52 protein-coding genes, 1 pseudogene and 1 other annotated feature (1 of these 54 running past the window's edge) are annotated in these 57671 nt (G+C 43.3%); of the genes and pseudogenes, 37 read left to right on the plus strand and 16 right to left on the minus strand.

Translation table 11 applies throughout. The features are described 5' to 3' along the window. Window positions 1-584: 584 nt before the first annotated feature. Entirely contained in the window at window positions 585-1328 is a 744-nt protein-coding gene (locus tag V1L65_RS17505; RefSeq protein ID WP_331700511.1) for a glycoside hydrolase family 16 protein, read from the minus strand. 155 nt (window positions 1329-1483) lie between these two features. Here V1L65_RS17505 and V1L65_RS17510 point away from each other — a divergent pair, with 155 nt between their 5' ends. The 25 genes from V1L65_RS17510 to V1L65_RS17630 all read left to right on the plus strand — a co-directional run bounded on the left by V1L65_RS17510 (window position 1484) and on the right by V1L65_RS17630 (window position 34942). Next, window positions 1484-2404, plus strand: a complete 921-nt coding sequence (locus tag V1L65_RS17510; protein WP_331700513.1) for an ABC transporter permease — start codon at window positions 1484-1486, stop codon at window positions 2402-2404. A 22-nt stretch (window positions 2405-2426) separates the two neighbouring features. Then, window positions 2427-3311: a carbohydrate ABC transporter permease gene (locus V1L65_RS17515; protein ID WP_331700514.1), complete on the plus strand. Its 885-nt coding sequence runs from the start codon at window positions 2427-2429 to the stop codon at window positions 3309-3311. Window positions 3312-3390: 79 nt separating this feature from the next. Further along, a complete protein-coding gene (locus V1L65_RS17520; RefSeq protein ID WP_331700515.1) occupies window positions 3391-5061 on the plus strand; it encodes an extracellular solute-binding protein in 1671 nt (556 codons plus the stop codon). Between the two features lie 149 nt (window positions 5062-5210). After that, window positions 5211-7049 carry a sensor histidine kinase gene (locus V1L65_RS17525; protein WP_331700516.1) on the plus strand — a complete coding sequence of 613 codons (1839 nt, stop codon included), beginning with the start codon at window positions 5211-5213 and terminating at the stop codon, window positions 7047-7049. Window positions 7050-7052: 3 nt separating this feature from the next. After that, complete coding sequence (locus V1L65_RS17530; protein ID WP_331700517.1) at window positions 7053-8624, plus strand: response regulator; 1572 nt, start codon at window positions 7053-7055, stop codon at window positions 8622-8624. A gap of 804 nt (window positions 8625-9428) precedes the next feature. Further along, the gene (locus V1L65_RS17535; RefSeq protein WP_331700518.1) at window positions 9429-9950 is read left to right on the plus strand and encodes a histidinol dehydrogenase; all 522 of its coding nucleotides are present in this window, start codon (window positions 9429-9431) and stop codon (window positions 9948-9950) included. Next, on the plus strand, window positions 9908-10753 hold the full coding sequence (locus V1L65_RS17540; RefSeq protein ID WP_331700519.1) for a histidinol dehydrogenase: 846 nt from the start codon (window positions 9908-9910) through the stop codon (window positions 10751-10753). Before V1L65_RS17535 ends, V1L65_RS17540 begins: the two co-directional genes overlap by 43 nt. Before the next feature lie 559 nt (window positions 10754-11312). Beyond that, the gene (locus V1L65_RS17545; protein WP_331700520.1) at window positions 11313-12704 is read left to right on the plus strand and encodes a sulfatase-like hydrolase/transferase; all 1392 of its coding nucleotides are present in this window, start codon (window positions 11313-11315) and stop codon (window positions 12702-12704) included. Next, entirely contained in the window at window positions 12701-14107 is a 1407-nt protein-coding gene (locus tag V1L65_RS17550) for a sulfatase-like hydrolase/transferase (RefSeq protein WP_331700521.1), read from the plus strand. Before V1L65_RS17545 ends, V1L65_RS17550 begins: the two co-directional genes overlap by 4 nt. Before the next feature lie 112 nt (window positions 14108-14219). Then, a complete protein-coding gene (locus V1L65_RS17555; protein ID WP_331700522.1) occupies window positions 14220-16520 on the plus strand; it encodes a hypothetical protein in 2301 nt (766 codons plus the stop codon). 234 nt (window positions 16521-16754) lie between these two features. Continuing rightward, window positions 16755-18998, plus strand: a complete 2244-nt coding sequence (locus V1L65_RS17560) for a helix-turn-helix transcriptional regulator (RefSeq protein WP_331700523.1) — start codon at window positions 16755-16757, stop codon at window positions 18996-18998. Window positions 18999-19204: 206 nt separating this feature from the next. Further along, window positions 19205-20065 carry a carbohydrate ABC transporter permease gene (locus V1L65_RS17565; RefSeq protein WP_331700524.1) on the plus strand — a complete coding sequence of 287 codons (861 nt, stop codon included), beginning with the start codon at window positions 19205-19207 and terminating at the stop codon, window positions 20063-20065. 19 nt (window positions 20066-20084) lie between these two features. After that, window positions 20085-21632 carry an extracellular solute-binding protein gene (locus V1L65_RS17570; RefSeq protein ID WP_331700525.1) on the plus strand — a complete coding sequence of 516 codons (1548 nt, stop codon included), beginning with the start codon at window positions 20085-20087 and terminating at the stop codon, window positions 21630-21632. Then, window positions 21629-22549 carry an ABC transporter permease gene (locus V1L65_RS17575; protein ID WP_331700526.1) on the plus strand — a complete coding sequence of 307 codons (921 nt, stop codon included), beginning with the start codon at window positions 21629-21631 and terminating at the stop codon, window positions 22547-22549. Before V1L65_RS17570 ends, V1L65_RS17575 begins: the two co-directional genes overlap by 4 nt. Before the next feature lie 187 nt (window positions 22550-22736). Further along, window positions 22737-24170 (plus strand): extracellular solute-binding protein, encoded by a 1434-nt coding sequence (locus V1L65_RS17580; protein WP_331700527.1) that lies wholly within the window; start codon window positions 22737-22739, stop codon window positions 24168-24170. Between the two features lie 310 nt (window positions 24171-24480). Beyond that, window positions 24481-26148, plus strand: coding sequence for an extracellular solute-binding protein (locus V1L65_RS17585; protein ID WP_331700528.1), 1668 nt, complete (start codon window positions 24481-24483; stop codon window positions 26146-26148). Between the two features lie 72 nt (window positions 26149-26220). Continuing rightward, window positions 26221-27186 (plus strand): ABC transporter permease, encoded by a 966-nt coding sequence (locus V1L65_RS17590; RefSeq protein ID WP_432501655.1) that lies wholly within the window; start codon window positions 26221-26223, stop codon window positions 27184-27186. 12 nt (window positions 27187-27198) lie between these two features. After that, window positions 27199-28080: a carbohydrate ABC transporter permease gene (locus tag V1L65_RS17595; protein ID WP_331700612.1), complete on the plus strand. Its 882-nt coding sequence runs from the start codon at window positions 27199-27201 to the stop codon at window positions 28078-28080. A gap of 38 nt (window positions 28081-28118) precedes the next feature. Beyond that, a complete protein-coding gene (locus V1L65_RS17600; protein ID WP_331700613.1) occupies window positions 28119-29150 on the plus strand; it encodes a zinc-dependent alcohol dehydrogenase in 1032 nt (343 codons plus the stop codon). Between the two features lie 6 nt (window positions 29151-29156). After that, entirely contained in the window at window positions 29157-31016 is a 1860-nt protein-coding gene (locus tag V1L65_RS17605; protein WP_331700614.1) for a WD40 repeat domain-containing protein, read from the plus strand. Window positions 31017-31130: 114 nt separating this feature from the next. Then, on the plus strand, window positions 31131-31721 hold the full coding sequence (locus V1L65_RS17610) for a hypothetical protein (RefSeq protein WP_331700529.1): 591 nt from the start codon (window positions 31131-31133) through the stop codon (window positions 31719-31721). 126 nt (window positions 31722-31847) lie between these two features. After that, on the plus strand, window positions 31848-32309 hold the full coding sequence (locus V1L65_RS17615; RefSeq protein WP_331700530.1) for a methylated DNA-protein cysteine methyltransferase: 462 nt from the start codon (window positions 31848-31850) through the stop codon (window positions 32307-32309). 71 nt (window positions 32310-32380) lie between these two features. After that, window positions 32381-32608: a binding site (T-box leader), on the plus strand. Between the two features lie 85 nt (window positions 32609-32693). After that, complete coding sequence (locus V1L65_RS17620; protein WP_331700531.1) at window positions 32694-33500, plus strand: class I SAM-dependent methyltransferase; 807 nt, start codon at window positions 32694-32696, stop codon at window positions 33498-33500. Window positions 33501-33530: 30 nt separating this feature from the next. Continuing rightward, complete coding sequence (locus tag V1L65_RS17625) at window positions 33531-33716, plus strand: DUF3934 family protein (RefSeq protein WP_331700532.1); 186 nt, start codon at window positions 33531-33533, stop codon at window positions 33714-33716. 146 nt (window positions 33717-33862) lie between these two features. Beyond that, window positions 33863-34942 (plus strand): AI-2E family transporter, encoded by a 1080-nt coding sequence (locus tag V1L65_RS17630; RefSeq protein ID WP_331700533.1) that lies wholly within the window; start codon window positions 33863-33865, stop codon window positions 34940-34942. A gap of 171 nt (window positions 34943-35113) precedes the next feature. Here the strand turns inward: V1L65_RS17630 and V1L65_RS17635 are convergent, their stop codons facing one another. Further along, window positions 35114-35746, minus strand: coding sequence for a cupin domain-containing protein (locus V1L65_RS17635; RefSeq protein WP_331700534.1), 633 nt, complete (start codon window positions 35744-35746; stop codon window positions 35114-35116). Between the two features lie 119 nt (window positions 35747-35865). Between V1L65_RS17635 and V1L65_RS17640 the strand changes: the two genes are divergently transcribed. Further along, window positions 35866-36621, plus strand: coding sequence for a (S)-benzoin forming benzil reductase (locus tag V1L65_RS17640; protein ID WP_331700535.1), 756 nt, complete (start codon window positions 35866-35868; stop codon window positions 36619-36621). A 255-nt stretch (window positions 36622-36876) separates the two neighbouring features. Here the strand turns inward: V1L65_RS17640 and tet are convergent, their stop codons facing one another. After that, complete coding sequence (gene tet / locus V1L65_RS17645) at window positions 36877-38253, minus strand: Tet(L)/Tet(K)/Tet(45) family tetracycline efflux MFS transporter (RefSeq protein WP_331700536.1); 1377 nt, start codon at window positions 38251-38253, stop codon at window positions 36877-36879. 32 nt (window positions 38254-38285) lie between these two features. Then, window positions 38286-38348: a tetracycline resistance efflux system leader peptide gene (locus V1L65_RS28765; RefSeq protein WP_432501841.1), complete on the minus strand. Its 63-nt coding sequence runs from the start codon at window positions 38346-38348 to the stop codon at window positions 38286-38288. A gap of 167 nt (window positions 38349-38515) precedes the next feature. Here V1L65_RS28765 and V1L65_RS17650 point away from each other — a divergent pair, with 167 nt between their 5' ends. Both V1L65_RS17650 and V1L65_RS17655 read left to right on the plus strand, forming a co-directional pair. Then, complete coding sequence (locus tag V1L65_RS17650; RefSeq protein WP_432501843.1) at window positions 38516-39205, plus strand: FadR/GntR family transcriptional regulator; 690 nt, start codon at window positions 38516-38518, stop codon at window positions 39203-39205. Beyond that, the gene (locus V1L65_RS17655) at window positions 39206-40423 is read left to right on the plus strand and encodes a CynX/NimT family MFS transporter (protein ID WP_331700538.1); all 1218 of its coding nucleotides are present in this window, start codon (window positions 39206-39208) and stop codon (window positions 40421-40423) included. A 114-nt stretch (window positions 40424-40537) separates the two neighbouring features. On the opposite strand, the gene V1L65_RS17660 is transcribed toward V1L65_RS17655, so the two are convergent. Beyond that, window positions 40538-41176, minus strand: coding sequence for a hypothetical protein (locus V1L65_RS17660; RefSeq protein ID WP_331700539.1), 639 nt, complete (start codon window positions 41174-41176; stop codon window positions 40538-40540). A gap of 27 nt (window positions 41177-41203) precedes the next feature. Further along, entirely contained in the window at window positions 41204-41785 is a 582-nt protein-coding gene (locus V1L65_RS17665) for a hypothetical protein (RefSeq protein WP_331700540.1), read from the minus strand. 333 nt (window positions 41786-42118) lie between these two features. Between V1L65_RS17665 and V1L65_RS28770 the strand changes: the two are divergent. From V1L65_RS28770 to V1L65_RS17685, 5 genes and pseudogenes are all read left to right on the plus strand, one after another. Next, window positions 42119-42202 (plus strand): annotated as a pseudogene (locus V1L65_RS28770) (S-layer homology domain-containing protein); the annotation flags it as partial. A 206-nt stretch (window positions 42203-42408) separates the two neighbouring features. Then, window positions 42409-43119 (plus strand): AAA family ATPase, encoded by a 711-nt coding sequence (locus tag V1L65_RS17670; RefSeq protein ID WP_331700615.1) that lies wholly within the window; start codon window positions 42409-42411, stop codon window positions 43117-43119. A gap of 477 nt (window positions 43120-43596) precedes the next feature. Further along, a complete protein-coding gene (locus V1L65_RS17675) occupies window positions 43597-44229 on the plus strand; it encodes a DNA-3-methyladenine glycosylase family protein (protein ID WP_331700541.1) in 633 nt (210 codons plus the stop codon). Between the two features lie 137 nt (window positions 44230-44366). Beyond that, a complete protein-coding gene (locus tag V1L65_RS17680; protein WP_331700542.1) occupies window positions 44367-45590 on the plus strand; it encodes a leucine-rich repeat domain-containing protein in 1224 nt (407 codons plus the stop codon). Window positions 45591-45689: 99 nt separating this feature from the next. Next, window positions 45690-46037, plus strand: a complete 348-nt coding sequence (locus tag V1L65_RS17685) for a hypothetical protein (RefSeq protein WP_331700543.1) — start codon at window positions 45690-45692, stop codon at window positions 46035-46037. Window positions 46038-46266: 229 nt separating this feature from the next. Here the strand turns inward: V1L65_RS17685 and V1L65_RS17690 are convergent, their stop codons facing one another. After that, the gene (locus V1L65_RS17690; RefSeq protein WP_331700544.1) at window positions 46267-46566 is read right to left on the minus strand and encodes a hypothetical protein; all 300 of its coding nucleotides are present in this window, start codon (window positions 46564-46566) and stop codon (window positions 46267-46269) included. Between the two features lie 252 nt (window positions 46567-46818). Here V1L65_RS17690 and V1L65_RS17695 point away from each other — a divergent pair, with 252 nt between their 5' ends. Next, window positions 46819-47139 carry a YtxH domain-containing protein gene (locus V1L65_RS17695; RefSeq protein WP_331700545.1) on the plus strand — a complete coding sequence of 107 codons (321 nt, stop codon included), beginning with the start codon at window positions 46819-46821 and terminating at the stop codon, window positions 47137-47139. 1264 nt (window positions 47140-48403) lie between these two features. Here the strand turns inward: V1L65_RS17695 and V1L65_RS17700 are convergent. The 3 genes from V1L65_RS17700 to V1L65_RS17710 are packed head-to-tail and all read right to left on the minus strand — an operon-like array spanning window position 48404 to window position 50111. Further along, entirely contained in the window at window positions 48404-49183 is a 780-nt protein-coding gene (locus tag V1L65_RS17700; RefSeq protein WP_331700546.1) for a sigma-70 family RNA polymerase sigma factor, read from the minus strand. Beyond that, a complete protein-coding gene (gene rsbW / locus V1L65_RS17705; RefSeq protein WP_331700547.1) occupies window positions 49180-49623 on the minus strand; it encodes an anti-sigma B factor RsbW in 444 nt (147 codons plus the stop codon). The genes V1L65_RS17700 and rsbW overlap by 4 nt, the downstream gene beginning before the upstream one ends. 35 nt (window positions 49624-49658) lie before the next feature. Next, window positions 49659-50111 (minus strand): DUF948 domain-containing protein, encoded by a 453-nt coding sequence (locus V1L65_RS17710; protein WP_331700548.1) that lies wholly within the window; start codon window positions 50109-50111, stop codon window positions 49659-49661. Window positions 50112-50238: 127 nt separating this feature from the next. Here V1L65_RS17710 and V1L65_RS17715 point away from each other — a divergent pair, with 127 nt between their 5' ends. Next, the gene (locus V1L65_RS17715) at window positions 50239-52983 is read left to right on the plus strand and encodes a response regulator (protein WP_331700549.1); all 2745 of its coding nucleotides are present in this window, start codon (window positions 50239-50241) and stop codon (window positions 52981-52983) included. A gap of 8 nt (window positions 52984-52991) precedes the next feature. Further along, window positions 52992-53807, plus strand: coding sequence for a CheR family methyltransferase (locus tag V1L65_RS17720; RefSeq protein ID WP_331700550.1), 816 nt, complete (start codon window positions 52992-52994; stop codon window positions 53805-53807). A 125-nt stretch (window positions 53808-53932) separates the two neighbouring features. Here V1L65_RS17720 and V1L65_RS17725 read toward each other — a convergent pair whose 3' ends face one another. The 6 genes from V1L65_RS17725 to V1L65_RS17750 form a co-directional block, all read right to left on the minus strand. Then, complete coding sequence (locus V1L65_RS17725; RefSeq protein ID WP_331700551.1) at window positions 53933-54364, minus strand: ATP-binding protein; 432 nt, start codon at window positions 54362-54364, stop codon at window positions 53933-53935. A 2-nt stretch (window positions 54365-54366) separates the two neighbouring features. Next, window positions 54367-54693, minus strand: a complete 327-nt coding sequence (locus V1L65_RS17730; RefSeq protein ID WP_331700552.1) for an STAS domain-containing protein — start codon at window positions 54691-54693, stop codon at window positions 54367-54369. 24 nt (window positions 54694-54717) lie between these two features. Further along, window positions 54718-55251 carry a hypothetical protein gene (locus V1L65_RS17735; RefSeq protein ID WP_331700553.1) on the minus strand — a complete coding sequence of 178 codons (534 nt, stop codon included), beginning with the start codon at window positions 55249-55251 and terminating at the stop codon, window positions 54718-54720. A 91-nt stretch (window positions 55252-55342) separates the two neighbouring features. Then, window positions 55343-56479: a fused response regulator/phosphatase gene (locus V1L65_RS17740; protein ID WP_331700554.1), complete on the minus strand. Its 1137-nt coding sequence runs from the start codon at window positions 56477-56479 to the stop codon at window positions 55343-55345. A 114-nt stretch (window positions 56480-56593) separates the two neighbouring features. After that, on the minus strand, window positions 56594-56992 hold the full coding sequence (locus V1L65_RS17745) for a general stress protein (RefSeq protein WP_331700555.1): 399 nt from the start codon (window positions 56990-56992) through the stop codon (window positions 56594-56596). Between the two features lie 54 nt (window positions 56993-57046). Further along, the gene (locus V1L65_RS17750) at window positions 57047-57211 is read right to left on the minus strand and encodes a DUF1328 domain-containing protein (RefSeq protein WP_331700616.1); all 165 of its coding nucleotides are present in this window, start codon (window positions 57209-57211) and stop codon (window positions 57047-57049) included. Window positions 57212-57382: 171 nt separating this feature from the next. Between V1L65_RS17750 and V1L65_RS17755 the strand changes: the two genes are divergently transcribed. After that, window positions 57383-57671: the 5' portion of a HelD family protein gene (locus tag V1L65_RS17755; RefSeq protein WP_331700556.1), read on the plus strand. It continues 1799 nt past the right edge of the window; the window shows 289 of its 2088 coding nt (coding positions 1-289); its start codon is at window positions 57383-57385; its stop codon lies beyond the right edge, outside the window.

A 57671-nucleotide genomic window follows, 5' to 3' on the forward strand; every position in this document is an offset into this window, starting at 1 on the left:
TATTGCGCTTAATTTCCCAAAAAGCACTGATTTTGCTCGAGAAAGGGTACAATAGCGCTCATGACAACCGTTACATTTTCAAATGAGCTAAAATAATCGAAATAGCCTCTATGGCAACCGTTAGGCAATTATGGCAGTTGATTATAGGGTGCGTTTTACATAGCCACACTTAATTCTAAGGGTTGCCACAAACGCTATTCGTGCAAAAATGATGGTTTAAATTTTCTAACGGTTGCTATTGCGCTTAATTTCCCAAAAAGCACTGATTTTGCTCGAGAAAAGGTATAATAGCGCTCATGACAACCGTTACATTTTCAAATGAGCTAAAATAGTCGAAATAGCCTCTATGGCAACCGTTAGGCAAATATGGCTATTGATTATAGGGTGCGTTTTACCATACGGAACGTTTTTTCAAAATACAGGATTCGTTAGAGTTTCCAAACGCAGATTTTTCCTGCGTGGAGATTGTGAAACCGGGCTATCCTGGTGATTAGAATAAAAAAGCGTAAGTTCCAGGCTGGCTTTGCCTCGGAGCTTACGCTTTTTGTTATGGTATTTTCACTATCCCCGAATTAAACATTTATTTATTGATACAGCCATATGCCTGAAACGGTCATGACCGCCGGCAGCGAAGCTTCATCCACTTGTACATTGTCAAACCAGCCGCCGACTGCAAGGTTGAGTACCAAATAAAAAGGCTTGTCAAATGGCATAATGCCCGCCTGCAAGGCGCGCTCGGCATAACAGTGCCCGTCGATCAGCCACCTGATGGAGCTTTCATTCCACTCTAGCTCGTAGTCATGAAATTCGTTAATTGTTGCATGGTCAAACTGGTAAGAAAACTCATCTATCCTTTTATGTTCCCAGTCTTTTCCGTAGTGCAGAGTGCCGAATATCTCCTTGGGCAGCCGGCCTTTGGCTTCCATAATATCGATCTCGCCGGAAGCGGGCCAAGGACCGTAAGCCTGATCTTGGGGAAGTAGCCAGATGGCGGGCCATAGACCCTGCCCGACCGGCAGCTTTGCACGTATGATTAACTTGCCGTAGCAAAAAGAAAAATGATTCTTTGTATCCACACGCGCGGAAGTATAAGAAAAGCTCCGTTCATCCGCTTCGATGGTCTCGTTGCGCGCGCACAGGTTTAATCCAAATTCATCGATATACAGATTGTTAGAATGACCTGTATAAAACTGCTGCTCGTTATTGCCCCAGCCCGGGCATATGACATTGCCTAGGTCATCAACCAGGTCGTTGCCAATGCGAATGTTCCAAGTGCGCAAATCAGTATTACCATTTGAAAAATCCTGCTGCCATACAAGCTTGTTCATCCCCTTCATCCCCTTCATCCTCTTTCACCTATTCTTAGCATACTTATATTTCGCACCTATTCAATCAAATCCAAAAAAATGGGATACGGTCAAAAATCGTGACCTTTTTTTTAGTCGCTCATTTTCATACGATGGAGAAGAAGGGGGCAGGGAGTATGTTCCAATCGAGGTCAGAACGAATGAAAACGTTTTTTAGGCAGTGGCAACTGCAAAGCATGGTCGTCCCGGGCATTGTCTGGATGTTCATTTTTTGTTATATCCCTATGTTTTGGCTCATTATTGGATTTATGGACTACAGTATTGCAAAGCCTATGCTGGAATCTCCTTTTGTAGGGCTAAAGCACTTTCAGGAATTTATATCGGATGACCGTTTTTGGCGCTCCATACGCAATACCTTGGGGATGAGCAGCATCAAGCTGGTGCTGGGCTTTCCGATTCCCATTTTGTTCGCCTTGCTGCTCAATGAAATCCGGAATATTCGTTTTAAGCGCACTGTACAAACTATTTCGTACCTGCCGCACTTTATTGCCTGGACGATTTTTGGCGGTATTATGCTCAATTGGCTTGGCGAGGGCGGTGTAATTAACCAGGTGATGATAGCACTGGGCATCCAGGACCGTGAAATTTTGTTTAACAGCGATCCTAAATATTTTTGGTGGATTACTTACTTCTCCGATACGCTCAAGGAAACGGGCTGGAGTGCCATCATTTATATAGCTGCCATATCTGGCATTGATCCGGGACTATACGAAGCGGCGGAGCTGGATGGCGCAAACCGCTGGCAGCGGATGTGGCATATTACGGTCCAGTGCATACGTCCTACCATTGCTATTTTGTTTATTCTCGCTGTAAGCGGGATGCTGGGCAGCAACTTTGAACAAATCTTTATGCTGAAAAACAATATGAACATGAAGATGGCAGAAAGTCTGGACCTGTATATTTATAACATGGGTCTGGTATCCGGGCGTCACTCCTTCTCCACAGCTGTCTTGTTTGCCCGCTCTATTGTGGCATTAGCGCTGTTGTTCCTGGCCAATTACACATCCAAAAAATTAAGCGGCGAAGGCATCTTTTAAAATATAAGGGGGAGGCAAAACGATGGAAAGACGCATACGTATTCGGCGCATCGGTGTATTTGATGTCTTTAATACCCTTATCATGCTGGCAGTTTGCTTTTTAACGCTTTATCCGATGTGGTTTGTGTTTGTCAACTCGCTTAATGCGCCGCAGCAGGCGTTGCTGGGGACAGTCAACTGGTTTCCCAAGGCTTTATCGCTGGATAGCTACAGTGTAGTATTTAACGATAGACATATGATGAACGGTTTTTTGATTACTACTATGCGGACGGCGGCAGGGACAGCGGCGCATGTGCTGTTTACCGCTATTGTGGCATACGGAATGAGCAGGTCTAATTTGATTGGCCGTAAGGTTTATATGAAAATCGCATTAATTACGATGCTGTTTTCGGGCGGGCTGATTCCCACATTTATTCTAATGACGAAGCTGGGGCTTTACGATAACTTTTTTGTATTCGTCATTCCGGCTATGTATTCTTTTTTCAATATGGTTATATTCATGAGCTTCTATCGCACGATCCCTGAAGGTCTGGAGGAATCCGCGAAGGTAGACGGAGCATCCGATTATGGCGTTTTATTCAGAATTATTCTGCCTAATAGTATGGCGGTTATAGCCACTATATCGCTCTTTTCAGCTGTATATCATTGGAACGACTATTATCAGGGCGTAATATACATTCACTCGCAGGATAAGCTGCCGCTGCAAACGATTCTTTATAAAATCATCGCAGAGAACTCTATGTCATTTATGCAGCAGCAAGCTATGGCACAGTTTGGCGCAAAGCTGCCCGGTAACTCTATCAAGTTTGCATCTATGATGGTAGCGACTTTGCCTATTTTAATGGTCTATCCCTTTATTCAGCGTTACTTGGTCAAAGGAGTTATGATCGGCGCGATTAAAGGGTAAGCATCATCCATCGGTCTAAGCCGATGGCTGGATAGATATGTGATCGTAAAAAAGGGAGTAAAGAAAGGATGATTATGTAATGAAGCACAAGCACATGAAGCAAGGCATGGCCATAATTTTAGCTGTAATTCTGGTGCTGGGTTTGGCAGCATGTACAGGGGCTAAAAACCCGGAGACGGCACCATCCGCAAAGCCCGAGTCTAGCAAGCAGCCTGAAGCCACCCCGGCTGAGGTGACGCTGAACCCTGATGAAGCTGCGTGGAAGCTGGATACCAGCCCTGTTGATTTGACCTGGTTTGTAGGTGCCTCCTGGTATGGGCATTCCTGGGGAGAAAGCTTGACCTCCAAGTACGTAACGGAAAAAACAGGCGTTAATGTTAAGATTGAAGTGCCATCCGGCGAGGCTAACGAGCATATTACTTTGATGATGACCTCGGGCAAGCTGCCAGATTTGATCAGTATGGGCTCATGGGAAAATGCTGTCAAAAAGCTGTGGGAGGGCGATCATGTATATGCTCTGAACGAACTGGCAGAGCAGTATGATCCTTACTTCTTCAAGGTAGCGGGCGACGGAACCCTAAAGTGGTATCGTCAAGAAAACGGCAATACGTATGGCGTTCCGAATGATTCATACAGTCCTAATCTGATGCATGAAACGGGAATGACAGCTGCTAACCAAACCTTTTTGGTACGAAAAGATTTGTACGAAGAGATGGGTAAACCAGATTTGACTACTCCGGACGGCTTCCTTGGCGCCCTGCAATTGTTAAAAGATAATTATTCGAAGTATAAAGGCCAGTCGATCAGCCCATTCTTCGCACAGGGGAATGTACCTTACGGAATGACTGAGTATTTACAAAACCTGCTGGCGGTTCCGCATGAGAAAGACGGCAAAGTATACGACCGCATCACGAATCCAGATTATGTCACTTGGTTGAAAACATTCCGTACCGCTTATGAGCGCGGACTTATTAATGTAGATTTTCTAGTTGATTCGGATACGCAGGTAGAAGAAAAAACGAACAATGCCCGTTATTTTATGATGATTCGCGAGTGGATGGGCATGACCGCTGTAAACCCGATGCTGGCTGCAAGTGAAAATCCGGATTCTTACTATATCGCAGTAGATGGTCCAAAAAACAGCAAGGGCGAGGATGCCAAGCTGTTCCCTGGCAACATGGACGGCTGGATGGTTACTATGATTAGCAAATCGACCAAAAACCCTGAACGCGCTATCCGCTTTTTAACTTATTTGGCAAGTGAAGAAGGGCAGCGGGATTTATTCCTTGGCAAGGAAGGCGAAACTTGGGAAATGGTAAATGGCAAGCCGCAGTTGAAGGCTGAAATGGTGCAGCTGCTAGAAAATGATATTGAAAAGATGGAGAAGGAATACGGTGTCGCGGATACTTACTGGATGATGCGAAACCCTGTAATCGTTAACCAGTGGAGACCGGAGAAAGCGCCTGTTATTAAGCAAATGGAGGACTTCTCCAACAAGCAGGCCGACATTGACGGCGGCATTTACAAAGGTCTTGATCCGCTGGGAGACTCTGATGTGGCTGTAGCCTGGTCACGTATTTCTCAAAATTGGGACGAAGTGCTGCCGGAGCTGATTACCGCCAAGGATGAGGCTGCCTTTGATAAAATTTTTGAAAGTTTCCTGTCACGCCGTACAGAATACGGATTTGACAAAGTAATGGAATATCGCCAAGCTGAGCTGGACGCAAGAAAAGCGAAAATGGCGGAGTAACGATGCTTATATCATGAATGACTGCCGGCCGCCGGAATGGTGGTCGGTATTGCCTGCTTTTGCGGCTCAAGCAACTTGATAAAGCCCCGGATTACCTACCGTCCGAGTTGTAATATATGGTATATTACTGAGGTGGGGAGGGCATTGAAATGAAGGTTCTGTTGAATAAAATGAGAAGGATTTATCGCAATTCCCGCATATCTCAAAAGTTATTTCTGGCCTTTAGCATGTTGATTGCCGTCCCTGCTATTGTGGTATCCTTTTTATTTATTCGCACGCAGGAAACTCAGCTGTACAAGGACGCTATGGCTGCGGGCGGCAGCCATGTCTCGAGGTTGAACGAGCAGCTGCGCAGCAAAATGGAAATGCTTGAAAACGTTTCCTCAACGGTGCTGACGCAAAAGGCGTTTGTGGATTTTATTCATTCCAATATGCGCGAGGACGGCCTGCGGCTAGTTAAATTTAAGCAAAATCAATTCGAGCAGATGCATAATATTATCCAAAGCAATGAGATGATCAGTGAGCTCAGCTTTTATGTCGATAACCCGGAATTGTATGAAATATGGCCGGAAATTTATCATTATGACAAGTTTTGGCCGCAGGACTATTGGGTGACACTTCGGGAAGAAGGCGGTGCGGCTTACCGCATGTTTGCTTTTAAGGACGGGGAGCATACACTATCTTACTACCGGCTTGTGCGTCTTCAAGGCCAGCAGCAAAAACGGCCCAGTATTATGGAAGTCCGTATGGAGCATAGCGTGTTTTTCAAGGAAATGCTGGAAGACACCGGGGGCGATTTCTTTTCAGTTGTCATCGATGGAACGAATCCTTCCCGATATGTATACAATCCCCAACATATGTTTTCCCGCAATGTGGAGGAGGGGTTGGGCGAAATCCTTAATACGATTTATCGCGGGCTGGATGTGCTGCAGCAGAATAGTCCTATTAAAGTTAATGTGGAAGGGCAAACCTATTACGCGCTGTATCGTTACATCGCCCCGTTGAACGCCTATGTGATGGATATAGCCTCCCATCAGGCGCTGATGAAAGGCCCGCGCAGCTGGTACGCAATGGTGGTAGCGATTACATTATGCGTGCTGCTGCTAATGCTGCTGCTCGTATCGCATACTACCCGGCGTATTTTTCGCCGGCTGGACAGCGTGCTGTTATCGATGCGCAAGGTTCGCAAAGGGCAGCTGGATGCGAAGATTGATACTGGTCTTAGTGAAAGTGAAACCGGTGATGAAATTGATGAAGTTGCGGTCAGCTACAATAAAATGCTGGATGAAATTAAAGGCCTGATGACACAGGTGGTGGATAAGCAGCTGATTGCCAAAAACGCGCAGCTGCACTCGCTTCATTCGCAGATCAATTCACACTTTTTATATAACGCGCTGGAATCGATCCGTATGCTGGCAGAGGTGGAACGGCGGCCTGCAATTGCTGATGCGCTGGTGTCGTTAGGCTCGCTGCTGCGGTACAGCATGCAGTGGCGCAGCGATACCGTCGCCCTTAGCGAGGAGCTTGCCAATATACAAAGCTATATTCAATTTATTAATTTCATGGAGGGCCGCGGCTTTGAATTGACGGCGGACCTTCCCGATGAGGTGCTGCGTTATGCTATTCCCAAAATGTGCATGCAGCCTATCGTTGAAAATGCCGTTCATCACGCAGCGCCCTTGGGCGGCAATGTGCACATTCAAATTACTGTGCGGGTGGAGAATGACAGCCAGCTGCAAATTGAGATTCGTGATGACGGCGCGGGTGTTGACCCGCAAACGCTAAGCAGTTTGCAGGCTGTTTTGCAGGGAGGCTCGGATACGCCGATTGTTGCAAGTAAAAACGGGCTGGGCCTGGAAAATGTGCATAAGCGCCTGCAGCTTCACTATGGCAAAGACAGCGGCCTTTGGATTGACAGTTTGAAGGGCAGTTATACTTGTGTAACCATACGCTTGCCTTGGGAAAATGTGAATCTTGGGGGATGGTAGGGTATGATCAGTATTCTGATTGTGGACGATCAAAAGCACATACGTGATGGCCTTCAGGCGATGCTGCACCAGTTTCCCCTGAAGCTAGACAGCATCTACAGCGCAGTAAACGGGATTGAAGCGCTGGAAATATTACACCAGCAAAGCATCCAGCTAGTTATTACCGATATCAAAATGCCGGATATGGATGGACTGGAGCTAATGGCCCGCACCAAAGAAGAAGGAATCACGGTAGACTTTTTAATAATTAGCGGTTATAGCGATTTTGCCTATGCCCAAAAAGCGATTGGCCTTGGGGCAAAGGGCTATCTGCTCAAGCCGGTGAAGCGGGATGATTTGCAAACAGCGGTAGAGCATGTATGGCAGGAGGTACAAACACAGCAGGCGATCTCACGTAATATGGAGCATTTGTCCCGCCGCGTCAAGGAGACGGACCGCAAGGAATTGCGTATGTTTATGCAGGGCGCGGTAAGCGACAAGGCTTGGGTCTATCAGACCGAGCAGCAAAATCCAGCGCTATGGCGCAATTACCGCTTGTGCCTGCTGCGGGAGGAAGTATGGATAAATCAGCCGGGAGCCGGCAGCAGCTATAGCATAGAGTCTATTGCTTACCGTATATACGGCAAGCGCGGGTGTATATGCCTGCAGCATCGCCCTCACCTGATTCTCGCAGTCGATGCGTCCGTAGATGAGAATGCTTTGCCTGCCGCACTTAAGGCAGAGCAGATTCGCGCTGTCACTGCCATGACAGCTGCGCAGCAAGGATTAATAGGGCTGCCGGACAGTTATTCACAAGTGTTGGAGTTATATCGCCATAGCTACCTTTTTCCGGAAAAGCACTGTATTCTGCCCGTTCATATAGAAGGGCTAGAACAGCAGTGGCAGCTGCCCTATGAGGAGTTATATGATTTATTTCATTTAATCGGCACCAAAAACAGCGGTAAAATCGCCGAAGGAATTTCTAATCTGTTTCATAAGGATGTACTGAGGCGCTATCACATTCGCTACACGCAGCAGCTATGTCGTGCGACTGTGCAGATGCTGGAGGAATATGTACGTGTTATCCGTCCATACATGGGCGAAGAAGCGCTGGATATTGCATGCTTGCATAACCTTTTCGATCATCAAGGCATCCGTGATTATATTCAAGCCCTGCAGCAGCAGCTGCTGCGGCTGAACCAATTTTATTATGAATTTAAGTGCAGCTACCGGAACACGCAGGACTTGAACGAAGCGATCCGCTTTATACATGAAAATTACTATAAGCCGCTGGATCTCGCGATGGTGTCGAATCATGTATCGCTGAATTACGCTTACTTTTCAAACCTGTTTAAGAAAAACGTTGGCAAAGGCTTTGCAGAATACTTGCGCGATGTGCGTATGGATAAAGCCCGGCGGCTGCTCGCCGAAACCGAGCATAAAATCATCGAAGTAGCTGCCATGGTGGGGTACGAAAGCTATAAAAGCTTTACCCGCGCGTTTCGTGATGCGATGGGCATGCAGCCGACAGAATATCGGCAGACAATGCGGCGGAAGTTTGAAGGCGAGGGGAAAGCTCAGGACAAAGCGCTGTGAAGTAGGGGATGTCACATGTGTCCGAAATATCATATAAAATGGTCAGGCGCTGAGTGAAAATGGCTGAATGTATATGAAAAACCATACACAATCAGCAGGAATGACCTAAAAAACACAAATGTATATGAAAAACCATACACAATCAGCAGAAATGACCTAAAAAACACAAATGTATATGAAAAACCATACACAATCAGCAGGAATGACCTAAAAAACACAAATGTATATGAAAAACCATACACAACCAGCAGGAATGACCCGAAAAACACAAATGTATATGAAAAACCATACACAATCAGCAGGAATGACCTAAAAAGCACAAATGTATATGAAAAACCATACAGAATAGTAAGAGGTTGTCTAAAAACAGCCAAATGCATTCGAAATTCCGCATCAAGCGAGACACTATTAACGATTTGCATTTTTATTTGTTGCCTTGTCCATTTGGCTGCTCAAGTGTTATTGTCCACCCCAGGTACCCCATGTAACTATTAATCTAGTTGTTAGTTAAGTAACAACCTGCAGTAATAAATATAAGAGGTGTTGGAAGACCTTTACAGATGGCGATGCACTGATTATAATAAGTCAAAAAGTGGTATAGGGGGTTATATAAATGAATTTTATAATATTCAAGTCTTCAAAATCCTATAGCCATCATCATAGTTAAGCGTTTGTATTACGGATTTTTTCCGTAGGTGCAAACGCTTATTGGCGTTGTACCTGCGGACTTGAATGATAAGAGTCATGTGGGTATTTTTTAATCCCGCGTGGCTCTTTTTGTTTTTATAAAAGGAGGAAGAAAAGATGGGAAATCAAAATGTTATTTTTAAAATTCCAGAACAAAATGAGCAGCTTATGGAACGTTTTAAAACACATAAAACGCTATTCAACAGAGAAATCCTTCATGGGGTCCTGTCGATTTTTGATGAAGTGGCAGATCAGGGCGATGCAGGAATCAGAAGTTTAACAAAGAAATATGATGCGGTCGATTTGGAAGAGTTGATTTTATCTAAAGATTATGTCGAGGATTGCGTATCATCATTAACGCCAGCTTTGCGTTCGGCAATAGAACAAGCAATAAAAAATGTACAGGAAGCTAATCTGGCTATGTTGCCAAAATCGTGGGAGAGGCAAATCAGGCCTGGGACAGTTATCGGTGAAAATGTAGTTCCGCTAGATTCGGTTGGTATATGGATACCCGCCAGAAAAGGTCCATTAATTTCAACAGCAATTATGCTCGTAGCGGCAGCTAAAACAGCAGGGGTTAACAAAATCGCAGTAGGATGCCGCCATTGCATAACGGCTTGGGAGATCAAGGAACAGTAGCGGCGGCAAAGCTTGCGGGAGCAGATCAATTTGTGGTTGGCAACGGTGTGGCTATAATTGCAGGATTTGCTCAAGGGACAGCTTCGATTCCCGAAGTTGATGGAATCTATGGCCCTGGACCAGGCGGTATCGCAGCGGCAATGAGCGTAGCCATGACATATGGAAAGAAGAGCGTACTGGGGATAGGTCCGACAGAAAGTGTGATTTTTGCGGACGAAACGGCAGATCCGTTAATAATAGCCCATGATTTAATGAATGAAGGGGAGCATGGCCCCGATTCTTCCTCCATTCTAGTTACAACTTCTGCTGGCTTTGCTCAAAAAGTAGAAGCTCTGCTTTGGCAATTTATAGAGGAGACAGAAGAAAAGCGCAGACAATATTTGCAGCACGTTTTTGGCATGAACGGGAAGGGGGCAATCGTTTTTGCTTCGGATATTGATGTAGCTTGTGATTTTATTAATTGGTTTGCATCAGAACATTTAATGATTGTTTGTGATGATGAAATTGAGAAACAAGTATTAGCTCAAATCAAACATGCAGGTGAAATTCTTATAGGAGATGATCCGCCTTTTTCGGCGGCTAATTACGGGATTGGAATTACTGCTGTATTGCCGACAAATCATTTTGCCAGAGCTTTTTCTGGAGTGACATCAAAGGATATGGTGAAGTATTCAACTATAGGAAGACTGAGCAAGGAGGCATTACTGGAAATATACCCGATTATTAAAGAGATGGAGAGTTATGAGCAATTACCTTGCCATGTCAAAGCTGCCGAGATTAGGCTGAGTGAACGTACGATTTAAACCCGATGGGTTTAAACAGAACTGTTAGGATACACAAGGGAGTCTCCTCTTTTTTATTACCTAATTCTGATTTTCAGCATAACTTGAATTAGGCACATGGAAAGGTAACTATTTACGAAAGTGTTAAAAAAGAGGAATGAGTGGATTATAAAGAAACAATTGCCGAAGACCGCGTTAGCTCATATCCCGGAACATCAGCGATATATTTTTCAAGGAAACATACCAGGTTCAATTGAAAGCCAACAGATTGAAGATCCATATGGTTCAGTTTCACAAGCCCTTACACATCGGTTGTTTGCACAACAGCCTATTCACAACATAATCATATGTTAACGCTGAATCGTCTTATGTCCTACAGACAAAGGACGATTTTTTGTGCGCCCATTTAACTTTCATGGTACGAAATAAGCATTTATGTTTACTTTTTGCACAAATGATTAAAGCTAGCGCAAGAATGGGCGATAATTGCTCATGATTAATAGATTGTACGGATTGAAAGGGAGGGGATGGAATTGAATAATGAAGCGTATAAGCAAGCCTAAGAGTAAAGGAGCGAATCATGGTGAATGTATTGCTCATAATGTCGGACGAGCATAGAAGGGATGCTATGGGGTGTATGGGACATTCGGTAGTTAAAACGCCGAATCTGGACAGACTTGCGCAAAATGGAAGTTTATTCACGTCAGCGTATTGCAATAGTCCGCTATGCGGTCCAAGCCGTTCCAGCTTCATTACTGGAAAATATGTGCATGAGATCGGCTGCTGGGATCAAAATCATCATTATACGGGAGAGCCACAATCTTGGGGGGCTTATTTAAAGGAACACCGGGTAAGTGTGACCACAGTTGGCAAGCTTGATTTTTTCGAAGGGGTTGAAGGAGGGTTTTCCGATCAGAGGCTGGTAAAGCATCGACGCAAAATGCAGCAACAACAAGTACAAGTTGAAGCAAAGCTGGACCATGCTGCTGGGAAACAGGCTGCTCGTTCCTTTGGATCAATCGAATTGGAACGGTCAGGTCCCGGTGATTATTGGACTAAATCTGTCGAAGCGGAAACGGCTGCAGCTCTCCGTTTTTTACGCAATGAAGCGCCCGGAAAAGAAACGCCGTGGGTATTATGGTTAAATTATTTGCCTCCTCACTTTCCCCTTGTAGCCCCAGCATCCTATTATGCGATGTATCCGACAGAACAAATAGATATGCCTTACGATCATCCGACTAGTGACAATCATCCGGTTACTGCGCAATTAAGAGAACATATTGGGATGAATGAAGTAGATGAGGAAATGGTTCGCAGAGCTAGAGCAGCCTATTACGGCTTATGCTCTTATATTGATGATCATATAGACAAGGTACTGCAGGCGTTAGAAGAGGTTGGATTAATTGAAGACACACTCATTATATATACAAGTGATCATGGGGAGCATTTAGGAGATCATGAATTGTGGTGGAAAAATCATCTGTATGAACAAGCGGCGGGCATTCCGCTAATTATAAGCGGCGGTGGAGTAAGCAGAAATATTGTCAATACGCCCGTTTCTTTATTAGACTTGTCTGCGACAATTGTAGATGCGGTAGGGCTGCCTCCCTTTTCAGTGGGACGCGGCAGGTCATTGCTGCCCTTATGTCAAGGAGAGTATTCAAAGGAGTGGGCCGAACGGGCAGTATTTTCTGAATATCACGGGCATGGGACCACCAATAGCATGTATATGATTCGAAAAGGAAAGTACAAATATATTTATTATCCGAACAACCCGCCGCAGCTGTTTAATCTTGAGACAGATCAACGGGAGATGACTAATTTAGCAGAGCAGCAAAGCTGTCGAGATATAGTCCAACAATTGCATAGTGAGTTATTAAATATTTTAGATCCGGATCTGGTCGATGAGTTTGTTAGGCGAACGTGCAAATCGGAATCTTCTGGCAGCGGTGAAGGGTCGTGGTTAGAATGAAAAAACCGAATATATTGCTATTCGTTACGGATCAGCAGCATGCGAGTACGATTAGCGAGCATGGTCCTTGCCGCATGCCAAATCTTAATCGATTAATGATAGACGGCGTGAAATTTGATCATGCCTATACACCGACTCCGATGTGCACCCCAGCGCGGAGCAGCTTAGTTACAGGACTATATCCGCATCAGCACAAACTGATTTACAACCATTCGGATGAAAGCAACTATTCGATTCAAGGAATTGAAACCATCGGTTCTGCTCTGGCAGCAGAAGGGTATCGCACCGCTTATGCCGGTAAATGGCATATAGGCAATACACCTCCAATGGAAAACGGTTTTCGGGAAGAATTGACGATAGATGCAAGTCCTCAAGAAACGGTTGAGCTTCGAGATGTCGTAAGCATCTTGGATCGCGGCGGTCAAGAAGTCATTGCTGCTGCGGCAAATTATGACGCTAGTGATTCCTATGTTTTTCGAGTTACTCGAAGTGTCAACAAGTGGTTATCTCAGTTGTCTTCGGAAGAACCCTTTTTATTAATGGTTTCATGCATTGAACCACATGTGCCATGGATAGTTCCGGAACCCTATGCTTCTATGTACGATCCGGCGATATTGCCGGAATGGGATAGCTACAGGGATAATTTCGATCATAAACCTATGACGTATACAAAGCATTATACCAAAGAAAACTTTTGCAGATTGCAGGATGATTGGCCGTCGATGTCTCGGGCGCTGGCCAAATATTACGGGTTGGTTTCCATGATTGATGATGCTTTCGGGACTATTCTGACTACTTTGGAAAATCAAGATTTAATGGATAATACGATTATACTGTTCACGAGTGATCATGGAGAGCTGCTGGGCAAGCATGCGTTAATTGGCAAGAACGAATTGGCGCTGGATGACATTATTAGAGTTCCCTTAGTCGTGTATGGGAAAGGACGCTTTTCGCCGGGTGCACGTCATCATTTTATAAGTTTATGTGATGTATTCAATACTGTTATGGAACTTGCAGGAGCGCAGTTAAGAGAGCATTTGGACAGCCGCTCATTTATTAGCATCTTAAATAACGAACCAGCCGCTGAGTCCATGCGGGAGGAAGTTGTCATTCAACATCATGGCACTTTGTTTCCTAATATGATCCGAGCCATACGGACTAGCCAATATAAATATGTGTTCCGGGCTCATGAACTCGACGAGCTATACGACCTTGAGCTAGATCCGTCAGAGAGAGTAAACCGAATCCACGATCCAGCTTATGTTTCTGTCATTCAAATGATGCGAATACGCCTGCTAGAGTGGGCAAGACACAATAACGATTTCGTTCTGAAGAATATGGAAGTTTATTTCCAGAACCCGTACGATGACTCGAAATATACGAAAGAATTTGAGAGGGGGTGAGGGAGTGTGATATAACATAAGCTCGTTTTTCTAATCGGGGGTGAAGTTAATCGTCTGTGTCATTTCGAATTCTTCTAAATGAAACCCAAAATGAGATAAGGGGCAATGTGAAATGAAAACAAGTAAATGGTTCATTACTTTTATCATTGTATTTACCCTAAGCAGTACAGGTGCTATGTCAGCTTTTGCCTACACTTGGAAGCATGTTCAAATTGGAGGAGGAGGCTATGTAACGGGAATATTGACACATCCGCACGATGATGAGCTTATTTATACACGGACTGACGTAGGGGGTGCATATCGCTGGGACCATACAAACAATAGCTGGATGCCACTTCTCGATGAATTTGAGGATAAAAATTTTTATTCGGTCGAAGCATTGGCAATTGACGACAGAGATTCCGCGGCAAAAAAACTGTATATGGCTGTGGGGAGAGCGACAGGTTCAACAGCGGATATTATTCGATCCTCTGATCAAGGCAAGCCGGGTACTTGGATAGAAACAGGGTTGCCGGCAACGGTAGATATATCAGGAAATGCTGACTTTCGATGGTCTGGGGATAGGCTGGCTATGGATCCGAATCGTCCAGGGCGCTTTTTTTACGGTACTAGACAGGACGGATTATGGAAAAATAATAGTATAGATACTTCCACCAATACGAATTCCAAATGGGTTCAGATTACAACAGCCCCATATGGAACAGGCACAGCCAAAACACGCGAAGGCACAGATAAAGTGGGTATAACCTTCGTCGTATTTGATACTAGCGGGGGCGTAAATGGCAGCGGAAGTACGAAGAATGTATATATCGGCGTTTTTGGTGATGGTGTGTACAAATCGGTGGATGCAGGCAATACTTTTACTGCAGTTGCAGGCAGTCCTCTGTTTCCGGTGCAAGGGAAAGCAGACGGATCAGGCAATCTTTATGTTACTTATGTAGATAATAAAGATGCCAATGCTAATTATAACGGCGGCGGTGTTGCGAAATGGTCAGGCAGCGCGTGGAGCGATATTACGCCAGGAGCTGTAAGTCAACCTTATGCCGGTATTGATATTGATCGCAACGACCCGAATCGGATAATTGTAGCGGCTCGTGTAACAAGCAGTTCTTCTAATGATATTTACCTGTCCAACGACGGAGGGATGACCTGGAGCTCTTCCAAGACGCCGAATAAAGGATCAGCTAATTTTCCGGTATCCAGTGTTCCATGGTGGAGCGATACGCTATTTGGCAGCGCAATTGCCGCTGTTGCTTTCGCGCCGACGTCAGGAAAGCCAGATCGTGTCTGGTTCACGGATTGGTATGGAATATGGAGCACAAATGATATTACTTCGTCTTCTTCTACTATTATTTGGAACAATTATGAACAGGGGCATGAAGAAGTTGCAGCTTTTGATATTAAGAGCCCTGCTTCTGCCGGTACAGGGACAGCTGTATTATTTTCAGGTGTCGCGGATATGGCAGGCTTCCGTCATACCGATCTGGATGCGTTTCCCAACCGTGCAGATATAATGCCGCCTTCAGTAAGCGGTGGCGGGCTGGAGATCACCTCCTATGACGTCTATGAAGGCGATAACAATATTGTATATATGGTGCAATATAGTCCGCATGCGCCTTCAGGGAATGGCTACCGATCAGTAGACAATGGATTAACTGTCTCCCTGTCCTTTGATCCTATTGCCGATCCTGTTCTTCCGGATGCACTCCAAGGCGGGAAGATTGCCGTCTCTGCGATAGATAGCCAACGAATTGTTTGGCTTCCGATTAACAGTACGCCATACACTTCCGCTGACGGTGGAGCGTCATGGACAGCCGCCACTGGAATAACAGCAACGAACTGGGTATCGGCAGCAACAGATTCGAATTCCTCGTTGGCAGCCAATAAGACAGGAACAAATATATTTTATATGTATCATCCGAAGAGAGGGTTTTACGTAAGCAATACTGGAGCAACCGCAGGGGAAACGTTCTCGCAGGTTACGGGCAGCGGTATACCGACAGGAGTTGCAGCGTTTAACCGTTATTCTATGAAGAGTGTGCCGGGGCAAGACGGCGGTTTATGGATTGCCTTAAGCGGAGCGGGAACAGCTAATGACGGACTTTACCAATCCAATAATTATGGCAGTTCCTTTACTAAGCTTTTGAATGTACAAGAAGCTGAACATGTTTCTTTTGGAAAAGCGGCGCCTGGCTCGATTCATCCTGCAGCTATTTATATGTATGGACGCGCAAACGGCGACACCGAGAAATGGCTCTATCGTTCAGATGATATGGGAGCGACTTGGATAATTATAAATGACAGTGCGCATCGATTCGGGTCCGGCGTCAGGGTGCTGGAAGCAGATCGGAGTGTATACGGCAGAGTATATGTTGGAGCATCGGGTCGGGGCATTTATTATGGAGAACCTTAAGGTTTAAGGTTTAGTAAGGAGCTATAAATAGCTGTACGTATAAGAAAAATTTCGCGTTTAACTGTTTCACTTGCTTATAACAGGGGTGAAACAGTTTTCATTTCATTAAGAAATCAAACCTTTAATTTTGTGTAAATGATAGCGCTTTCTATTGTTGTAAGTACTGTTCGTTAGTATAATTGTAATAAGTGAATTATGATGAGGCAAGGGGGGTTCCTATTGGTCTTTCCCGGTATGTGGAAATTGAGATGGTTTCGAAGAACGTTGTTGTTCTTTTTTGTTACAGTATGCATTCCGACAGCATCTATTAGCGCTATATATTTGTATACTGAATCTCATGAGCTGCGATCCCGGCACGAAGCGGTATTAAGGGCAGAAGCGGACCGATTATCAGAAAACATTGCCGATTTGTTCGCTCGTACGGAACAGTTTTCGCTGCAGATGACCTTTCAGACCAATATGATGAGTCTCTTGAACCGGACGGATTTAGGCAGCATGTATGACTATTTGAAACTTCAAAATGACATGAAGGAACAAATATTTTTTGGTGGAATAGTGGATTCTGCCTATATTTATTTTGCGATGAGCGGCAGAGTATTGACAACGGGAGAAGGCTTGTACTCGCAAGAAGATTTTTATGATCGGCATATTCTTAGTGAACCATTAGGGAATAAGCCATACATTATTAATACAAGGGAATCGATGATTACCTTCCAACAAGAACTTCCAGTATCCGGCACTCAGAAGCTAGGGAAGCTTATCGTTAATATGGACATGCGAAAATTTGAGAATTTGATTCGAAATACGAATCAATCCGATTCTAATATATATTATTTGGCAGATGCGGAAACGGGACAAATATTTGCAAGCGGTGCCGCAGCCGAATCAGAGCTGGGAAATCTTTTGCTGGAGGATCAAGCACGAAATGGAATGGGGAGCAGCAGCATCAGCCTGAATGGCCATCGCTATTTCTCTGAATATCGTGAATTGAATACTTCCTGGATTTTGTTGAAAGCAATGCCATACACTCAGTATGAAGCGGCCTATTTGGAAAAGCGTAATGAATTGCTGCTGATCGCTTGTTATATTATTGTAGCAGGATTTGGTTTGTCCTACTTATTCTCTTTTGTTATTTATTTACCTTGGAGAAGTATGTTTAAAAAGTACGGTTTTTTTATGAAGTCTGTTTCGGGCAAGGGTGTCTATGATGAATATGCTCTTGTTGGAGACGGAGTTAATCGCTTGCTGGTTGAAAATCAACAGATTTGTTCAACGATAGAGCAGATGACCCCCTTATTAAAGCATAAACTTGTCTACGATGTATTGCATGGTCACAATGGAAGCGGCGTTTCAGTGCCGGAGCACATGTTCAGCAAGTATGGCATTGTTTTTCCGAATTCGTTATTTATTGTTTGTCTAGCTTCATATGAATCGAAACAGTTAGAGAAGCGTGACGATGCTGAATCGGTGAGGCTGCTTCTGTTCAGTTTATTGGAGAATGAATTTGCAGAGACTTATCATACAGCTGGAACATGGCTGGATGATAGCCAGTTTGCATTTATTCTGAACGTTTCCGAAGATATAGAGGTGGGCGCACTGCAGCGTGATTTCGTAGAATTATGCCGCAGGATCAATGAGCTCATCGACAGGGAACTTGGAGTGACAATGAGATTTTCATTTGGCCGTCTTTGTAAAGAGTTCAGTGAAATTCCGTCTTCCTATTCCGCTGCACGCAGGTCGTTGCAATATAGAGCACTTTATGGAAAGGTAGAAGTTATTTTCGGGATGGAAGAAGAACGGTCAAGCACTTATGTAGCATACCCTTCGTCCTTGCAGCGAATGCTGGTGAAAAGCGTACTTGAAGGCGATCGGCTAATGGCAGAGGAAGCGTTGGGTCTATTGTTCTCTCAGTATGTTGACAATGAGCAAATATCGCCCGCCAATGTGCAAGAAACGATTATGGTGCTAATTGGAGTTTTAATAAATGAGCTTTTGCAGGCAGGCTTTGCACTGGAGGAGTTCAGGGATATTCAGTTTCTGCAATGGCATGAGTGTGATAACAAGCAGGAGCTGAAAGATTTCCTAAGCAGCAGGATCGGCAAATTGATTGATCGTGTTATAGAAGACTTGCCAGACACTCCGGTGAATGATTATGTGCTGCAAGCTATTCGGTTTATTGAGAACCGCTATATGGATAATATCTCAATTAGTGACATAGCAGATGAGATTAGGCTCACACCGAACTACTTGAGCAGAATATTTAAATCGGAAACAGGTATCCCGCCTTTGGAATATTTAACTCGTTATCGAATAGGAAAAGCTAAGGAGTTAATGCAGCATCCTAGCCGCTATACACTTAAAGAAATCGGAGGTCTGGTTGGGTTTTCCGATACACATAGCTTTATCCGTTTCTTCAAAAAGCATGAGACTGTTACACCTGGAATGTTTCGGCGATTAGAAATGGATAAAATACGTTAGTTATGCTCAAATATGAACAACCATCTCCTTTGCGAAATGGTTGTTTTTATGTTTCTGTGTTTATTTTTAGCATCTATGAATCTAGCTATTAATAAGTGGGCGAATAATCATCATGTTTCGTATTTTTTAACGATTGTATAAGCCATGTCAGGTAAAGATAATGGGAATTACACCAGGAGGTGAACAAAGTAGGGGGAGGCTATTGGTTGCCAATACGAAAAAAAATCAGTTTATTTGATGGTATTAATTTATTGTTGTTGCTGTTATTTGCTGCTATTACATTTTATCCGCTTTGGCACGAGGTTTCGGTGTCCCTAAGTTCAATAGCCGGGACAGCGCGGGGGGGGTTTTTCTTATGGCCCCGAGGGTTTACTTGGCAATCGTACCATACGGTCTTATCTTCCAGTTATATATGGACTGCGTATTTAAACTCTGCGCTTATTACAATTGGAGGAACATTCCTTGGTACGCTTCTTACAGCATGTGTTTCATACCCGCTTGTTATAAGAGGATTGCCTGCGAGAAAGTTCATTACTTTGGCTATCTTGTTTACGATGCTGTTTAGCGGGGGGATGATTCCTACCTACTTGCTTGTCAAATCTTTAGGGATGATCAACACGCTTTGGGCTGTATTTATTCCCACCCTGATATCAGCCTATAACGTGCTCATCATGCGAAGCTTTTTTGACACGCTGCCGCACGAATTGGAGGAATCAGCCATGATAGATGGCGCAAATCCAATTGTAATCTTCTTTCGTATTATATTGCCGTTGTCCACACCCGTGCTGGCTACGATTTCATTGTGGGAAGCGGTAGGGTTGTGGAACAATTTTTTTCATTCCTTAATCTATTTAAATGACAAGAGCCTATATACCTTGCCATTGCTTCTGCGTGATATTATTAATGGACAGCAAACGGCGATGGAGACTGGCGAATTTACAGTAACCTCAACGGATGCAGTTATTGCAGCTACAGTAGTTGTGACTATGATTCCCATGCTATGTGTTTATCCTTTTCTACAGAAGTATTTTACTAAAGGCGTTATGATCGGTGCGGTAAAATCCTAAAAAGTAGGAGTTGTTTATTTTGAAAATAAAACAAAAGTGGTTCATAGTAAGCCTTATTCTATCCTTCCTCGTTGTAACAGCCTGTAAAAGTCAGGAAAAACCAGAGGTAGATCATACAGCTGTCAGTCCATCGCCGAAAGAAACGACGATTACTTATGATATATTTCTAAATCGCGGCGATTCAGGTTATCCCGACAACGGAGGAGAGGGACGCCAGCTTATCCTCGATGCGTTGAATAAGGCAGGAATTTCGGGGGTTGATTATAAAGTAACGCTTACTTCCGGACAGGAATACTTCACCAAATTAAATTTAATGATTGCAGGTGGCAAAGTACCTGATTATTTTAGTGTTGATCAGCCAACAATGATGAAGCTGGCAGACGAAGGTCTCATTATGCCGTTGGATGATTTATTGAAAGATATGCCTCAAGCAATGGCCCAGATGCTTCCAGAAGACTTGGAGAGTGCAACCTACAATGGTAAAATATACGCCTTGCCGGATGCTACACGTACGGAATCCTTTAACGGAAGAAATGTAAGCGGTCTTATAGTTCGGCAAGATTGGCTTGATAAGTTAGATTTGAATACTCCGCGAACATTGGATCAGTTTTACGAAGCAATAAAAAAGTTTACATTGGATGATCCAGATGGCAACAGTGTAAATGATACCTATGGTTTAGGTGGATATAAACCGACGGGATTCGGGTCTGCCTCCGGGTTTGAAGCTGTCTTTGGCGCCTATGGGGTCCTTCCGCCTTTCTGGATTGAACGTGATGGGATGATTAAACAAGGCCTAGTGCTGCCTGAGACAAAAGAAGTGCTCTCAATTTTGCAGTCATGGTATAAGGAAGGGTTAATCGATCCGGAATTTCCTGTTACTTCTGACAAGCAATTAGAAGAGAAAATAGTGAATTCCAAGGTTGGTATAGCTAATCGAACGGCATGGATCGTGGATCCGACTAACGCCGTGCAGAAAGGAATCAAGGAGCTCACCCCATCTGCCGAGCTTACCATATTGGTGCCTCCTACGGGACCAGGAGGGAGCGGATTGCCTGAGCAAAGTCCGGGGGCAAAAGGTTTAAGAGCTGTTTCAGCGAAAGTAAAGGATCCAACAAAACTGGCGAAATTGCTTAATTGGACTGCATCTGATAAAGCGGATGGCGGCTTTATGTTGACGGCGTATGGTGTAGAAGGAAAAGATTATACTTTTGATCAAGAAAGCAACCTTATTATACAAACATCTAGCAGCAGTGAACTTGTAGCGAGAGGTTTGTCCAATCCTGTTCAATTTATAAAGGTTACCGACCGTCGATGGAGTCCCAAAGTTGTTCTTGACGCCCTAAAAGTGTCGAATGACAACACTTTGTCCAATGCATTATGGGTTACAGTTCCTGCACAGTTGGAATATCCTGATTTGGTCAAGCTGTGGGAAGAATATTTCATCAAAATTGTGACAGGTGAATTTTCGGTAGACAAATGGGAAGAACTTGTGCAAAAGTATTACAGTCAAGGCGGAAAGGAAATTGAAGAACAAGCAAATGCCGAGTGGAAGAAAATTAATTCATGAGCACCGTAAATTTACAGAAAGCAGATGCTGTACCACGCAGCTTCCAATGGCAGCGTTATAAATACTATTATGCGCTTCTTCTTCCAGGTCTTTTGTACTTTTTGTTATTTCATTATGTACCCATGTTTGGCGTCATGATAGCATTTAAAGAATACAAATTATCATTGGGCATTTGGGCAAGTGATTGGGCCGGTTTAAAATGGTTTCAACAGTTATACACATCTGATGATTTTTGGATTGCGTTACGCAACACGGTCATTATTAGTTTTTATAAGCTCGCATTCGTATTTCCAGTACCGATTATTATTGCTCTTATGCTGAATGAATTATGGAGCAATAAGTTCAAACGAGTCATTCAGACCATTATCTACTTTCCGCATTTTGTTTCATGGGTCATTCTAGGAGGAATTCTATACACGCTTTTCTCTCCGTCGACAGGACTATTGACTGTTATCGGAATATCCAAATCTCCGCTTATGGACCCTGAAACCTTTCGAGGAATGCTTATTACGACGGAAATTTGGAAGGAAGCGGGCTGGGGCACAGTTATTTATTTAGCAGCGATTGCTGGCATTAATCCTGAGCTGTATGAAGCGGCGAAAATGGACGGAGCTAGCAAGCTGCAGGAAATACTTCGTATTACACTTCCTTCAATAGGCGGAACGATAGTAATTTTATTGATATTGAAGATGGGCCATATTTTGAATGCTGGATTTGATCAAGTTTTCATCTTGTATAATGCGTTAGTATACAATGTAGCTGACATCCTGGATACTTATGTGTATCGAGTTGGTCTGGCTATGGGACGATTCCCATTGGCAGCTGCAGCGGGATTATTCAAATCAGTCGTTGGCTTATTCATGATCATTGTTACAAATGCGATTGCGCGTCGGGTTGGCGGTTCAAGCTTGTGGTAAAAAGGTGGAAAGAGAAGAACGGTGTCGATGTTTAAATGACGCCAGTTCTTCTTTTTGCTTGTAAATGCTTCTTTAAAGCCCTTTATACGTTGTGAGACAAAGGCATTTCTGTTGACAACTCACATTGATTCATCCAAAATGGTGATAGAAATTAATGTTCAGCTTAAATCTTTGAGGAGAATTATACATGAGCGGTAAATTAGAACGAATGACATTTCAGGAACGGCTTGATCAATTTGTTGGTACAATTCGTACGGAAATTGTCGGCGGTATGCGTAAGGCGGGTACTTATTTGCCATCAGAGAGCGCTCTCTCCAAACAATTTCAATTAAGCAACAAGTCAGTCCGCAAAGGGCTGGAACAGCTTGTGGCAGAAGGGTTGATTGTTAAGATCGACCGGGTTGGCAGTATGGTGACTGAAGCCTCGCATCAAATGATTACCCTTCATTTCGGCTACAACACGACCCTGACCGAAGATTTTCTGCTAAACGAATTGCTTGCTGAGTTTCAACGTCTTCATCCATATATTTATGTACGTCTTATTCCGCTGCAAAACTTTGAGCATGTCCAAACGGCCAGAGAGATGATTTCAGGTGGCTTGCTTGACGTCATTTCCTTTAACAGCGCACAGTTTCAAGATATGGTTGAAAGCGGTATTGTTCCGCTGCTCGAGCCTTTAAAGGAGGATGAAGGGCTATATCCCATCGCTGCTGAAGCATTTCAATACGACGGGCAGTTGTATGCCCGGCCGATTTCTTTTTCGCCGGTTGTGCTTTGCTATAACAAAGAACATTTTGCAAAGGCGGGAGTGCCGGAGCCGGACAGCTATTGGACGTGGGATGATCTTATTGCGGCAGCTGCACGAATCTCCGAAGTGCGGGGCAAGCATTCGATTTATTTCGTGCCGGCTTCGGAAAACCGCTACCCGGTATTTTTACTTCAGGGTGGTATGGAAACGGTCATGGATGAGAACGGACGGAGTCGAATCAGTGATAAACTGGCCGAAAGCTTACGATTTTATAGCGAGCTCGTAAACAACCATGAGATATTTCCGAAATACTTCGCTGGCAGGGACGATGACGAGACGATTCAGTTGTTTGCCCAGGAGCGGGTTTCGATCATCATGACAACGTATTTTAATATGAATGCCTTCAAGCATTCGCCGCTATCCTATGATATTTGTCCGATACCGGGAATACGCCGCGGTGATCCTCAAAAATCGCTGCTTATCACGATTGGAGCCGCCGTCATTCACAATTCCCGGGAGAAGGAAGCGGCTCGTACATTTGTAGATTTTCTCGCATCGGAAGATGCACAGCGCATCATTAGGGAGAAAACCGTGAGCATACCAGCGAGGGGACCTTCGGCGCAATTGCCGTCGGATATGGAATTGAATCGCCCTTCGCGGAATTTGATGTATCGGGAGCTGCTTCCGTCTTTCAAGTATCATAAAGAGCTTGGATTAACGATTCGTTCGCTGAATTCATTCAGTAAAAGCTTGAAGGCGTATTGGTCGGGAATGATTGATGAAGCGATGCTGCAAGAAAGGCTTGAGCATCTTTTGACTGGAAAAACTGATGTACCTGTTAGAAGTGACAGCGGGGCGCATATCATCAACTGATGTACCACTGATTAATAATTTATCAAAATAATCCCTTGGTTCCTTTTAAAACAATTGGAGCTGAGGGATTTTTTATGGAAATAATACAAAAAAGAGTGAAAATAAGCTATTTTAATTGTTGACAACGCTTACATTAGCTGACTATAATAAAAACCATCAGACATACATCTGATTTACGTGACATAAAATTAAATTAAAAAGTAAATTAGAAGGGAATCAAAAGGGGGCGTCTGCCAGTATCGGAACGATTAAAGAGGTAGTTACGAAGGTGATAGGGGATATCATTACTTTAATAATGGAGGTAAGACTATTGAAAAAAGTAAATAAGTTTGGCGTTGTTCTTATTGTTCTTACACTTATGGCCTCACTAGCACTATCTGCCTGTTCCAAAAATACATCAGAGAAAACACCTGAGTCTGGTGGTAACAGTTCCAAGCCTGCAGCTGAAGCAACAGACAGCCCAAAATCTGAAAAAAGGGATGCGGGCAACGGGCTGATGATGCCGATCGCAGACAAAGTAATCAACCTTTCTCTTTGGGCGCCAAGTGGCGGTAACTTTAAGGGAAAAGATTTCAATGATAAATTTTCATTTCAGAAAATGGAAGAAAACACTGGTGTCCATATCAATTTCCAACATGCGACCGAAGCCAGTGAGGAGGCATTCAGTTTGCTGATGTCTTCAGGCAAGCTGCCAGATATGATTTATACATCCATGTGGGATAAGGAAGCGTCCAAATACGGTTCAAAAGGAGCTCTTCTCCCGCTTGAAAAGCTGATTGAAGAGAAGGCACCTAATATTAAAAAGATCTTAGAGGAAAACCCGGATATTAGAGGGCTAATCACTTCGCCGGATGGCCATATTTATTACTTGCCGAACCTGATGCTGGATTCCAGATATTTAACGCAAATGTTCCCGCAAATTCGCCAAGACTGGCTGGAAAAGGTCGGCTTGCCTATGCCGGAGACTACTGACGACTGGTATAACGTTTTGAAAGCGTTTAGGGAAAATGACCCGAACAACAATGGGAAGGCAGATGAAATTCCTCTCGTTACGGTTAACTTGAACAATATCATGTTCCTGTTCGCGCCAGCATTCGGCGTTGACTACGAATTCTTTGTTGAGAACGGTATGGTAAAATACGGCCCATACGATCCAAGATTCAAGGATGTAGTTGAATATTTGAACAAATTGTATAACGAAAAATTGCTCGATCCGAACTACCTGGTCGATACTACCTTTAAAACATTGACGGAGAAAGTGACGACTGACGTGGCTGGCGCCTGGTTCGGGTGGGCCGGTTCTTATATGGGCAACTTTACTCAATTGATGGAGGGCAAGCATCCGACGTTCTCCATCGCACCGGTGCTGCCGCCTAAAGGACCGAACGGCGATCAACGTCATGTGTCGTTCCGCTGGCCGGCGGGACCACAAGGTATAGCTGTTTCATCGCAAACGAAAAATGCAGACGAAATTATCCAATGGCTTGATTATCAGTATTCCGAAGAAGGTATAACGTTGAACAATTTTGGTGTAGAAGGCAAATCATATGACATCGTGGACGGGCAGCCGAAATTCAAGAAGGAAGTTACTCATCCGGAGAACGGTGTGTCCAATACAGAAGAGCTTCTCAACCATACAGTGGGCGGAGGCAGCTGGGCAACGGTTGAAGATCCGCGCTATTCACAGCAAATACGTGAGGCGAGCGGGCAGATGGACAATCCGGCAGAATTATTCGGTCCATACAATAATTTCGACTATAAAATGCCGCCTCTTCAGTTGCTGCCAGAAGAGAATGATATCGTCGTTCCGATTATGGCGGACGTCACTACTTACGTAACTGAAACGATCAATGCGTTCATTATGGGGAAAAAGCCGATTTCAGACTACGACAAATTCATTGAGCAGCTGAAAAACATGAAATTCGATTTGGTGCTTGAGCAGTATCAAAAAGCTTACGACCGTTTCAAAGGAAAATAATTACGACGGCCGCGGCAGATATTCCCCGAACCCTTTTGGTTCGGGGAGGTCTTCCCGAAAGGAGATTATTTAATGAGGACGCCTGCAAATACAGCTCGATCTCAACAGGTGAAGGCGGCGAACAGAAAGTCGTCCAGTGCGCTGAAGCGGATTATGGCGAACAAATATTTATATATGATGCTGGCTCCCGTAATCGCATACTTCCTCCTGTTCGAATACAAGCCGATGTACGGAGCTATTATCGCCTTCAAAAACTTCAATCCCTACCAGGGCATATGGGATAGTCCTTGGGTGGGGTTTAAACATTTTAATCACTTTTTCGATAGCTATTATTTTTGGAGACTGCTCAAGAACACTGTATTAATCAGTGTGTATTCCTTGCTCATCATTTTTCCGGCATCGATCATCTTTGCTTTGATGCTGAATGAAGTGCGAAGCAAATGGTATAAAACAATCGCGCAAACGATGTCGTACTTACCGCATTTTATATCCCTTATCGTGATCTGCGGCATGATTATTGATTTTACAAGCCCGAATGGCATAATTAACCGTTTGATTATGGGGCTTGGGCTTGTGCAAGAGCCGGTCAACTTCCTTATCTTGCCGGAATGGTTTCGCTCCCTCTATATCGGCTCCGGCTTATGGCAGAGCATTGGTTGGAACTCCATTATTTATCTGGCTGCTTTGGCAGGCATTAGCCCAAGTCTTTATGAAGCGGCGGTTGTCGATGGGGCAGGGCGTTGGAGGCAGCTGTGGAATATAACGATACCAAGCATTTTACCGACGATTCTCATCCTGCTTATTCTGAATATCGGTTCGTTGATGAGCGTAGGCTGGGACAAAATCATTTTGCTCTACAATTCTGCCACATACGAAACAGCTGACGTTATCTCCACCTTCGTATACCGGCGAGGAATTATGGAAGCGGATTACAGCTTCTCCGCGGCCGTGGGCCTTTTCAATTCGGCGATCAACTTTACACTTCTTATTATCGCCAACCGAATCAGCAGAAAAACGACAGAAAGCAGCTTATGGTAAGGGGTGAATCAAGTGGTCGCCAAACCGACTATCGGGGAGAGAATATTCGACGTCTTTAATATATTGTTTCTTGCTTGTTGTTCTTTTGTTTTCTTGTATCCGGTATGGTATGTCATCGTATCATCCTTCAGTGATGCACATGCCATTGCCGCAGGCAAGGTAACATTTATTCCGATCGATTTCAATTTAAGGGCATATCAGCTCGTTTTTTCTGACAGTATGATACTGGACGCCTATGGCAATACCTTGTTTTATGTTGTTGCCGGCACATTAATTAATTTGATTTTGACGACATTGGGTGCTTATCCGCTATCCAGACCAAATTTGCAAGGAAAACGATTCATTATGGCATTCATCGTCTTTACTATGTTTTTTAGCGGTGGACTGATTCCGGGCTACCTGAACATTCGCGATCTTGGTCTGTACGATACGGTCTGGGCGCTGCTGCTCCCTGGCGCGGTGAGTGCATTCAACCTGATTGTAATGCGCACATTTTTCCAGAACACGATACCGGAAAGTCTGGTTGAGTCAGGCAAGATTGATGGAGCCCATGATTTCCGCATCTTGTGGTCGCTTGTGCTGCCGCTATCTATGCCCGTTATTGCTGTTATGACGCTGTTTTATGCTGTATCTCACTGGAACAGCTGGTTTACGGCAATGATTTATTTGCAAGATCGGACCTTGTATCCGCTGCAATTGATTTTGAGAGAAATATTGATTCAATCCACTGCGCAGAATTTAACATCATCAGTTGCTCAAGATGAGCTCAGCCGGGTAAGTGAGGCGATCAAATACGCTACTATTGTCGTGGCTACTGTTCCGATTCTGATCGTATATCCGTTTCTGCAAAAATATTTTGTCAAAGGCGTTATGATTGGTGCAGTCAAAGAATAAAGGTCAGCGAGAATAAACTGTAGGAAGTGATAGTGAAAATGAAAGCAGTCGTCACTTTAGATGGACAAATTCAAATTGCTGATGTCCCGGCGCCGCGGCTTGATGACCATTCTATTCTGGTACAAACGGAGTATTCTGCTATTAGTCCAGGTACTGAACTTATGATGCAGGGCATCACCCGTACCTCGCCCGTTATTCTCGGTTACAGTGCAGCGGGTATCGTCCAGCAGATCGGGAAAGAGGTTAGTCATATCAAGGTCGGCCAGCGTGTTGCTTGTTATGGGGCGCCGTATGTGAAGCATGCGGAATCACTGGCCGTTCCCAGAAACTTGGCGGTTCCTGTACCTGATTGCGTATCTGCGGCTGAAGCTTCGACGGTTGGTCTTGGGGCGATTGCTGTTCATGCGCTGCGTCAGGCAGGATTGCAGTTTGGTGAAAGTGTTGTTATTGCTGGCCTCGGTATACTGGGACAAATGATTGCTCAAATTGCCGCAGCAGCCAGCTATCAAGTAACTGCCTTCGATATTATGGAGGAGCGGTGTGCGGCAGCGGAACAGCTTGGCTTAGAAGGCGTCTGCCGTTCAGCCGAGGAGGTGGGCGAGAGAATTGCGAACTATACGAACCGGGTTGGTGCAGATTGCGTAATCCTGTGTGCCGGAGGCAAGCAGAGCAATCTGGTCGATCAGGCGCTGCATTGGATTCGGGATCGCGGCAAAGTCGTCATCGTAGGCGATTTGAAGATGGATTTCTCACGGGATTTAATGTTCGCCAAGGAGGCGGAGCTGCTTATTTCAAGAGCTGGGGGTCCCGGGCGGTATGATTTTACTTATGAAAGAGGCGGAATCGATTATCCTATCGGTTATGTGCGCTGGACGGAAGGGAAGAATATGGCTGAATACATGCGTCTCATTGCTGGGGGGCATATCAGGATCAAGCCGCTTATTTCGAAAATTTGGCCATTTCGCCAAGCGGAGCATGCTTATGACTATTACCGCGCGAATCTGAAAGATACACTTGGCATCGTACTGGACTATGGCATTCCTGCCAGTTTGGAAAAGGAGCTGGGTTAATTGAGTGTGCGTTATATCGGAGAACCGATTGAAGCTGTTTGCGTCTGGGCGGCAGCTTACGGTGGGGAACGCGGGCAAGAGAGGATCTATGCGGTCTCATCCAGCAAGCCGTGTGTTTTGCTTGTTATTGATCCTCATCGCGGTGTTTGTCTGGAGCGGTGGCTGCTTGACGGCGCAAGCCATAGCTGGGGTGTAGTTGCAACCGCCAGCGGCGTCTATATAACAGGCGACGGCAATCTATACCGTTATGTGCCAGAGCTGGGCGTAGCATGTCTGGGCACGATAATAAGCGGCGAATACTATACGTGGAGAATGGCGGCTGACTGCGATGGCAACGTGTATGGCGGCTGCTATCCCGGCGGAAAGGCATTTCAATATAATCCTGTTACGGGACAATTCCGCGATTACGGAGCGGTGGTTGAAGGTGAACAATACGTGCGCTGTATGAAGGCTTGGGGCGGCAAGCTGTATATGGGCATTGGCACCCGCAGACCCTATCTAATCGAGATGGATACTATAACCGGGAAGAAGAGGGAGATTCCTCTTCCGCCGGCGGCGGCCGAAGAGCAGCTCGTGTACGATCTGGATATCGTTTATCCAAAGGTGATTATCCGGCTTACACCCTTCAACAATTTACATGTTTATGATTTGGAGGAGCAAGCATGGGGCGATTGCATTGAAGGTTCGTCAGGGCTCGCTGTATCGCCCCCTGATGCTCGCGGCCGTATCTATTTCGTCAAAGACGGCTATCTTCATTCCTATCATCCGGATACACGCTGTCTTGAGCGGACAACAGTTCCGTTATCGGAGCCGGCCGCAGATTTCGGCTGGATCGAAAGAGACGACCCGCTTTGGCCGGGCGCTACTCTCATTTGTATAAACCGGGACGGAAGCTTTTATATGTACCATCCGGATACGGAACAGATGGTGACAGTAGATCCCAAACCGGCGGGACTTCCCGTGGCGATTCAATCGCTTGCTCAGGGGCCTGACGGCAGCATTTATGCCGGCGGTTATTTTGCTGGCGGGCTTGCCATTTATAATCCTGATACCGAGCATTTGCGCATGTTCCGGCAAATCGGGCAAATAGAGAATATGATCGCCTATCAAGGCAAGCAGTATATGGGTGTTTATCCGAAAGCGAACATCTTTTGTTATGATCCCTCCATGCCTTGGGATAAAGGCAGCAACCCGGAGCTGCTGTTTTCACTGAGCCCGCACCGCCAAGATCGTCCGTTTGCGTTCACTGCAGCCGGCGACCGGCTAGCCATCGGAACGGTTCCCGATTATGGACGCCTGGGAGGCGCATTAACCTTATATGACCTGAAGGGCGGGCAATATGCAGTCTATCCAAATGTGATTGACCGGCAAAGCATCGTATCTCTTGCTTATCGCGATGGAATTATTTACGCCGGCAGCTCAATCTGGGGCGGGTTGGGTATAGCGCCAGAGCAGAACGAGGCTGTTCTGATGCTGTGGGATGTCCGCCAGGCAGCAGTTCTGTGGCAGGGCGTTCCAATTACAGGAGAAAAGGCAGTTTCTGCATTAACCTTTGATGACAATGGAATGTTATGGGGATTAACCGCAGGCAGTTTGTTTCAGTTCGACCCCATGAAGCGTGAGGTATGCCGTATGATTCGCCTGTTCCCCTTCGATTGGGGAAGCATTGGTCATTATTGGCGCGGAGGTTATTTACGATACCGGGGCGATGGAAAGCTGATCGGCTCCACGTTGCAGAAATTGTTCACGTACGATATCGCGAATGATCGACTGGATATATTGGATTCCGATGCTTTATTTCTGGCGGAAGACGGGAACGGGGATATTTATTTTGCCCGGGATACGAAGCTGTATAAATACGAATAATGCTAGAATCGTCCTTAAGTCTACAATAGACTAAGGGCGATTTTTTTTAGCGCGCCATTATGCTGGTCAGTCGTTCCGCTATTTTGCATAAAGTGCTCGATTTGAGGGGGAAGATTGACAGACGTTCCGTTATTCATTAAAAAGACGCTGAAAAACCTCATGTTAAAGGTGAATAACGGAACGAGTGACCGCAAAATTGTAAAAAAGATGAAAAAGTCAATGGCTGGTCAGATGGCCCGTTTTCAATTTACGGATTTACAAGCAGCGGATCCACTCCCTGGAGAGTTTGAAACCATTATACCGGATACATGGGAAACTGCTTTTAAACTGGATTTCAAGGAGTACTCTACTTTGTATCAGGTCAATCAAAAAATTAATATGTATGGTTATGAAGCTGTTTTAAAATCGATCTCTGTCTCACCGATTTCAATATCATTAAAGGTAGAGAGTGAAACATTTAAAGAAATTAACGAAGCCGCCGGCGAGTTTGTAGAGGTTGGAGAAAATGAACATTTAGATAACTACCCGGTTACAATTAAGTATAAGGATGGATCATCGGAAACGACTACAATTTTTAACGGCATGCATTCAATCGAGTATGGGACTGGCCATATGTTAACGATCAAAACGTTTGAAAATGTGATCAATGATAAAGAATTCGCATCTATCGTCTTTTTTGATAAAGAGATTCCGATTCATAACTGAATGTATAGGATGTTGCCTTCTTTCACGACTAGGCAGGATTCTTTGGCAGTCACTTTGAATAATAGAATAGATAATAACTTTAAGAAGCGTTCTTTAAAACAATCAAACTTTTGGGGGTACATCCATTTGGCAAAAAAATCATTTAACGAGAAACTGCATGACAGCAAAAATATGCCGGAGATTATTGAGGTTGCCGACATGAAAGCCATTGCAAGGTATGGCGGCACAAAGATGCTGATTGCTCCCCCTCTAGCCTATGACGAAATTATGAGAAGGGTGCCGGAAGGGCAGGTATTGACCTCGGTAGATATCCGGGATTATTTGGCGAGGAAACATGAAGCGGATTATACGTGTCCTCTTACTGCGGGTATCTTCATGAATATCGCTGCAAAAGCGTCCGAAGAGCGCGGGACGGATGAAACGCCTTACTGGAGAAGCTTGAAAAAAGACGGCGAGCTTAGTGAGAAATATCCTGGCGGAATCGATGGGCAGAAGCTGCGTCTGGAGGCAGAAGGCCATAACGTTATCCAAAAGGGCAAGCGGTACTTTGTAAAAGATTATTCGGAAAAGCGATTTGTTCTTGAATAATCTTTACAATACTTTTTCGAGATATTGACAGTTGCTGCTTGGAAACCATATACTAGGTTAAATTTAATATGTTAAATGCAAAGATTGGGACCATTAAGGATTACCTATCGTTCAGAGAGCTGTCGTTTCGGTGCGAGACAGCGGGTAGCTTCCCCAACTCACCCATAAGCGGTAAGACTGAAATGTAGTAGGTCTTAACGGTTGACCTCCGTAATTAGGTCTAAAGATAATTCGTTCGTTTATCCAAATCAACGGGTTAATAAGAGTGGTACCGCGAAGGATAACCTATCGCCTCTTTGTAGGCGATAGGTTTTTTTTAATTATAAGGAGCCGTTATCCTTGGTTTTACACTAAAATAATAAACAATTGAGGAGGAGTAATCAGATGGAAAATATTATCGACTATTATTCAAAGTTCGACGAGTGGGGAAGACTGGACAGGGAGCCGCTGGAGTTCCTCATTAATTGGCATTACATCCAGCAATATTTGCCTCAACAGGGTCATGTATTCGATAATGGCGCAGGTCCCGGAAAATATGCAATGGAAATAGCGAAACAAGGATATCAAGTTACCCTTTCTGATTTAACTCCTCGATTAGTTGAAGTGGCCAAGGAGAAGGCTAGTGAACTGGGCTTAACCGAACAATTTAACGGTTTTCATGTGCTGAATGCCACAAATTTAGAAGGATTACCGGATGAAGCATTTGATGCCTCGCTTATGTTAGGGCCATTATATCATTTGCAAGAGGAAGCGCAGCGGATTCGTGCGGTTAAAGAATTGTGTCGCGTTACAAAGCAAGAAGGCATTATTTTTGCAGCATTTCAAACTAGGATGAAAATGACCATTACTTCTCTGCAATATCCACAGCACTGGAAGCCAAATGATAATATGGATGCAATCCATGAGTTTCGCAATACGGGTAATTTTAATCACGCGGATGCTGGGCGGTTTACAGGCGCTTATTATTTTAACATTAATGATATTAAGCCTTTCATGGAGAAACATGGTTTCGAGACGATTGATTTAATTGGTTCTTCTAGTATTGGCGGATTAATAAATAATGAACAAAGACAGTATTGGGAAGAAAAAGGCGAGTCTCAGATGATGTTGAATTTACTCATTGAATTAGCTAAGGACCCGTCGATTTTGGGCATCTCATCTCATTTGTTGTATATCGGAAGAAGGAAATAGTAAAGAAGACTATATAATGGAGTGATCATTATGAGTAAAGCAAAAGGCGGTACAGGCAGAGGCACAGGGAAAAAGGGCTGGAATAGATGGCAGGCAGCCGAGAATAGAGCGAAAAATTCGCCAAAACCTTATAAAAGTAAAGGTACGAAGAAGCCGGATGGCACAGATCCAATTGGTAGTCAAAAACCGGCTAGATCCGGAAGCAAAGGAAACTAGCATATTGTAAAGTCGTGTAGTAAATAAGGGGGTATTCCATAAGTCATTAATAATGATTGCGGGGTAGTCCCTTATTTCATTTTTTGAGGAATATTTGTTAGTATAGAATGTGAACTAATATAGTTGTGTAAATTGGAGTGTGCCTCTTGATCTCATTAAACAAATTAATCAAAATATGTATTGTAGTGCTCCTAATGCTAGGTATTATTTATTTGGGAACGCTTGTTGATTTTATTTTTAAGCCAATCATTTCATTGTTCAGTATTGTTATGATTCCGTTGATGCTAGCCTCATTTTTCTATTATTTATTACGCCCACTTGTGAACTGGATGGAGCGGAAGAAATTAAATAGAACGTTGGCTGTACTTATTATTTATTTAGCCGCAGCTATTATTTGCAGCATTTTTATTATTGGAGTTTACCCATCTTTGCGAACTCAGTTTCTCAGCTTTATCAATAGCGTGCCTCAATTGCTAGATACATTGAATAAGCAGTTGCAGAGTTTGGAACAGAACAAATTTATATCTGATATTTTTCCTGATGATATCAATCCGTTATCTAATTTGACTGATTATTTGAAACAAGGATTTTCAGTTGTTTCTTCATATTTAGCAGGAGTGTTTTCATTCCTTTCGGATTTTGCGCTCGTTCTATTTACCTTCCCTATTATTCTTTTTTACATGTTAAAGGAAGGCAATAAATTTGGTGATAAAATTGTTAGCTTTATGCCCAAAAGATTTCATGAGGACGGCAAGAAAGTCGTTCAAGATATCGATTCATCGTTTAGTGGATTCATTGTAGGGAGAGTTGTTGTCAATCTTGCACTCGGCGTTTTAATGTATTTGGGATTCCTAATTATTGGATTGCCTTACGCTCTATTACTTACAGTGGTAGCTGTCATTATGAACTTTGTCCCTTTTATTGGAGCTATTTTGTCCGCTATACCGATTGTGATCATTGGCTTGATTGAATCTCCCTCAGTTGCCATTTGGTCGTTAGTTGTTATTTTGGCTGCACAGCAGATTCAGGATAATATTATCTCGCCGTGGATTTTTGGGAAACAGTTGGATATCCACCCCCTCACCACCATTTTATTGGTCTTGGTCGGCAATGACGTATTTGGCATCGTAGGTGTAATTATCATCATACCTGTATATATGATGATCAAAATTGTAGTTGTAAAGCTATACGATCTCTTCTTTAAGCAGAAGTGGGAGGAGGCTTGAGGAATTATCCATTGAGCGTTTGACTTCGCAGTAATACCGGGATGGGCGAAAAGTGCAATTGAAGCCGTTCGCAAGCAGGGCAGCAAAGGCGATAAATCTGATTTCAAGTAGTCGATTGAAATCAAGATTGTCGCCTTTTGTTATTCGCCCCATCTAAGGCAGTTGTCGAATTTATCTATAACCCCAGTAGGGTCGATACTGCGCCGTATAAGGCATTTGATAGTGTTGAATGTATGGATGCTGGTATTGCATATGCTGTGTAGAAGGGTTTTGATCGCAGCTTGCATAAGGACCGATATACGTGGTTGGTTGAACCGGTGCAATAGCTTCTTTCCATTTATTTTCATCCATGCAGTAGGTATGTGCCATAATATTTGCAGGGGTAAAATACAAAATGTCCGAGCCCAAAACCACCTCAGGGGTAGGCGCATTAAAAATAGCAAGCAGATGAGTGTTATCAGCAGTAGCTATTTCATAATGCCACCAGCCTTGGGGTACATTAGCCACTTGGCCTGGGGTAATAGAATAACTCATAATTTTTTTCGTAAAAGGGTTCAGCATGGATACCGTTGCCGCCCCAGAAATACAATAAACAAGCTCAGCAGCATTTTGGTGATAGTGCGGCTCTACAATATTGTTGGTGCTAAGAAATATATCCAGCAGCGAAACATTATCTAATGTATTTAATTGTTCAACACCTAAAACATTAATGTAGTTTTGGTTATCTTTTTTGAACAAGGGGCTTGTATTTAAGTCGAAAGCGTATTGGGTTGATGGAGATGTGTAATCAAGATACAAAGTCATAAATGAATTCTCCTCTTTGCATAGGAACGTTTATAGGCATTTATATGCATGTATAAGTCGTTTGGTGTTCTCGGCAAGGGGAATCAAGCTAGTTAAAATCGTATATTAGAGGTGATTAAATGAAATTCTACATCATTACAGGCACATCGAGAGGAATTGGGGAAGCGCTAGCCACACAATTACTAAGTGAATCACATCATATATTTTGCATTTCAAGAACAATTAATCAAGAGCTAATTGATCTAGCTACTGAAAAAAATAATAAATTGAGCTACCTCCCGTTCGATTTAAATCATTTAAATAGAATAGAGCAGCTATTTGAAGAGATTTTTAAAACTATAAAACATCAGTCATCCCAAGTTGAGGCAATTTATTTGATAAATAATGCTGGAATGCTATCTCCGGTCGCACCAATTGAGCGCAATCATGCAGATCTCATTATTGAAAATGTACAAATTAATTTACTGGCTCCAATGATTATGACCTCCAATTTTATAAAGCGTACGCAAGAGATGAACATCGACAAACGCATCATGAATATATCATCAGCCTCAGCAAAATATTTACTGCCATCGCAAAGCTGTTACAGTACATCAAAGGCAGGTTTGGATTCATTCTCCAAGAGTGTGAAGTTAGAACAAGTGAACAAGGCATACCCTGTTCGGATTGTTTCTGTATACCCTGGAATGATAGATACACAGATGCAAGCAGAGATTCGTTCCACGGACAGTGATCATTTCCCGCATGTAGAACAATTTATTCAGATCGCGAAAGAAGGAAAGCTGCAAACACCTGAATATACAGCAAAAAAATTAATTGATATTTTACTAGATCAACAGTTTGGTCAAACCGCACTTATTGAAGAGCTGCAGTAAGAAATAATGCGTAAAAGAGGCACCATGAGCAATATACTGAATAAATACAGCTATTGGTTCATGATGCCTATTTGCTTTGTTGCTATTTAGTTTATAAGGCTCTCAACGATATCGGAACATAACGAATACGAAGTCGCTGGCATCGAACCTTTTTTGTTTAACGATACAAGTTCTTGACCAGAGCTGAGGACAAGAACTCGCATTGTTTTCCAAAATAGAAAAGAACGTGGTTACTTAGCGTATTAGGTGAGTTTTTTAGACATTTCTCTGAGTACGCTTATACATCTTCAAGGTGACTAACCAGCTAACGATAATGATTCCCGAAAAAAGAAAAAGCATATTACTATACAAATAAGTGCGTGGTTCCGTTAATGTAGGTAACAGCCCGATATCTAGTAAACGTACAGATATTAGTCCACTGACAATCGCAATACCTGCTCCCTCTGATAAAAAGCTTGTAAAATTAAGCAAGCTCATGCCAGCACCAGCTTCATTTTGTTTCAAACTGCCTGACACCATTGTAGATATAACTGTTTTTGTAAATGAAAGCCCTCCAAAAACAAAAACTAATATAATCGTCATGAGCCAAGGTGTCTCTTCCACAAAAAAGGCAGCGACAATAAAGCTGATAGAAAGAAATGCAGCCCCCATGGTTAGTACATACGAAGAACCTTTCTTATCAACAAGTATTCCTCCAATGTAACCAAATATGATGACACTCATTGTTCCGGGAAAAATAATTCCAATTCCAATTGCTGCAGTACTAAATTGATAAACATCTTTCATCATATAAGGGACCATGGAGATAAATCCTGCTACAGTACCGAATATAAGTCCTCCACAAATGATTCCAATCATAAATGAAATGTTTTTACCCAGCGCAGGATCTACAAAAGGATCTGCTGCTTTCCTAATATGTTTTACAAATATCAGGAAAGATAAAATACTAATGACAAGAAAAGATATGCTATACGATGTTGAAAACAGCATAAAAAATACAATGCCAGCTGACATGAAAATAATACCTGCAATATCAAAGTGAGCTCTTTTTCCTTCTTCCTTTTCCAACAGTTTTGTAAGAAATGGTACAGTGATAATGGTTACAGTTGGAATTAGCAGCAAGTACGACCAATGGAAATAATGGGCAACTGCTCCGCCGATAACTGGTCCAACGCCTTCTCCCATAGCAATTATCGATCCAATGAGACCAAATGCTCTACCCCTGTTTTCTTTTGGAATATAGCGGGCAACAACAACCATCACGAGTGCTGGAAATGCAGCTGCACCAATCCCTTGAATAAACCGTGCCAGAATAAGTATGGGAAAGAAAGAGTGTCCTACAAACCCAATTATCGATCCAAGGCCATTTACCATAATCCCGAATAGGAGCAGCTTTTTAATGCCCATATGATCTGACAACTTTCCATATACAGCTGTTCCAACGGAAAAGGATAACATAAAAGCTGTGTTCACCCAGTTTGTACTTGCGGGCAGTTTATCAAAATCATTGGCGATATCAGGTAATGAGACGTTCAAAACCATTTCATTTAGTACACTGAAAAAAGATAGAACACAAAGCCAAATTAAAATTTGGTTGTGCCGCAAAGTTGATTGTGAATAAGATGTATTCACAAATTACCCTCCAATTATGAAGGTAACGTAGTTTATAGGGTCATTGATACGCTTCCCTCTTTTAATTGTACCCTGTTAAAAGTAATGCACTTCATCACTAACTCCTCCTAAATATGATTAATTTAGTTTAACATTTTATACCATGTTCTCTAAGGAATAAAACCGTTATGATTCACCCGTAGCGTCATTACTTAGGGTTTTCAATATTTTTATAGTGTGCTATAATTACTTTCATCAAATCATCCTATGTTTGGAGGTTTATATAATGCTTCAAAAAATTAGAAATCTATCCCTTGTGGATCAAGTCATTATACAAATTGAATCATTGATCGAATCGGGAAAATGGCCAGTAGGAAAGAAAATTCCGCCGGAGCCTGATTTGGTCCAAGATTTGGAGGTAAGCCGCAATACATTGCGTGAAGGAATTAGAGCATTATGTCATGCCGGAGTATTGTCGACCAAGCAGGGTGATGGCACTTATGTTATTTCGAACAGCACTTTGGGGGCTGCTATTCAACGACGTGTTCAAAAATCCAGCTTGCTAGAAACACTGGAAGTAAGAAATGCTCTCGAACAAGAGGCTGCCAAGCTGTCGGCTGCAAGAAGAACAAATGATGATGTGGAAAAAATGCAATTTTATCTGGATGCGTGTAACTCGTTCAGCTCAAGCGGGGATTTAGAAAAATATGTGGATGCAGATTTCAAGCTGCATCAGGCTATAGTGGAATCGACAGGCAACCGGATATTAATTGATTTATACACACATATTACAGAAGCTATTCAGCATTCGATTAAAGTGATACTAATAGAACAATTTGCTGCAGGTCTGCCGAAAAATATGCACGGACAGCTAATAAATGCAATTATTTCGCAGGATACAGAGTTGGCGGCCAAAATTGTAGATCAGTCCATAAATGAAATTAAACGTGTAATAGAGATGGAGGAAGTGTAAATGGAGCTCGAACAACAGAAATCCAACTCAAAAATGAAGGGCTCGCAAGCTGCAGGTGTTTTGCTGATTTTGGGAGTGATATTAATTGCAGCGAATTTACGTGCTCCTTTAACTTCCGTTGGACCTTTAATAGGAATAATAAGAGATGATTTGGGTATATCGAATACATTAATAGGATTAATTACGACTCTTCCTTTAATTGCCTTTGCTGTGCTGTCGCCGCTTGCGCCGAGAATGGCCCGCAGATTCGGAATGTCCTCTGTTTTATTTGGATCGCTGCTTCTGCTCGTCATCGGAATTGCAATTCGTTCAGCATGGAGTATCGGCGCATTGATGATCGGTACGGTCATTTTAGGTCTTGCTATATCGATCTGCAATGTATTGATGCCAAGTCTGATTAAAGAAAAGTATCCTTTGAAAATAGGAATAATGATCGGCGTATATTCGGTTGCCATGAATCTTAGCGGCGCTATTGCATCTGGCATCAGTGCTCCGCTTGCCAATCAAGCAGGATTTGGCTGGAAGGGAGCTCTTGGTCTATGGGGTCTTTTAGCTTTTGTTGCTCTTCTTTTTTGGATTCCCCAGCTAAGACGGCAGCCGCAAAAATTGCAGACAGCCGGGCATAACAATAAGCGCACAAATTTATGGAAGTCCTCATTAGCCTGGCAGGTGACTATATTTATGGGCCTGCAATCCATGCTGTTTTATGTTGTAGTTTCTTGGCTTCCGGATATGCTTAAAATACAAGGAATAAGTACGGATTTCGCAGGCTGGCTGCTGTCTATTATGCAGCTCGCATTACTTCCAGTTACCTTTATCGTGCCGATATTGGCTGGGCGAATGAAAAATCAAATTCCGCTTATGCTCCTGACGTCTCTTTTTTTCCTCATTGGCATTGGGGGATTGCTTTCTGGAAATGATATGGTTCTTTTGTGGGTCATTTTAATAGGGATTGGCTCAGGCTGCTCATTTAGTCTTGCGATGATTTTATTTGGTCTGCGAACTAGAAATGCACAAGACGCCGCCGAGTTATCTGGGATGGCTCAATCAGTAGGTTATCTTTTGGCTGCATTAGGACCTATATTATTCGGTTATTTGCACGATTTGACTAATGGATGGAATGTACCGCTTATCGCATTGCTTGTCATAGTCATTTTTATGCTGATTACAGGTGTTGCAGCAGGCCGTAATCGATTGATCGGAGTAGAAAACGCATAAGCATATGTTCTAAGATTTAGGAGAGGTTCTGCCTTCTGAGGAAGCAGACGATTTTATAGCATTAGAAATGGCGATGACAGGGTGATTATCCCTGCATCGCCAGTAATTGGTGAGTTACTTTGTAATTCTATGTTTTTTCAAGATCGCTTCTACTTGCTCTTCCAAACTATTGTCATGCGCAATTTTCTCCCGTCCATCATTGTCGCGAATAACATAATAAATGTCTTTGTCTGGAGCTTTTTTTAGAAAGAGAACATACTGCTGCTTGGCTTGTAGTTCATCAAAATGTCCTAACTTTACAATTCTCTTGCCTGCCTCATCGTCAACCATCGCGGTACGCTCCGAAATCGTAATCGTGTCCCCACTTTTGATTCCCGTTGCATTTTTGTAAACTGCCTCAATTTTGAAGTTCACGAAGCTCTTCAAAAACTCAATATCACGTGGAGTATCGGTCCGGTCTCCTGGATCTTTCGGGAAGTACCTGATGTCAGACTTTCGATCCCCAATATCTTCTTGAGGAACACCCAATACGACAAGATCAGCAAATTCACCCATTTCTTCCTTTTCAACTGTATATGCAATATTAGCTTCAATCACAAATGATTTCATACTTCCAGTAGATTCCTCAGCAGGTGCTTCTTGTACAGGTTCACGACCTACGACCCCAGTGGTCCCTCTATCCCCACTAGCATAAATGTATGTCCCAACAGCTAAGAGAGATGCTACACCAATACCAATAAACCATTTTTTCATTGTATATACCCTCCATTCTTTTAATAATTAAGGTCCCCACTTCGCAATAATCTCATTTTTATCATAGGTAGAAGGACCAATGCTCTGTATTCCTTGATGCATTACCGAAGAAACTGTTGTTCCCGATGGATGCGCCATCGACAAACTATGGCCAACTTCATGTGTGGCGTTCGAAACTCTTTGGTTATAGTTCATATCACAATCCTCCATACCATTATGGTAGATGGTAACTGTGCTGTATAACCAAAGATCAGAAAGACCTGCCTGCATAATAGTACCACCCGCTGATTTCCATGGTGTCAGTTGGCCCAGATAACAGTATCCTGGTTCACTATCTGCAACACCAACATAATATTTATCAGGATAGTTATTTTCATTGCTCTGGGTTGTAATATCTACTTTGCTGGACGTCGCATTCCAATTCGCTCGAGCAGCATCGAAATGTGGAGTGTAACCATAACTAGAAACGGAGTTTGTATAGTAGGCTTTAAATTTTGCACCGCCTCTGCCACCGGAGTAAGTTGTTGCCATTGCACTTTGAAGCGTCAAAATAAGAGCTACCACTATAAAAATAGAACCGAATATTAATTTATGCTTGTTTGTCTTCATAAGAAATTAACCTCCCACCATAAAATAAAGTTGGACATTCCTGTTCAAATTTGTATAACGTTCTCATGGTGTATTGGTACTTCCTCTAAATAATTAACAACACCTTCCATGCCAAAAATGTTTCAGTTTTAGGCTCTGCCCCCCTTTCTTTGGATTAGGACAAGTATCTTCTGGGTGTTGGTGTAGACACATTATCTATATCGTCCTACTATATATACTGTAAAAATTATCAAATTGTTGCAATATTTAAAATATTTATAAAATTTATGAGAGTGCTAATGCCTATTATTAGAAACTGATTTTGGGCTATGCCTATGCTGGCGGGCTTTTTTCAGTGGGTACGACGACGGCAGCATGCGGCCGAACACTCTCATTTCTCGCAATGAAATGGCTATGATGATCACTAAAGCGCTGTAAGTATCTTTAAAGGACATGGTGAAGTATTCAACGATTGGAAGAATGAGTAAAGAAGCGATTCAGGAACCTCTATTATTCAAGAGGTGGAAGAATATGGTCAGGCAATTGCCTTGTCACGTAAAAGCAGCCGATACGTGATCCGCTTCCATTCTACAACCATATGTTCTATGATTATAGAAGAGAAAGTCTTTAGTGGAGGTGCTTATATGTTTTTGCGCAGCCTTGAAATTTTCAATAAAACGGGCTCCAACGATTACCCATTTAGCATTCCAGCTTTAAAAAATATGACATCTCTTGCCTTTAAGACGAATGTTACGTTCTTTGTTGGCGAAAACGGCTCAGGCAAGTCAACTATTCTTGAAGCTATCGCTTATCAATGCGGATTTAATACGGCAGGAGGCAGTAGACATAATCAATATGAGGTGGATGCTTCTCATTCTATATTGGGAGAATATATGCGGCTTTCTTGGTTGCCCAAAATTACTAACGGTTTTTTTATGAGAGCTGAAACCTTTTATCAATTTGCCTCTCATGTGGACTCTTTGCCACCTGGGGAAAGCTTACATTATTACGGTGGACGATCCTTGCATAAGCAGTCGCATGGTGAAGCTTTTCTTTCACTTTTCAATCATCGTTTTGGAAATAGAGCAATTTATTTGCTGGACGAGCCCGAAGCGGCTTTATCGCCAGCCAGACAGTTGGCATTATTGCGGATTATTAAGGATTTGGAGGATGAAGCACAGTTTATTATTGCTACGCACTCTCCGATATTGCTCGGCTATCCAAATGCGCAAATATTGAATTTTGACGCGCAGCACGTACAGGAAATTAAATATGAGGAAACCTTGCATTATATTGTAACCAGACGTTTTCTTGAAAATAGGGAAAAGGTATTGGAAGAGCTGTTTAATGATTAGTAAAGAGACTTTGTTCAGAATTCGTTTCTGAATGAGGTCTCTTTTTATAATAGGACGGCGGAGCCGTTTATTTGTTTCCAATGTTGCGGTCATTGATGACCGTTAGCGCTTATTTTCGCCAACTTCCACTTTCTAGCGGACAGAAATGTCCGTTAGCGGGAAAAAAGCTAGAGAATTCGACGAAATTTTCTTCTAATGGTCATAAGTGTCCGCATATGCAACAAAAAGATTGTTTTTTGGTTCTAACGGTCATTTATGACCGCAATGCAAAATAGCGGTGCATCGTTTGTTCTTTACATATGATGACGCAAGTTAGGTTACCGACAGGTGTTTTTATTTTGCGACTGACTGCCTTGTCTGCCTTCTTGACCTTTCACTTTCGCAATCTTGCTATCTTAATTCGGGATTAATACTTACGTTAGGTTATGAGTTATAGTAACGATATGAAGATTAGTTTGCTTGTTGGGAGGGTATCAAATGGAGTCATACCGGGGCACCGTTAATACGAAATGGTTTGACTATGGGCAAACAGAAATTGATTACTTGAGCAGCGCGGATGAGACGCTGGGAGAAGCGATGCGGCGGATGGGCAAAATAGAGCGCGTCGTCATGCCAGATTTATTCACGGCAATCGTATACGCGATTGTGGGCCAGCTTATTTCGGTTAAGGCTGTGGATACGATATGGGAGAGAATGCAGGCCAGATTAGGTGAAATTACACCGAGCAATATCCTAAGGAAAAATGAAGCAGATATCCAAGCATGCGGTATGACGATGAAAAAGGCTATTTATATTAAAAATATCGCCCAAACTGTTGCTCACGACGGTTTTCAGCTAGAAGAGCTGCATGAATTGCCGGATGAAGAAGTCATTAAGAAGCTTACGGCTTTAAGCGGGGTTGGTAAATGGACAGCCGAGATGCTATTGATGAACGGGATGGAGCGGCCGGATGTTGTCAGCTGGGGAGATATCGCAATTCGGAGAGGTATGATGAAGCTGTATGGCCTAAGCACTCTTGATAAAGAACAGTTTGAATATTACCGACAGAAATATTCGCCTTACGGATCGGTCGCTTCTATTTATTTGTGGGCGATTTCGTTTGAAACGTAAGCTCCAGAGATACAATTTGAGTCCATTTTCCCAAAAACACCCATACAAGCAGGTCATAAGACCACTGCACATCTATAGCGTTAATATTTATAATAAAGAAAAGTTAACCTCGTTAATACTGCCCGAAGGAGAATTTTATGAATATTACGGAGGCTTTTGCTGATGAGCAGTTTAAAGCATATGTTTTAGAAAAATTTTGCGGAAATCGTGAATCCATTCAAAAGAGCGATGTAGAACAAGTAGTATCCCTGCAGCTCGCATACCATAAGTTTTCCAGTCTAAAAGGAATTGAGTATTTCACAGCTCTCGAGGAGCTGGATTGCTCCTGTAATCATTTAGCGGAGCTAGATATCAGCAACAATCCGAATCTGAAATTGTTAAATTGTACGCGCAATAAATTAACTGCGTTAAATACGAGTCATAATCTGCAATTGGAATATTTGAGCTGCGGAAATAACGAGCTGACTCATTTGGATGTGTCCAATCATGTGAAGCTAAAAGCTCTGGATTGCGGCTTTAATCGTATTCGGGATTTGGATATCAGCCGCAATGCAAGGCTCACTAAGCTGGAATGCTGCTGGAACCTGATCTCCACTTTGCAGCTTGAACATAATTTGGAATTAGCAGAGCTGAATTGCGGCTATAACGCCATTTTCGATTTGCAATTGAGCCCGAACAAAAAGTTGACCCGTCTCGATTGCGGGAGTAACTATTTGATTAACCTTGACATAAAAGGCTGCACAAACCTGGTCGAATTACGCTGCAATAATAACCATCTTACAGGCTTGGATGTTACCGGCAATCCCGTTCTGGAAAGCTTGCGATGCTTCAACAATCATATTAAAGCTCTGGATATAAGCCGTAATGCGGATTTGGACGAGCTGTACTGCTCTGAAAATAAAATCTCCAAGCTGGACATCACTAACAATCGCAAGCTGGAGCGTCTGGACTATGCTAATAATCTTATCGTTGAGCCGGATTATACGATAAAGGGAGTAGGTACGTTTCAGTATGATGCTTCGCTAACGTACTATCAATTAACTCTCCATTTTAAAGAGCATGAGATTTCTGTAACAGTGGATGTTCCCAGCCAATCAGCGATCAAGCAATTATCTTCAACTATTAAAAAAGCGTGGGACCGCTTGGAAGAATTACAACAAAGAGCACTCGATTTGATTGCCGAAATCCATCCAGACGAGGATGTGTCGGAGCTTACTATGACAGAGCTTCAATTTGCACAAGATGGTACCTTTCAATTAGGCTATGATGCGGGCGATACTCCAGCCGGACATCTGTATATCTATGCAGGATTTAATAAAAAACTTGAGCTGAACAAAAATCTGGTTTATGAAACCTATTAGCATTGAACAGCTTTTGACGTGATGTTTTACAAAGTTGTCCTACAAAGCTGTCCTAATCCGGTTTCTGCGGCATATGCTGTAGAAAGGAGCGTGAGATGGGTGGACAAGACTTTAAAGCAGTATTATCAATTGAAGCAAAAGCAAAAAGAAATAGAGCAGGAGCTGCTGGGACTGCGCAATGAAATTTTGGACTATTGTACGCAGCAAAATGTATCCCAGCTGGAGGCTGGCAGCTACAAGGCCAAGCTCGTTCATCAGGAGCGCAAGGAGTATGATGATAATAAGCTTTATGAGGCACTGCCTGAGCCAAGTGTCTGGCGGCTGCTGTCAAAAGCGGATTCTTCCAAGGTCGCGAGTCTTATTAAGCTGAATGTCATTTCGGAGCAAGCGATTAAAGATACTTACGCCATCAAAAATATTACATTGCTGCAAGTCGATAAAAAATAAATGCCGCTAACTGGGCGTTAAAAACAAAGAAGCATTGCGAGCGGATTAATCTGCTTGCAATGCTTCTTATTTAAAATATAGGAAAGTATAAGTTTTCACCTTATACCTATTCCTATATTTCACCGAGAAACGGCACATCCTTAGCCAAGAACGCGCAGCGTTTCTTCTTGTCCATATAAGAGTCTGTCGTCATTATAAAACTGTCGGGAGAGTGTCGTTATGAAAGGGATTAAGCATGTTTCCAGCTTGTGCTTTTTCCTGATTTTGAGCAGGCGGGGAAAGTCTCTCCAATGCTCAGGTTTATTTTCTCACCATCAGGATCAGTATATTGACCGGCTTCCGTTACTCTATCACCTGTTTTGTGCTGATGGTCGGAATGTCGCCAGGAAGTTTCATTCCCTGTCCTTGGACATACGGGAAATTTATCGCCTCTCTGCAGCTCGCGCTTCACGCCAGCTTCGCATACGTAGCTGCCGCTTTCCATTACCTCTTCATTCGTTCGGTGCAAATCCGTTGCTGTTGTTCTCACGTGCAGTCAATCCTTTCTGTCTTAGATTAGTGAGCTGTTCTGTAAGCTGAATAGCCACTTGCTTATATATACCCGGCTGGTTCTTAATTGAAACAGGGTTGAAACAGGATAGGTTGCCTTTCAAATTAAAGACCATCTTTTTAAAGACCATCGTTGATGTTTCAAATCTGCTGCATGTGGTTATTAGTAGATACGGAGCTTGTTTCAAAGTAAGCAGATTGTAATCTATTGAAGGTAAAGGAGAGAATTCATATGCCAAATGAAAAAAGCAGTGGACTTTTGTTAGGAACCGTTATTGGAGGAACAGTTGGCGTAATAGCCACATTATTGCTAGCACCCAAATCGGGAGCCAAGATGCGCGAGGACCTCTCTAATAAGTATCAAACGCTTTGCAGCAAGGCCAAAGATATAGTATCCTCTGTAGGCGACACTACTAAAAATATTGCTGGAAGCGTAAAGGAAGAAGCAGTCAGCCTTGCGAAGCATGCGAAGGAGTCGAACCAGAACATTAAAGAATCGATTAGCAGCTCCACGGATGAGATGAAGGACAGGCTGGCATCGTCGGACAAATAACAAGTCATTAATTAGATAGAGTATAAAAAGGTTAGTAGGGGAGCTGCCCAATGGGCAGCTCTTTTAACTGTATTTTATGCATCTAGATCTAAGGAATTTTGCTTTTTTCCCAATCTAAAGGGAAAAACTGCACTTAGATTTCATGCATTTGAGCGATATCGCCTTATTCCGTAAATCTAGATACATGAAATGCATTTAGATTAAATGATTCGACCAAAAAGGCAAATCTAGATGCATGAAATGCATTTAGTATGAAATGAAAATTGTAGTTTGCCCCATCAGTCGCCCAAATGTTACCCTGCTGTTCCAAACCACCACACGCCAGAATGTTGCTATCGCTGTTACAGACCACCACCACCTAAATGTAGCTACCTCTGTTACAAACCACCACCCACCATTACGCAGCTCCCAGTTCTAACGAATGCTGGGTGCGCTAAAAGGCTCAAAAAGCTTGTTTCAGAAATCTAACGAAGCTACAAGGCCTTATTTGGTCAAAAGGAGCAACTAAACCGGTGTTTATTTACACATAGCGCATCTAATGAGACTGTCGATTAATTGTGGGCAACTATTGATAAGCAATGAGAAAGGGGAAACGGAGAGCAAGAATGGGAATGGAGAAGCGGCAGCGTCCGCCTTTGTAGGCTAATTTTTACCTTTACAGGGGTTATTTATTCATAAAAATTAGACTACAACAGCGGTCGGAATCCCAATCTTGATCGCAGTGATACCCCTTTCTATTGCTTGTTGCAACTATCCACAATTAATCGACAGTCTCCTAATCTTCGTTAGAAAATAAAAACAGCCAATTTAGGCCAAATAACGTCATGAGGATTCGTTAGAACGAAGGATGCCGGACGGACAGTCGCAATTGGATGATAAAAAGGACAACGATACTCTCTAAAGAGCATGCGCTGTCCTTTTTATGTTTGTGTGAATATATGCAAAAAGTGGATAATCTAGTGTGGGTGAGTGTCCAAGCTTTATTAGCAACTACAGCAACTCTATCAACTATATCAACCATAGTAATTATAGTAACTACATCAACTTAGCAACTCTGACGAGGGTGTCGATTAATTGTGGGAAGAGCAAGATTGGGAATGGGGAAGCAGCAGCGTCCGCCTTTGTAGGCCAATTTAACCCTTTACAGGGGTTATTTCATCAAAAAAATGGGACTACAACAGCGGTCGGAATTCCAATCTTGATCGTAGTAACATCCCTTTCGTTTGCTTATTGCCCCTTTGCTTATTGCCCTATCCACAATTAATCAAGGCTTAGGATCGGATGAGTTCGCGGTCAATATTCGCTTCATCTTCTCGATGGCGCGCTTTTGAATACGCGATACGCTCATTTGAGAAATGCCGAGCAGCTCGGCAATGCTGCGCTGAGGCTGATCATTATGATAAACAAGTGTAAGCACCTGTCGTTCTTCTTCTTTAAGCTGTTTCATCGCTTCTTCCAGATCGAGGCGATTTTCTAATGCCTTGTAATCATCGGCCTGCGAATCGATTAAATCGCCAATAGTAGCACTGTCATTGTCGGTGGACAATGGTGTGTCCAGTGATACATATTGATAGGAATCGCGCGAGGATAAAATCTCAATCGTTTCTTCAACAGAAAGCTCCATGTACTGGGCAATTTCCTCCATGCTTGGGGAACGCTGAAGGATCATAGTGAGATGGTCAATTGCTTTTTGAATAAGCAGACCTTTTTCCTTCATGCGGCGCGGCACTTGAATATACCACGATTTATCGCGCAGGTAGTTTTTCAGATAGCCGATAAGACTCTTCATCGCGTAGCCCTCAAAGGGTGTTTCACGATCCAGATCATATTGCATAAATAGCTTCAGCATGGACAGCTGGGCAACCTGATACAGATCTTCATATAAATCGGGCCGATTACGGGACATATTGACCGCGGCCATCCGGATTAGCGGCTTATAATGCAGCAGCAGTTCTGTTGCAATCTCATTGCATTCTTTTTGTTTATAAAGAGCGATCATATTCAATATTTGTTCTTGACTCAGGGAAGAGGAGTTATTATTCATGCGAGTTCCTCATTTCCACCCAATCTTTTTGCTAGTACAATTTCTGTCCCTGGGCCTGTGTGAATTTCTACATGATCCATTAAAGCTTGCATCATATAAATGCCAAGTCCTCCTGGAGAAATATTTTCAAGCTTATGATTATGCAGTGGAACGGGAGGCTTCATCTGCTTGTCATACTCAAAGCTGCTTCCGTAATCTCTGATTTTGATATATATGCTGTCTATGTCCAGTTCAAATGTTACCTCGATTATCCCGTCGTGCTGATGCTCGTAAGCATGCAGCACAACATTCGTGCAAGCCTCGGATACAGCTACTTTCATATCCTCAATATCCTCATAGGAGAAGCCGGCTTTGCTGGCAATGCTGTATACGGCTAGTCTGACCGTATCGATATATTCTGCTTGTGCGGGTATAGTCAAATGAATATGAGGCTTTGTCATTTGGCGTATTCCTCCTTATGTAATACTATTATAAGCTAAATTCGCTTCATTTTTTTCCAAAGCTGCAGGCCCGAAATAATTCCATCGATAACCATGTTGGAAACAGGCTGCTGTTTATCAGTATTAGGCTCGCTGCTTCTTTTGGTTGGAGCTGGTTTACGTTCAATAGCCGCGGCAAGCTGGGCAGCAGAGGTTTTGGCGATGCTCGTAAAGGTTTGCACGGCTTGTCCAATATCATTAACCGCTGTAAATACAATATTTAAGGAGCTTAATTTATGCTTTATGTCGATAGCCATTTCATTCGTATGCTGAATCGTTTCTTTCATATCATCAGAGATTCGAGACACATCGCTGCGTACCTCTCCGATCGTCAGCCGCATTTCTTCTATTGCTGATTTCAACACCTTCATCGTTTGTATAATGGAGTACATAAGAATAATAAAAGCTATAGCGATCACTAATATACCAATCTGCATGAGCAAATCCATAACGTCACTTCCTCTTTTTAGAATACTTACCCTGCTTTGGCGGACTTGAAACAACACGCACATTGTTTTCGTTAATGTTATAATTAGTCTATTCGATTTCATAGAACAAGTAGGAAAGGAGATTCGAATGCTGAAAGATATGCGATTTAATATTCGAATGAAAATTGCCATTGGCTATATTTTAGTCATTTGCTGTTTGAGCGTTTCTATCGTTATTGTAACGGACAGAATTACGGCCCTGCAGCATGAAGTACAGGACATTACAACTAGCGATATTGAGATTCATAACTTGCTGGCTTCTATTCGAAATTCTACTTTAAGTATGGAAACGGGCCTTAGAGGTTATCTTTTAACAGGTGATGAAGCGTATTTGGACTCATACGAAAGCGGGAAATCGCAATGGGAAGCCAAATATAACAGCTTATCCCCGTTTGTGTCCAAGGATTTGGCGACGAAGAGCGAGCTGGAAGAAATCAAGCTGTTTATTCAGTCCTGGGTGGAAAAGACCGCAGAGCCGGCCATTTTGCTAAAACAGAACAATAATCTGGACGAGCTTAGTCAATTTTATAAAATGGATGTCGGCAATATGGATGATTTGAAAGGCAAGTTTGAAGCGCTGCATGCCAAGGAAATGCAATCCACGAAGTCTCATGTCAACGATCTTGCCAACCGCAACCGTTTAATTACAATCGGTATTTATGCCATGCTGCTGGCTATTACTATTATTGGCTTCTCTATTGTTACAATTGTATCAGGATCAATCGTTAAAACGATTAAACAGGTTGCTAAAACGATTACAGATATCGCATCGGTCAAGGGAGATGTGAAGACAAGAATTAAAGTGAATTCGAAGGATGAAATAAGAGATTTGGGCGAAGCCACCAATGAGCTCCTAACGAGCTTGGAGTCGAAAAACTGGATTCAAACGAAGGTGGCGGAAATTGCGATGATGAGCCAAGGCATTAACGATGTAACAGCATTGGCTAAAACATTTTTGTCCAAGGTAGCGCCAATGGTTCAAGCTTCATACGGTGTTTTTTACATTCGAAAAGAGTCCAATAAAGGGCTTAAATTAGTCAATATCGCTTCTTATGCCGGTGATGACGACAATATCGGCAAGCAAGCTTTCAATATGGGGGAAGGCTTAATCGGACAAAGCGCGCAGGAAAACCGCGTGTTTTTATTGAATGGGCCGCAGGAGCATCCTGCTGTTATTACAACAGCGCTTGGAAAAATTGAGCCTCAAAGCATTCTGATTATTCCGATCCAGTATGAAAATAAAATTGAAGCCGTGGTGGAATTCGCTTCTCTGCAGCCCTTTACCTCACAGCATTTGAAGCTGCTGGAAGAAATCGAGGTTGATTTTGGCATTGCGATCAACAATGTCGTTGGCCGTATGGAAGTGGAGCGTCTGCTGCGGGAATCGCAGGTGCTTACCCAGGAGCTGCAGTCACAAACAGAGGAGCTGCAATCCCAATCCGAAGAGCTGCAAATGCAGCAAGAGGAAATGAGAATGACGACCGAGCATCTGGAGCAGCAAAATTTATTTGCCGAACAGAAGACGAGAGAGCTGGAAAGGGTAAAAGAGGAGCTGGTAGAGTATTCCGCGAAGCTGAAGCAAAGCTCCCAATATAAAACGAACTTTTTGGCCAATATGTCGCATGAGCTGCGCACGCCTCTCAACAGCATTTTAATATTGTCGCAATTGCTGGCTGATAATGAGAACAGCACCTTAAACCCGGATGAGGTCGGCTATGCTTCAGTCATTCATTCTTCGGGCCAGGATTTGCTGAAGCTGATTGACGAAATTTTAGATTTATCCAAGATTGAAGCGGGCAAGCTTATCGTTACTATAGATGAAGTCAATTTGACAGAGCTGCCTGAAGTCATTAAGCATACCTTTCAGCCTGTTGCCGAAAGCAAAGGGATCGAATTCAATATTATAAGCAGCGATGAGCTTCCGCAAACGTGGCAGACCGATGGGCAAAGGCTCGAGCAAATATTGAAAAATCTGCTGTCCAACGCCTTTAAATTTATTAAACAGGGCTCAGTGGAACTTTCTGTCGAGCTAGCGGATCAAGCTGCTGTGGAGCAGCAATTGCCGATGTTCAGCGGTGAGCAGGTGCTTAAGATATCCGTGCGCGATACAGGTATCGGCATACCGCTTGATAAGCAGCAGCTCATCTTTGAAGCGTTCCAGCAGGTGGACGGTGAGACGAACCGGCAATATGGCGGAACCGGGCTCGGGCTATCGATATGCAGCGAATTTTCGAAGCTGTTAGGCGGTAAGATTGTACTGGAAAGCAAGCCTGACGAAGGCAGCACCTTTACTTTGTTTTTGCCAAGCTTGGACACAAGCCTTTTAGAGCATTTGACAAAAAGCAGAGAAGAAGCGGCAGCGGCGGCATTTACGGATACAGCCGAGGTTATTGTCGCAAGCAAGCCTCCGGTTTCTGATGAGCATCAAGCAGCCGGCGATGCTGCTGAAGTGTCAGAGTTTGCAAACAAAAGGATTTTAATCGCGGAAGATGATGAACGCAACGTATTTGCTCTGGTTAAAGCGCTTGAGAAGGAAGGGCTGCAGGTAACTGTAGCGGGCAACGGAAATGAATGCATGGAAATTTTGCGGGATAATGGCGAGTTTGACCTTATTTTAATGGATATTATGATGCCTATTATGGATGGCTTTGAAACGATCAAAGCGATTCGCAAGGATGAAGAGCTTCAAGCGATTCCAATTATAGCATTGACTGCAAAAGCAATGAAAAGCGACCGCGACCGATGCTTGGAGGCAGGCGCATCCGATTATATAAGCAAGCCTATACAGATGGATCGGCTGCTGTCCCTAATGCGTGTCTGGCTGACAAAGTAGGTGATACAATGACTAATCTGGAAAGTATTGAAATCGACCTGCTGCTTGAAGGCATTTATCAGGTGTACGGCTATGACTTTCGCAATTATTTACGCTCTTCTTTAACGAGAAGAATTCATTACCGCATGCAGAAGGAAGAACTGACGACTGTGACGCAGCTGCTCGAAAAGGTGCTTCATGAGCCCGGCTTTATTGCGACGCTTGTGAATGACTTGTCCATCTGCGTAACAGAAATGTTCCGCGATCCTTTTTTCTTTAAAGCTATAAGGGAAAAGGTTATTCCAAACATTTGTGACTTGCCCGAAATAAGAATTTGGCATGCCGGGTGCTCCACTGGCGAGGAAGCCTATTCAATGGCGATTTTGCTGCATGAGGAGGGACTGCTGCATAAAGCTAAAATCTATGCTACGGATATGAATGAGCAGGTCGTTGAATATGCCAAGTCAGGCTCGATTTCGTTAAAGCGGATGCAGGCTTTTACAAAAAATTATTTGCAGGCAGGGGGAAAAGAGGAGTTTTCCTCCTATTACAAAACAGATCAGAAGTATGCGATTTTTCATCCGGAAATCATTAACAGAATCGTTTTTGCCCAGCATAATTTGGCGACGGACAGCACCTTTAACGAATTTCACATCATTTTGTGCAGAAATGTTTTAATTTATTTTAATGCCACTTTGCAGCAGCGCGTGCATCAGTTATTGTATGCCAGTCTGGCGCCTGCAGGTTTTCTGGCGTTAGGTCAAATGGAAGCGATGAATGGTTCTCTTAAAGTAAAATATGAGGAAGCCGATCCTTGTCAAAAAATATTTTGCAAGCGCTCCTAAGCGCAGCAGGAAAAGGGTGCTCTACCTGCCATCAGTCGATGGCTGGAGGGCACCCTATATTGTACTTCCTTTGTTTAAGCGAAGGACGGCGGAGCCGTTTATCCTTGTGCAGCTTATGAAAGGAGCTATTCGGTCTGCTTTTTTGTTTTCATTAAAGTAACTACGGTCGTTTGGTCCTTCGTTTCAACAGCAACCTCATCCATTAAAGCCTGCATAAGAAAGATGCCCAATCCGCCTACTGGCAAGTCGCGGATACTTCCTTCCTGCAGCGGAGCGGCCTTGACTAGCGCTTCATCATGCGGAAATGCCGGTCCTTTGTTAATCACCTTAATAGTTAAGCTTGTATCGGAGGGCTGAAAGCGAATATCAATGCTGTTGTCAGCGAGCTCTGGCGAGCCATGAAGAACAGCATTGTTGCATGCCTCCGAGACGGCCACCTTCATATCCTCGATTTCCTCATAGGTGAAGCTTAGCTTGGAAGCGATGCTGTATAAGCATACTCGAACAATATCAATATAATCAGCGCGGCAAGGAATTTGCAGACGAATATCTTTCATATTTAAGCTTCGGTCCTTTCTGTTAAATATCCAGATATGCCTGTTAAATGGAATAGCCGCTTAATCGATGGCGGGATGTCCTGCACGATAAAAGGGGCATGCAAGCCATCGCGAATTTTGAGAATGGACACGATAATGCCAATCCCGGTACTGTCAATATAGGTTAGATTTTTCAGGTTCAATATTAAAGCTTTGTCCTCCTGCTTGACGATCGGCCCTAATGCGGCCCGGAATTGCTGCACAACTGCAAGGTCTAGATCGCCGCTGACATGCAAAACGTAGGCTGTGTCTGTTTCTTCTTGTCTGATTTGAAATGGATAAACTGACATTCGCTTCACTCCGGTCTTTATAATTTACGTTGATGCAATATGATAATAGGCTATAGATTCTAGCTCTTTGGTGTTCGGATTAATAAATAGCTTTAGCAGAGCATCCTTCCGCTGAAATACGAGCCCGTCCTCCGCTTCGAAGTCTGGCTTGCCTAAAACGTTTGTAAGGTCTTTTATGGTGACCGGCACTTCCAATTGATCCAAGTATACAGTGCCTGCTATTTCTGTATTTATTTCAATACACTCAATAGCATCCTCATTAAAAATAACGGTCATATCCGCATATTCATAGCTCGTGTACTCCTGTAAGTAAGGATCGGAGGCTATTCGATCCGGAATGCCCTTTTTTTCCAACAAGCTAAAAACGTCGTCGTATAGTGAAATATCATTAATTGTGCTTAACGTTATTGGCTGCATTTCTGTCTGATTGACAGGCATTGATGCCAGCATGGCGGTACTGCTTGCAGCCTGATCGGCTGCTCCGGGAGACATGCTGTATGATGGGCTCGGCATGAATATAGCATTTAACAGATAACCGATTATTACAATAATCTCCATGTCATCCTACCTCCTGTTACAATATCCGTTTATTAGTTATATTTAAACCAAATAGAACGGTTTGAAACAGCTTGGGGCAGAATAGACGGCATTATTTCGTTTCTATTTTTACTAAACAAATATCATCCTTTTGAATCGCATCGCTGTCTTGGGGCAAAAGCAGCCCGACGATGGCTGATGGCTCTAATTTGTACTTGTCATTCAGCAGCTCGGCCAGTTTTGCGGCAGGCATATCCTCGCGATGATTCATGTAATCGGTTAATCCGTCAGTGTATAAAATAATAGTAAGATTATCTTGATAATGAAGCGTTTGTTTTTCAACGGTCAAAGTTTGAAATAAGCCGATAGCCCCGCAGCCATGCTCCAGCAATGCCGCTTGCTGGTCGACATAGGCGATGCCTGAAGGATGGCCCGCATTGACATATTCGACCTTTTTCTCCTTCGTATCGATAACCATATAGATGGCAGTAAAATAATAATTAATGAGCTCATCCTCCATATGCAGCTGGTTCATGGAATGATTCAGCTCGTGTATGGCCTGCTCAATATCTGATACGCGAGTAATCGTATCGCGGAGCATGGACGATATGTACATGCAGACTAGAGAGGCGGATATGCCATGGCCCATCATATCCAGCAGAATAACGCCATATCGGTGCTGGTCAATACGATACCAGGCATAGAAATCGCCAGCAAGCTCAGAGGAAGGCTGGTATACTGCACGGATTGAAATATTGTCATCGTCAATCACCTTGCTAAGCACGCTGCGCTGAACCTGCTTGGCCAGTTCAAGCTTGTTTTTCATGCGCTGATCGCGTTCCTTGTGCCAATCAATTTCCTTCTTAAGCCGCAAGGAGGAGCGGATTCTCGCTAACAGCTCCATACGATTAATAGGCTTCATTACATAATCGCTTGCTCCAGCATCGAGAGCTTCCGCCATTTTGTTAGAGTCGCCGACAGCAGTGACAAAGATAATAGGGATATCCTTGAAGCGGCTGTCAGCCTGCAGTACTTTGCAAGTTTCCAGGCCGTCCATAACCGGCATCATCATATCCATTAAAATCAGCTCGGCATTTCGCTCCTTGACCAAGGTGCAATGCAAGCCTAGCAAATCAAACAGCTCTTGGGCAGAGGAGGCGAACTTTAAATCCGAATAGCCGGCTTTTGTAAGAATCGTTTTTATAATAAGCTGATTGGTTGCATTATCATCAACAACTATGATGCTCATTCGTTAGGCAGCCTCCTTGGCGAAGTTATATATACCTTACCTTTACTATAGCATACTGGAAAAACCTATCCCTAGGGATAGGCTTTTCCAAACTATAAAATCTGCAATCCGATTTTAATAGTAGGTGTAATAGTATATCGCCGGATCAAAGTCCTCGCCGTAGTATTCTTTACCGCTCCAAGCAATCACAAGCACCTTGTCCCGGTCCATTTCCGACTCCAGCCTTTCAGCATCGTACTTGGAAATGCCCAGCGACCTCATTTTGGCGCGCAGCTCATCGCCGGTAGAGCGGAAGATATTAGCGATAGCTGTGCCGAAGCCTTCCTCGGCTACTCCTATTTTGGAAGCATCCGTCTTATCCACAATGCGGGAGGTTCTGTCCTTGTCATGGGTGAGTATAAAAATATTGTCATCGGGATACCCTTCATTTTGAAAATGCCTTACTTGATTTTGCACCTCTGTAATGCTGTCCACAATACGCACCTTAGTCGTTGAAAGATCTAATTTTTCCATGATAATTCCTCCTTAAATGTAATAAGCCTATTTGATAGGGCCATTGCAGCATTGTTATGTGGCTCGTCTTCTGCCAAGAATAAGGGAAGCGATAAATAAGATGACAAAAATAACAAATAATACCTTTGCTATCCCTGCCAGAGCCGATGCAATGCCCAGAAATCCGAAGATACCGGCAAAGATGGCTAATAAGAAGAATAAGAACGCCCAACCTAGCATCGTAATCACCTTTCTTTCTTGTTGACTGGCTTGAATATGTAATAACCCATTTCATTTATGTTGAAACAGCTGCATTTGGAAATAAATAAAAAAACAGCTTGATATTGCAGTTTTGCAAGCGCTGTGATATAGTATCTTTCCGTTTAAAATAAGAGATGGAGGGTAACTGACATGAATGATCAAAGTGCCTTTCAATACGAAGCAGAGCGTGTGCAGCAGGTGCTGAAGCATATCGATACACAGCTTCGTGCGATTGGTCCCCGTTACAAGGGCGATGACTTTACAGAGCAAATGCTCGATTTGCAGCGCGAGCAGCGCAGAGAACGACTGGAAGTATCCCGCAAGGAGCCTTATTTCGGCCGATTGGATTTTGAACAATTGCCCAAGGGAAATCCGAAGCCGTTATATATTGGGAAAGCGGGAGTTGCGGATGAAGCAACGAAGGAGCTGCTGGTCATTG

The sequence above is a fragment of the Paenibacillus sp. IITD108 genome, assembly GCF_036541265.1.
Classification (GTDB): Bacteria; Bacillota; Bacilli; order Paenibacillales; family Paenibacillaceae; genus Pristimantibacillus.

What these genes read in the sequence shown, in the direction of transcription:
- V1L65_RS17505 (WP_331700511.1), bottom strand. Translation starts at nt 1,328, where the DNA reads ATGAACAAGCTTGTATGGCAGCAGGATTTTTCAAATGGTAATACTGAT.
- V1L65_RS17510 (WP_331700513.1), top strand. Translation starts at nt 1,484, where the DNA reads ATGTTCCAATCGAGGTCAGAACGAATGAAAACGTTTTTTAGGCAGTGG.
- V1L65_RS17515 (WP_331700514.1), top strand. Translation starts at nt 2,427, where the DNA reads ATGGAAAGACGCATACGTATTCGGCGCATCGGTGTATTTGATGTCTTT.
- V1L65_RS17520 (WP_331700515.1), top strand. Translation starts at nt 3,391, where the DNA reads ATGAAGCACAAGCACATGAAGCAAGGCATGGCCATAATTTTAGCTGTA.
- V1L65_RS17525 (WP_331700516.1), top strand. Translation starts at nt 5,211, where the DNA reads ATGAAGGTTCTGTTGAATAAAATGAGAAGGATTTATCGCAATTCCCGC.
- V1L65_RS17530 (WP_331700517.1), top strand. Translation starts at nt 7,053, where the DNA reads ATGATCAGTATTCTGATTGTGGACGATCAAAAGCACATACGTGATGGC.
- V1L65_RS17535 (WP_331700518.1), top strand. Translation starts at nt 9,429, where the DNA reads ATGGGAAATCAAAATGTTATTTTTAAAATTCCAGAACAAAATGAGCAG.
- V1L65_RS17540 (WP_331700519.1), top strand. Translation starts at nt 9,908, where the DNA reads ATGCCGCCATTGCATAACGGCTTGGGAGATCAAGGAACAGTAGCGGCG.
- V1L65_RS17545 (WP_331700520.1), top strand. Translation starts at nt 11,313, where the DNA reads ATGGTGAATGTATTGCTCATAATGTCGGACGAGCATAGAAGGGATGCT.
- V1L65_RS17550 (WP_331700521.1), top strand. Translation starts at nt 12,701, where the DNA reads ATGAAAAAACCGAATATATTGCTATTCGTTACGGATCAGCAGCATGCG.
- V1L65_RS17555 (WP_331700522.1), top strand. Translation starts at nt 14,220, where the DNA reads ATGAAAACAAGTAAATGGTTCATTACTTTTATCATTGTATTTACCCTA.
- V1L65_RS17560 (WP_331700523.1), top strand. Translation starts at nt 16,755, where the DNA reads ATGTGGAAATTGAGATGGTTTCGAAGAACGTTGTTGTTCTTTTTTGTT.
- V1L65_RS17575 (WP_331700526.1), top strand. Translation starts at nt 21,629, where the DNA reads ATGAGCACCGTAAATTTACAGAAAGCAGATGCTGTACCACGCAGCTTC.
- V1L65_RS17580 (WP_331700527.1), top strand. Translation starts at nt 22,737, where the DNA reads ATGAGCGGTAAATTAGAACGAATGACATTTCAGGAACGGCTTGATCAA.
- V1L65_RS17590 (WP_432501655.1), top strand. Translation starts at nt 26,221, where the DNA reads ATGAGGACGCCTGCAAATACAGCTCGATCTCAACAGGTGAAGGCGGCG.
- V1L65_RS17600 (WP_331700613.1), top strand. Translation starts at nt 28,119, where the DNA reads ATGAAAGCAGTCGTCACTTTAGATGGACAAATTCAAATTGCTGATGTC.
- V1L65_RS17620 (WP_331700531.1), top strand. Translation starts at nt 32,694, where the DNA reads ATGGAAAATATTATCGACTATTATTCAAAGTTCGACGAGTGGGGAAGA.
- V1L65_RS17625 (WP_331700532.1), top strand. Translation starts at nt 33,531, where the DNA reads ATGAGTAAAGCAAAAGGCGGTACAGGCAGAGGCACAGGGAAAAAGGGC.
- V1L65_RS17635 (WP_331700534.1), bottom strand. Translation starts at nt 35,746, where the DNA reads ATGACTTTGTATCTTGATTACACATCTCCATCAACCCAATACGCTTTC.
- V1L65_RS17640 (WP_331700535.1), top strand. Translation starts at nt 35,866, where the DNA reads ATGAAATTCTACATCATTACAGGCACATCGAGAGGAATTGGGGAAGCG.
- V1L65_RS17655 (WP_331700538.1), top strand. Translation starts at nt 39,206, where the DNA reads ATGGAGCTCGAACAACAGAAATCCAACTCAAAAATGAAGGGCTCGCAA.
- V1L65_RS17660 (WP_331700539.1), bottom strand. Translation starts at nt 41,176, where the DNA reads ATGAAAAAATGGTTTATTGGTATTGGTGTAGCATCTCTCTTAGCTGTT.
- V1L65_RS17665 (WP_331700540.1), bottom strand. Translation starts at nt 41,785, where the DNA reads ATGAAGACAAACAAGCATAAATTAATATTCGGTTCTATTTTTATAGTG.
- V1L65_RS17670 (WP_331700615.1), top strand. Translation starts at nt 42,409, where the DNA reads ATGTTTTTGCGCAGCCTTGAAATTTTCAATAAAACGGGCTCCAACGAT.
- V1L65_RS17675 (WP_331700541.1), top strand. Translation starts at nt 43,597, where the DNA reads ATGGAGTCATACCGGGGCACCGTTAATACGAAATGGTTTGACTATGGG.
- V1L65_RS17680 (WP_331700542.1), top strand. Translation starts at nt 44,367, where the DNA reads ATGAATATTACGGAGGCTTTTGCTGATGAGCAGTTTAAAGCATATGTT.
- V1L65_RS17695 (WP_331700545.1), top strand. Translation starts at nt 46,819, where the DNA reads ATGCCAAATGAAAAAAGCAGTGGACTTTTGTTAGGAACCGTTATTGGA.
- V1L65_RS17700 (WP_331700546.1), bottom strand. Translation starts at nt 49,183, where the DNA reads ATGAATAATAACTCCTCTTCCCTGAGTCAAGAACAAATATTGAATATG.
- rsbW (WP_331700547.1), bottom strand. Translation starts at nt 49,623, where the DNA reads ATGACAAAGCCTCATATTCATTTGACTATACCCGCACAAGCAGAATAT.
- V1L65_RS17710 (WP_331700548.1), bottom strand. Translation starts at nt 50,111, where the DNA reads ATGGATTTGCTCATGCAGATTGGTATATTAGTGATCGCTATAGCTTTT.
- V1L65_RS17715 (WP_331700549.1), top strand. Translation starts at nt 50,239, where the DNA reads ATGCTGAAAGATATGCGATTTAATATTCGAATGAAAATTGCCATTGGC.
- V1L65_RS17720 (WP_331700550.1), top strand. Translation starts at nt 52,992, where the DNA reads ATGACTAATCTGGAAAGTATTGAAATCGACCTGCTGCTTGAAGGCATT.
- V1L65_RS17725 (WP_331700551.1), bottom strand. Translation starts at nt 54,364, where the DNA reads ATGAAAGATATTCGTCTGCAAATTCCTTGCCGCGCTGATTATATTGAT.
- V1L65_RS17730 (WP_331700552.1), bottom strand. Translation starts at nt 54,693, where the DNA reads ATGTCAGTTTATCCATTTCAAATCAGACAAGAAGAAACAGACACAGCC.
- V1L65_RS17735 (WP_331700553.1), bottom strand. Translation starts at nt 55,251, where the DNA reads ATGGAGATTATTGTAATAATCGGTTATCTGTTAAATGCTATATTCATG.
- V1L65_RS17740 (WP_331700554.1), bottom strand. Translation starts at nt 56,479, where the DNA reads ATGAGCATCATAGTTGTTGATGATAATGCAACCAATCAGCTTATTATA.
- V1L65_RS17745 (WP_331700555.1), bottom strand. Translation starts at nt 56,992, where the DNA reads ATGGAAAAATTAGATCTTTCAACGACTAAGGTGCGTATTGTGGACAGC.
- V1L65_RS17750 (WP_331700616.1), bottom strand. Translation starts at nt 57,211, where the DNA reads ATGCTAGGTTGGGCGTTCTTATTCTTCTTATTAGCCATCTTTGCCGGT.